A 45031-nucleotide genomic window follows, 5' to 3' on the forward strand; every position below is an offset into this window, starting at 1 on the left:
GCTACGCGCTACGCAAAACGAAGCCTTTCCTTCCTTGCCGCCGTGCAAATCAGGTGCATCTCATTGTGGGCAAAAATAATTTGACGACACTATCTAGACGGGCCGCACCTCTCCCCTCACGTCAGGGACGCGCCACCACCAACGGTTTGCGGTAACAGACAGGGAGAGAAAAAAACATTTTCGACCTCACGAAACAGTGTTTTTCAGGAGATAGCCAAAGCCGTTCTGCTTGTCCACATTTTTTTTTGCATGCCGTATGCAGCGCGCTTTTTGCCCCGCCGCGCGGCTATTTGCTCCGTACCAGGGCCGGGTCAAAGGCCTGCACATGCGCCCGGCCCGCGGGCATTGCGGCGGCAGGGGACTGCAAGGCGTTGCGTCCGTATGCCGCCTGGGCCTGGGAGCGCGGCACAACGTTCACGGGCGGGGCTGTCACGGGCTGGGCCGCTCTGGGTGCGGAGCCCACAGGCTGCATGCGCCCGGCGATATCCTCAGCAGCCTTGCGGGCCTCCGGCGTTTCCACAATCTGGGCATAGGCTCCGCGCAGGTCGGAAAGGATGGCCTCCACGCTGTCGAGGGACTCCATGTCCATTTTCAGATTGGCCCGGAGCAAACGCGCCGTGCACAACAGATAGAGATTGTTGAGGTTGACGGCCAAACTGCCGCCCCGATCCATGTTCAGGGAGGACGCCAGCTCGTTGATGATGTCGATGACCTTGGAGATCAGAATGCCCTTGCCCGCAAAATCATTGGCCAGCATCTTTGTGCGTGCCTGCTGGATATATTTGAGAGCGCCGTCGTAGAGCATGATGAGAAGATGCCCCTGATCCGTGGTGCCCACCTTGGTCTGAAAATATGCCTGCGCCGCTTTGTTCATAAAATTTTCCTCTGCTGCGTTCCTGCGCTGCCCCGGCTATGATTTGCCGGACGAAGTCCCGGTCAGCGACTTGATCTGTGACGTCAACTGGGTCTGCATGCTGTCGTACTGCTTCAGCAGGGTTTCCAGTCTGGCAAAATATTTTTTCTGCCGGGATTCCCACAGGCTCAGTCTGTCCTGTTCCCTTGATATTTTCTTGTCGATATTCCCCATGATGTCTTTATAGTTCTCGCGCAAAACCATGAGCGCGCCGTTTTTGGACTTGAGCGCAAACACGTCCGCTTTCTGCGCCTCTGTGGAGTGGGGGCTGATATCCACATTGCTGAAGGCCAACTCGCTCTTCAAGAAGTTGTTGACCGTCTGCACCATGCCTTCCTTGATGCGTATCTGCCCCGTGTGTTCGCCTGCGCTCAGGTTGTCGATCTGCAGGGACAAGCCGCGCGCGTCGCCGCTCGAAACGCTGTAGTAATATCCGGGCTGGCTCGTGTCCCGCACGGCCTCCACCCCGCCCACCAGAACTTTGGTGATATTGCCCTGGCCGTCCACCGTATAGGAGACATCGTAGCTCCCCCCCTTGGTGATGCCCGCCACATGGCTGCCGTAGCGGAAATCGGAGGACGTGCTGGCTCCCGTGCCGCTGCTGCAGAAAAAATCCACCACAGCTTCCAGGTTCTTGTTGATCATGGTGGAATAGTTTTCCTGGTCCATCTGCCGCAGAGCCTCGATGGAGGAGGACGGCGCGATTTCCAGCAGGCCGTAGTGTTCGCTCTTTTCTTCGGTATTGGTCTTGATGCCCAGGTTGGCGAGGTTGGCCAGAAGATCCCCGGAAAGAATATCCCCGGCGCTCTGGCGGCTCAGAAACCCGGGGGGAGAGCTGTTCAGCAGGCTGCTGAAGCGCGACTTGAAAAGCTGCACTCCGTAGTTGCCCTGCAACAGTCCGCCTTTTTCCGACGTGAGCTGCGAGGGGCTGTAATTGTCGCTGTCCATCTTGCTGGGATCAAAGGTGGTCACTTCCTTGGCGCTGTCGTACTTGGTGTACTCACGGATCGTCAGGATAACGGAGTTCACCGCGTCCAGAAAATTCTGGATGGATTTTTCTACAGAAGCGATGTCCGTGGTCACGCTGATGGAGGCCTTGCCCACGTCATGGATACTGAACACCACCCCTTCCACCGCATCGCTGACGCTGTTGCTCTCCGACTCCATGACCATGGGCCAGTTGTCCACCAGAAATCTGGCGTTGGCAGCGCGCTGGATGTTCCAGTTGGAAGAGGAGGCCACCTGCCCCGTGATGCCCGGCCCGGAAACCGAGCCCACATTGCCCACGGTCAACGTGTACTGCCCGGCAGCGGGAATGCCGCCGGAAATATCCACGGCAGCCCCATCGGCATCCAGCAGGCCGACATTCAGGCCTCTGTTCTTCATTTCGGTCAGAACCGCGGCCATTGTCGAACCGCCGGGCAGGGAAAACTCCACAGGAGTGCCGTCATTGCCCACAATACGGTAGTTCAGTTGCGGAGGCGTTTCCAGCGTGTCCGCAGCGGTCATGCCCGTAATGCTTACGCTGGCCTCGGTTTTGGCGCGCACCCCGTCCATGCCGCCGCCTGTGCCCGCGCTCAGGTAAAAACTCTCCACATTGTCAAGAAGCACCGTACGGTTGCCGTCTGCGTCCGTTCCTGCGGCAACGCCCATTTTCGCGGCAATGGCCTCGGCCAGTTGCTGGTAGGTCGCGGCCCCCGTGATGGGGCCGCCCCCGTCAGAGGCCGCCAGTTCGTCCACCAGCACGGTGCTGCCGTCGCTGCGCACCACGGTGTACACATAACGCCCACCCGCATCGGCGCTCAGCGTTGAAGCAAGCTTGTCTGCGGCAAAGGTCAGCGCTGTGGAAGCGGTAAAACTCTGTGCGCCGCCCTGGCCCACAACCTTTTCTCCAAGGCTGGCGGGCGTGAGCGCAAACGACATCTTGGCCGCATCGCTGGCGCTGTCGGCAAAATTCAGGGAAACGCCCTCCACGTTGGCCAGACTCATGTTCCAGCTTCCGCTGCCGTTCAGTGTCATTTCCGCCGAGGAGGAGCCCGCTGCCTGGGCAATGCGCATCAGGGCATCCCTGACGCTGACGCCCGCTTCAATGGTCAGGGTGCGGGTGCCGGAGGTGACGCCGTTGTTCATGTTCAGCGTCACGGTCAGCGGGCCGGAAAGCAGGGTGGATCCGGGGTCGGAACCCACCGTGAACGTGGCGGAAGCCGTGCTGAATGTGGGCTGCGCCACGGAGTCGCGCCGGTAGGCGGCTTTGACATCGGCCAGCGTCAGATTGCCGGATCCGTCCAGACTGGCAATGGAGCGCCCGACCTGGGCGTTGATCTGTGTGACCAGATCGGCATTGGTTTTGTCGCCCGTGACGCTCACGGAAAAACGGTTGCCGTCTTCCATGAGCAGATCATAGGCAAAATGCGTGGGATTGGTGAGGGCCTGCCCCATGTCCAGCGCCGCGTTGCTCTGCCAGACAGAGGTGGAACCGGCGGCGTTCATGCCCACCAGATTGGAGCTGTGAATGATCAGATCATTGGCCGCGCCGGTGCTTTTGCCCGCCACCTGAAAAACATATCCGGAACCTGTCCGCACCAGACTGACCTTGATGCCGGGATTGTCCACGGAATTGTTGACCATACTGGCAAAGGAATCCAGGGTCGTCTTGGCAGGAACAACCATGCTGTGTTTTTTGCCCGCATAGCTGAACTCGAAAGTCTGGGGGCTGTCGGTGGTATTGATCAGGTCGGTTTTGGCGTCAAACACATGCCCTGTATTGGCCCATATGGCATTGCTGGCCATCTGCTGCACATGGATGCTGTGCTGCACGTCCTGCGCCGCCGCGCTGGCCACGGCAGTAACGATGTTCTGGGCGCTGCTGGCCGTGTTTTTGGTGACAAAACTGTTTCTGTCGCCCAGGGTGGAGAGCATGCTGCTGGCGGCCTGCACCTGTTCGATGATTTTCCCGAAAGCCTCGTAGCGCAGCTTCCAGTCCGATTTCCAGGCTTCAAGACGCCGGATCTGGGTGGATTCGACGCTCTTGAGTTTGGCCAGAACCGTATCAAAATTCGTATCCATGCCGCTCAAGCCGGACATGGCATTGGATCCCGATATGCTGATGGACATGGGCGTCCCGCCTTGTTGTGCGTTCCGTTGCCCGCGCTGCGGGCGGGAGAAAACCTTCGGCAACCATTCCCGCCGATGCGCCGTGCGGAAAAACCTGCCGCGCGGCAAGGGGTTCCCGCAATAGCTGCAAGATATGTGCTAACGCGGCATGTGCCCGCCCCGAAAAAACAAAAGCTCCGGCAGGCCGGAGCATGATTTCCGCTGTCATGCCTCCCGCAGGAAACTTTTTCCGGCGGGGAGCCTCCTGCCGTTCTTAACGGCAAAAAGCGGAAAAACTTATGGGCGGCACGTTTTTCACCCGCAGATTTTGCCGCCGCATGCGCGCAAAATGCGGGCAGCGGCCCTCACTCTGAAGAAACAAAGGCTTCCCAGCCCTCCAGCAGGGCGCGCAGGGCCTTGCCCCGGTGGCTGCGGGCATTTTTTTCGTCACGGTGCATCTCTGCGGCGCTCATTTGGCTTTCTTCATCAAAAAAAACAGGATCATATCCAAAACCTCCCGTTCCTCGCCCCGCCTCCAGCAAGCGGCCTTCCCACACGCCGCGCACCGCCAATTCCCCGCCTTTGGGCCGGACTGCGGCCATGCAGCATACAAAACGGCAGCCGCGCTGCGGCGCGGGCACGCCCGCCAGACTGGCAAGCAGTTTGCGGATATTGCGGGCATCGCGGCTCTCGCCCGGCAGATACGCCCAGTCGTCGGCATAGCGGGCGGAAAAAATGCCCGGAGCCCCGCCGAGCGCGTCCACCTCAAGGCCGGAATCGTCGGCCACGCAAACAAGCCCTGTGGCCGCCGCTACGGCGCGGGCCTTGAGCAGGGCGTTCTCCTCGAAGCTGCTGCCTGTTTCCTCAATGTCCCCGATGGCGGGAAAGTCCGAAAGCCCCGCCACTTCCATGCCAAAAACCGCCAGAGGCCCGGCCAGTTCGCGAACCTTGCCCGCATTGCCCGTAGCCAGAACAATACGCGTTTTCTTGTCTCTGCTCATGTTTTCCTCCTGCTGCCGGAACGGGAAAAAGGCACCGTGGCGGCGCACACGCCGCCCAGAATCAGCAGGCCGCCGACGATCTGCGCCATGACCACCCGCTCGTCCAGAAAAACCACCGCAGCCGCCCCGGCGAAAACGGGCAGGGTATAATATACCATGCTCGCCTTGACAGGGCCGATACGGTCAATGGCCACAGTCCACAGCCAGAACGCCAGGGCCGAACAGCCCAGACCGGCATACAGCAGCCCCGCCAGCAGTGGGACCGAAAAAACGGGACGCGGCAGAAGGAGCGCCTCGGCCACGGTAAAGGGCAGGGCGTAGAGCAGCCCCAGGGCGAAGGTGGCCACGCTGAAGCCCACGGCAGAAATGTCTGTGCCGCGCTTGCGCATGAACAACGAATACAGGCCAAAACACACGGTTCCCCCAAGGGCCCAGGCATCGCCCGGATTGATCTGCAATGCGGCCAGTCGCTCCCAATTGCCCCGTGAAATGAGAATCACCACCCCCGCAAGCACCACAAGAATGCCCGCCAGACGGGGCGGCGTGATTTTTTCTCCGTACAAAACACGCGAAAGCAGCAGAATGAGGATGGGAGCTGTGGGCACCAGCAGAGCCATGTTCAGGCTTTCCGTGGTCTGCCCGCCCTTGTAGATGAGCGTGTTGAGCAGGGTCACGCCCAGAATGGCCATGAGCGAAAGATATGGCCAGCGCCTGCGCATGGCAGGCCAATCCTGCCGCAAGTGCGGCCAGGCAAAGGGCAGCATGACGACCAGCGCGACAAGCCAGCGCCAAAAATTGCACTGCCAGGGGGGGATGAGATCGGCAACGGCTCTGGCCAGAACAAAATTTCCGGCCCATACGGCGGTGGCGAGAGCGGCCGCTCCGTGACCAATGGCTGCACTGCGCATGACGACTCCGGAAAAACGGGCATGTGCGGGACCAGCAGCCCTGCACGTGGGGCATGGTATACAAAAAAGCGGCAGACAGCCAGAGCGCGTTTCCCCGGCCACAGCAGACGCTTTTCTTTTGCAACGCATGGGCGTATGCTGCCGCATCTTACGCCCACAACAAGGAAGCGGATATGAAACTTGCAGATGTCTTTGACCTGCCCCGCCAGGAAACCGTCATCCCCAGACCCTACATCATTGCCGAGGCGGGGGTGAATCACGAGGGCAGCATGGATACAGCCCGCCGCCTCATTGACGAGGCAGCCTGGGGCGGAGCCGACGCCATCAAGTTTCAGACCTACAGGGCGGGAACCCTGGCTTCCAAAGATTCTCCCGCATACTGGGATACCAGCAAGGAACCCACCAAAAGCCAGTACGAGCTATTCAAAAAGCACGACTCCTTCTGGAAAAACGAATTCGAGGCACTGAAAAAACACTGCGATGCCGCAGGCATCGCCTTTCTTTCCACTCCCTTTGACGTGGAGTCGGCCTGTTTTCTCAATGACCTCATGGATGCCTTCAAGATATCCTCCTCGGACATCACCAACAAACCCTTTATCCGCTTTCTCTGCGACTTCCAGAAACCCGTCATTCTGTCCACAGGCGCGGCCCATTTGCACGAAATCGCCGAAGCCGTGGAGTGGATCGAAGACAAGGGCAACAAGCTCGCCCTGCTGCACTGCGTGCTCAACTACCCCACAGCCGACGCCAACGCCGCCCTGGGCATGATACCGGCGCTCAAAAGACACTATCCGGGCCATGTCATCGGCTATTCCGACCACACCCTGCCCGGCGACGACATGCACATCCTGCAAACCGCCGTGCTGCTGGGCGCGCGCCTGCTGGAAAAACACTTTACCCACGACAAGACCCTGCCCGGCAACGATCACTACCACGCCATGGACAAGGACGACCTGAAGAACTTCCGGCAGCGGCTTGAGGCCACCCTGGCCAGCGTAGGCCCCCTGGAACTGCGCGCCCTGCCCGAAGAAGAACCGGCCCGCAGAAATGCGCGCCGCTCTCTGGTCACTGCCCGCGCCGTGCCCGCCGGACAGCCCCTGACCCCGGAAGACCTTACCTGGAAGCGCCCTGCCCACGGCATTTCCCCGCGCCATTATGACGAAATTCTCGGCTTGCGCGCGCGCCGCGACCTGCCCGAAGACACGATGCTTGCCTGGGCGGATCTCGACCGGGCCTGAACCATGAACGCAGGGCGCGTCACCCTTGTGCTCGGGCGCATGCCCCGCCATGCGGATCCGGCCACGCACTGGGCCGCCGGGCCGTGGTGCTTCGCCGGGCAGGAAGAGTTTTTCCCCGAGTGGGAAAAACTCTTTGTCTTCGCGCCCGAACCCCTGACCGATGCCGCCCTGCAGGAACGCGCCTGCGGCGAGGCAAAAGCGCTCTGCGCCGATGTGCTGCCCGCCGTGGCCGCGCACCTCTGCCCCCACAGCCAGAACCTCCCTTCCGCATACTGGGAGACCCTCCTCACGCCCTGGGTGGTGAGCGTGGCCAAGCAGATTGTGGAACGCTGGTGGCGTGTCAAGGCCATGTACGCCGCCTGGGGCGACAAGGAACTGCATGTGCCCCTGCTGCCGCCGGACTGCGCTTTTTCCTTTGCCACCGGCCCCGACTTTGTGCGGCACGGAGCACTGGGGCATACCTGCAACCACTGGCTGTTTTCCCGTCTGCTGGAAGCGAGCCTGCCCACAGCCTGGAGCAGCGCACAGCTTGCCCCGGTGCGCAAAAGCTACGGCAGCCTTGAGCGGCCCGGCGGCAGGGAAGGTCTGCGCGACCTTTTGCGCAACGCCATGCTGCGCCTGCCCTTTCCCCGCCTCAAGGGCATGAGCACAGGACAGAGCCTGCGTTTTTCCCTGGCGCTGCTGCACAAAAGCCGCGGCGCTGACCGCTCCTGCCCGCAGCAGGAGTATGCGAGCCGCCATACCGGGCTGGCACTGGATCTGCCCGCCCCGCTGGCCGCCGATCCGCTGCCCCTTTTCCTGCCGTTTCTGCCGCTCCAACTGGCCCGCCTGCGCCACCCCGAAAAAATTTCCCCGGATCCCTGGGGCCCGCGCCTGCGTGTGGCCAGCGTTCTGGCCTATGAAGACGCTGCCTACCGCCAGACCCTCGCCCTCTGGCGGGGGCGCGGCAACCGCCTCATGTATGTGCAGCACGGCAGCGACTACGGACAGACGCGCTGCGTCACGGATGTGGAGTTGGTGGAGTACAGCCAGCACGCCTTTGCCACCTGGGGCTGGGAGCGGCATACAGGCTGCAGGGGCCACTTCATCCCCCTGCCCTATCCCCAGTTGGCCCGTGCCGCGAGCCGACAGCGCAAAAAAAACGGCACGGGGCTGCTGCTGGTCGGCACGGAAATGCCCGCCTTCGGCTACCGTATGGACGCCCACCCCAATCCCCGGCAGATGGTGGAGTACCGGCAGGACAAGGCGCTTTTTCTCTCCGGCCTGAGCCAGCAGCTGCATGCCGCAACGCTCTACCGCCCCTATTTTCCCGTTCCGGGGAGCCTGCGCGATGCTGACTGGCTGCTGGAACGCTTTCCGCAGGTGCGCATGGCCACGGGGCCTCTTGCTCCCCATATGGATTCCTGCCGCCTGCTTGTTCTGGACCACAACGGCACCACACTGCTGGAAGCTCTGGCCGCCAATATTCCCACCATTCTCTTCTGGCGCAAGGATTTTTGGCCGCTCACGCCGGAAGCGGAAGAATTGAGGGAAATTCTGGCCAAAGCGGGCATCTGGCATTCCACGCCCCGACAGGCGGCCACCAAAGCGGCAGAGGTCTGGACGGATCCGCGCGCGTGGTGGGCCACCCCCGCCGTGCAGAATGCCCGCAGCGCATACTGCGCCGCACAGGCATGGACAGTGCCGGGCAGTCCTTCTCCCTTCTGGATCAAAACCCTGAAGAGTTTGTGACCATGAAACATGTCTTGCATATTTTCCGTCTGGCGGTGTTTTGTCTGACACTGGCGCTGTGCGTCCCGGCCCGCGCCGACGATGCGGCGGCTCTGGCCCAGATCCAGGCCGCGCTGGACAAGGCCGACTACGAACAGGCCGCGCGCCTTCTCAAACCCCTGACAGACAGCGGCAACGCCGAGGCCCTCTACGTCATGGGCCGTCTGATTCTGGAGGGCAAAGGGGTCAAGAAAAACGCCACGCGCGCTGCGGAATTTTTTCGCCTGGCAGCCGAAAAAGGCGATATCAGCGCCATGAATTCCTGGGGAACGGCTCTGGTTTCCGGCAGCGGCGTTCCGCGCAACTACCGCGAGGCCGCGCGCTGGTTCCGCAAGGCCGCCGAACAGGGGCTGGCCATGGCCCAGTACAATCTGGGCTATCTGTACGCCCAGGGGCGCGGTGTGACCAGGGACGAGAACGCCGCTGTGGACTGGTATACCCGTGCGGCCAACCAGGGCCTGGCTTCGGCCCAGTATTCGCTGGGCTGGATATACCTCAACAGCACCGGCGAAAACCAGAGCGACACCAAGGCAGCCCACTGGTTTGAAAAGGCGGCCGAACAGGACCACGCCAAGGCGCAGAACAACCTGGCCTTCATGTATGCGGAAGGCCGCGGCTATGCCCAGGATCCCGCCCGTGCCGTGCACTGGTACACGCGTGCCGCCGAGCAGGGCATGGCTTCGGCCCAGTACAATCTGGGCTTCATGTACGAGCAGGGGCGCGGCGTGGCGCAGGACTATACCCAGGCAGTGGACTGGTACCGCAAGGCTGCGGAACAGAACGAGCCTGCGGCCCAGTACAGCCTTGGACTCATGTACGATCAGGGTACCGGCGTGCCCCGCAATCTTACCGAGGCCAACCGCTGGTACCACCTCGCGGCCAAAAACGGGGATCCTGACGCCAGGGATGTGGTGCGCAGCCAGAGCGGCAAGGCCAAAGCGCCTTCCGCCGCGCCGCCCAAGGATGCAAAGTCGGGCAAGGCCCCCAAAAAATCCCCTCCCCGAAAGAATACCGCACGCCAGACATCGCCCCCCAAACAATAGGGCATTGGCGCGGAGCTACGCCGGTTCGATGACCTCCAGCCCCCCCATATAGGGCGCCAGAACCTTGGGCAGCCGCACACTGCCGTCTTTCTGCTGAAAGTTTTCCAGAATGGCGGCCGTGGCGCGTCCCGTGGGCAGGCCGGAACCGTTGAGGGTATGAACCCAGACGGTCTTGCCGCCCTTTGGCCGGAAGCGGATATTGGCGCGGCGGGCCTGAAAATCCGTGCAGTTGGAACAGGACGAAATTTCACGGTAGGTGTTCTGCGCGGGCATCCAGACTTCCACATCATGGGTTTTGGCCGCGCTGAAGCCCATATCGCCGGTGCACAGGGTGATGACCCTGAAGGGAAGCTCCAGAAGTTCCAGCAGACGGCAGGCATGGTCCAGCATGAGATCCAACTGGTTGAAACTGTCGTCAGGATGGGCAAAGCGCACCATTTCCACCTTGGTGAACTGGTGCATGCGGATCAGCCCCCGCGTATCCCTGCCCGCACTGCCCGCCTCGGAGCGGAAGCAGGGCGTGCTCGCGCAGTAGGCGCGGGGCAAATCGTCCTCTGCCAGCACCTCATCGGCATGCAGATTGGTCAGCGGCACTTCCGCAGTGGGGATCAGATAATATTCCCAGTCCCGCAGGCCAAAAAGATCTTCCTCGAATTTGGGCAGCTGGCCCGTGCCCGTCATGGACGCGCGGTTGACCATGTACGGCGGGCTGACTTCCACATATCCCCCGTGCCCGGTATGCTGGTCGAGAAAAAAATTGCTCAGCGCCCGTTCCAGACGCGCAGCCCAACCCAGGGAAAGGGCAAAGCGGCTGCCCGCAAGGCGGGCCGCACGCACAAAGTCCAGCCCGCCCAGCGCGGTGCCGATGTCGCCGTGCTCACGCGGCGCGAAATCAAAAACCGGTATGTGCCCCTTGCGGAAAATTTCCACATTCTCCTGCTCGTCACGCCCCACGGGCACCGACGCATGGGGCAGATTGGGCACACGCAGAAGCCATGTTTCCACCTCGGACCTGGCCTGGGCGGCCTGGGCATCCAGCTCCTTGATGCGGTCCGAAAGCTGGCCCAGTTCTTCCAGCAGGGCTGCGGCGTCCCCACCAGCACGCTTTTGGGCCGCCACCTCGGCGGAAGCCGCATTGCGGCGACTTTTGAGATTTTCCACTTCCGTGAGCAGGGCGCGACGACGCCCGTCCAGTTGCAGAAATTCCTCGACACTGAGGTCCGAACAACGCGCCTTCAGAGCTTTTTCCAGCACTTCCGGCTGCTTCTGCACCAGCTTGAGATCAATCATACCACTTCCCCCAAGGCGTTTTGCCGCCACATATTCGCCGCATGGCTGTAGCACGCCGCGCTTTCGGCCGCAAGGCGGGCGCAGCTTCGCCAAACCTTTCGCCCCAAAGCCCTTCTCGCCCAAAAAGGCATATTTTCCGAACGGCGCAAAACAGCAAAAAACTCCCTGTCTTCCGGGACAAAGCGCGGCTTGCCAGAGATTTTTTTTCTGTATACAGATATAGGGACAAATCGTGAAATTCCCTGATATCGCGCGAGGGCATCATGAAGCATTTCAAAATTTTTGTGCTGTTTGCCGTTCTGACCGTGCTCCCGGCAGCTTGCGGCCCGGGCAATACTGTCCGCCTTCTGCCCCTGCCGCGCCTTGAGAACACGGTGCTTCCCGCGCCCAACGCGCCCCATGTGACCGTGGTCGCCTTTGAAGACAAACGGCTGGATCAGAGCAACATCGGCACGCGCCGCGACCGCAGCGCCTTTGTGACCAGCGACATTCCTTCCCAGTGGGTCAGCAAGGCGCTGGCCGACGAGCTTTCCCGGAACGGGCTCCAGGTTTCCTACGCGCTGGGCGTCGCCGAAGCGCGCAAGGGCAATCCCGACTATCTGGTCCTCGGGCAACTGACCGAAGCCGAACTGCGGGAAATTTCCGCCACGGAACTGACCTCCTCCCTGCGGGTCGACTTTTCCCTGTCCAACCGGCAGGCCCGCATTGTGCGTGAATCACTGCACGCCTCCCAGTCGCGCACCGGCCTGCCTTCCGGAAGCGCTGCCGACAACCTGATGCAGGATACTCTGCAAGACCTTGTCAAACCTGTGGCCCGCAAGATCATTCAGGCCATTGAGGGCAAAAAATAATTCATGCGGATTCTGCACCGGCTCTTCACGGCTGCTCTGGCAGCCGTGCTGGCCGTGCTCACGGCAGGGCATGGGCCTTGGGCCGCTCCCCCTTCAGGAGAAGCGCCCCCTCTTCCCCCCCCGTTGCCCCTCGCCTCTCCGGCAAGCGCAACCGCGGCCTGCCCCGCTGCTGACCTGCCCCCGGAACAGGCGCGCATCTGCGCCGGTTCCGCAGCCCTGCTCGCAGCCCTGCGCACCGCAGCGCGCGCACTGCCCCCCAGCGCGGAAATTCGCATGAATCTGCCGGAAGAAGGCCAGCGCATGGCGCTGGCCGCGCAGTTGTATACCCCCCTTGTCCGCCACCAGGGAAAGGAATGCACGGTCACGCTTCTCGCGCGGCCCCATGCGCGCCAGACACTGAGCGAAAATCTGCGCGCGCCCCAGTTGCTGGCCGCGCGCCTTCATCTCCTGCGGGCAACGGAAAAACTGCTGGCAGAAGCTGCCGCGCTCCCTCCGCCGGTGCCCGGCGGCATTTGGCTCCGGCTTGCAGCGCGTCCGCCGGGAACGCCGCGACAGCCCCCCGAAGAAAGCCTGGCCGACCATCTGGAAGCTCTGGGCCTGGCGCAGGACGCGCTCTGCCGCTCTGATATCGGCTGGCTGACCACCCCCGCCTTTCTGCCCGTTCTGGAGCAGGCCGTGCGCAAACTGACGGACAATGCTCTCCTGTTTCTCCTTCTGGCCGAAGCCCAGTTGCAGCGCGACATGCCCCTGCAATGCGCAGCCTCCTGCACACAGGCCCTGCGCCTTGATCCGGCCATGAGCCGTGCCCGCTATATCCGCTCACTGGCGCACTGGCGCCTGCAACAGCCAGCTCTGGCCGAGCAGGACCTGACAGCATCGCTGGAAGATACCCTTCCGGACCTGGAAAAAGCCCGCCGCCTGCGGGCGCGCGGAGCCCTGCGCTTGCTGCGCCGCGCCGATGCCGAGATGTGCCGGGATTTTGCCGAAGCCTGCGCGCTTGGAGATTGTGAAGGCATGGTCCAGGCCCGCTCGCGGGGGCTTTGCCTGCCAAACAGTGAAAATACCCCGCGCAGAAGCATGGAGGAAAGGCCGTGAGCCGCACCCCTCTTTTCAAGGTTTACGGCCACATCCATCCGGTGGACGTTGCGCTGTATGCGGGGCTGGAGCGCATCTGCTCCTCGGCCCTGCCGGATACGGAAGATATTCCCGTGCTGGAAAAAGACGGGGATATGGCCCGCATTTCCTTTGAAGGCACATATTTCCCCGATGCGGAAGCCCTGGATTTTCTCTCGGCCCGTCTCGGGCCGCTCCATCAGGGCAAGCTGGATATTCTGGATATGGACGGCTGGCGCATGACGCGCCATGTCTTCCGCGACGGGAGCATCCAGAGCCGGACCGTGCCGCTGAACCACGTTCTGGCGCATTCCGGCTTGTGACCGGGTTTTGCCGAAGAAGGGGCAAAGCCGCGCCCGAAAAGATTCAGCCCCGGGGCCAGTTCCGGGAAGCCAGCGTCAGGCCGTCGTGCCGCACAAGAAGGCATGCGCAGCCGGGTTGCGCGTCCGCCAGGGCCAGGGCCGCAACGGGCGGCATGACAGACAGGGCCGTGGCCAGCGCGTCCGCAGTGGCGCAATCGGGTGCAAGCACTGTGGCGCGCGCCTGCGCGGCCTCGCCGCCCGTGGCCGGGTTGACCAGCCGTCCGGAAGCGCGGGGCGCTCCTGCGCGGGAAATGCCCGACGTTGCCACAGCGCCGCCTTCGGCCAGCGACAGCACATGCAGCCGCCTGCCGTGGCGGTGCGGATCTTCCACTCCGATGCGCCAGGGCTGTTTGTCCTGCCTGCGGCCCCGGACCACAATGTCCCCGCCGGCATCAATGCAATGGTCGGGGCAGCCCGCCGCCGTCAGTTCCCGTGACATGGCATCGGCAATGTGCCCCTTGGCGATGCCGTCCAGAGTGAGGGCCATGCCCGACCGCCGCAGCAGGATCCCGCCGCCGGAAAAATCCACGTGCTCCATGCCCACCAGCGGCAGAGACCGGCGCACCAGTTCGGGCTGTCCGCTTTCCGCCGCCCGCACCAGAGGCAGAACCGTGGGGTCAAAAGCTCCGGACGTCACGCGGTGCATGTGCCGGGCTTTTTCCAGCACAGCGGCCATCGCCGGAGGCACATCGCCCAGACGGCCCTGCCGGTTGAGCTCCGCCAGCCGCGCATTGCCGTCAAAACGCGTCAGCACGCCTTCCAGCCCGCGCCCCACGGCAAAGGCGCGCTCCACCGCCTCGCTCCCCGTCCGGCGGTCAGTACCGGCCACGATAATGCTGACCACTGTTCCCATGAACAGGGCAGTTCTGGTCAGGCTGCGCTCCTGCTCCATCTCCCCGGCCGGGGCCGCCGCTGCGGAAAGAACGGACAATACCGGCCCCGCGCCCAGCAGTCCTCCTCCGGCCAGCAGGCTTTTCAGAAAAAAACGACGGTTGCAGCTTTTTGCCATGGTCCCTCCATCCCGGCTTCAACGGCCAGCCACTGCTTCTTCCGGATACGCGGCATCGGCCGGAATATGGCCCGAACAGTGCTCGCACAGCATGTCCGCCCCTGTTTTGCGGCGGAAAATATCTCTGCCGCAGGAAGCCACGCAGGCAAAAGCGCACTCCTCGCCGTAAGAGAGGCACAGCTTGTGGTCAATGACAATGCGGTCATCCTCAAGGCTCACCGCCTTGGCCGGGCAGGCCTTGATGCAGCGCAGGCATTTGATGCAGCCCACCTTGCAGACATCGCTGACAGCACGCAGCTTGTCTCTGGTATTGCAGATCACCCCCACCCGCGCCCGCAGGGGGGCCAGTTGCAGCACCCCGCGCGGACAGACAGACACACAGGTTCCGCAGCCCGTACAGCGCGTTGTGTCCACCACCACAAGCCCTTCTTCCAGATGCATGGCGTCAAAAGGGCATACCTGAACACAGTCGCCGTATCCCAGACAGGAAAACGCGCAGGAGTCCGTGCCTCCACGCATGCTCGAAACCGCTGCGCAGGAAGGCATGCCCTGATAGTCGTAGCGCAGCCCCACCTGGCCGCCCAGCTTGTCGCAACGGCGCAGGGCAAACAGGGGTTCGGCATCGGCAACGGTTTTCCCCGTCAACTCCCCCACGGCAATGCTGATCGCCGCCCCGCCCGCACAGCATTTGTTGGCAGGGATGTCGGGATCGTTGACCACAGCGACAGCGTATCCCTCGCACCCGGCAAAACCGCAGCCGCCGCAGTTGGCACCGGGCAGGGCATCCAGCACGGCCTCCACGCGCGGATCCTCCCTGACGTAAAAAACGCGGGAAGCCACGGCCAGCACGACAGAAGCCGACAGACCCAGGGCGAACAACGTCAAAATGGATACAGAAACCATAGTACCGTCCTTGCCGAAAACAGTCCCGCACGCCAGGGGCTGCCCCGTCACTCCGTCCGCAGCAGGGGAGGCCCTCCCTTGCGCGGCCCGGCAGAAGGGCTATCCCATGCCCTTGAACCCCATGAACGCCAGAGACATGAGCCCCGCCATGACCAGAGCCAGCGGAGTCCCCGCCATGGCCTTGGGCAACCGGCAGGTGTCCAGCCTTTCCCGTATGCCGGCCATGAGCAGCAGGGCCAGGGTGAATCCCAGACCATAGGCCAGCCCCCAGAGCATGCCCTCTCCCAGACCATAACCTTCGCGCTGCACAAGGATGGCCACGCCCATGACGGCGCAGTTGGTGGTGATCAGGGGCAGAAAAATGCCCAGAGCCGCATACAAAGGCGGCATGACCTTTTTCAGAAACATTTCCACAAATTGCACAAGAGCCGCAATAACAACAATAAAGACAATCGTTTGCAGATAGGAAAGATCAAAAGGATCCAGAACGTGTTTCTGCATCAGCCAGGTGCACAGCGTGGCCGCCATGGTGACAAATATCACGGCACCGCCCATGCCCAGGGCCACTCCCCGCTCACGGGAGCAACCCACATACGGGCAGTTGCCCAGATACTGGGCCAGCACGATATTGTTCACAAAAATGGCGGAAACAAAAATGGCGAGAACGTCCATGCCTTTTCCTTGCCGTATCGGCGGCTTGCCCTGCCGGGCCTGCTAACCCTCTTTCCCGTCCTGCCGGATGACCATGCATGCCCCGCAGGCACCGCACTGCACGGGCGCTTCTGCCTTTTTTCCCTGCCGTGCCGCCTGCCGGACATTGATCACGTTCATGACCGCAAGAATAAGCCCCAGGCAGATGAATGCTCCCGGCGCCTGCACCATGATGCGCAGCGGCTCGAAATTGCTGCCCATGATCTGGTACCCGAAGCAGGTTCCGTTGCCCAGAATCTCGCGCAACGCGCCCAGAAAGGTCAGCGAAAGGGCAAAGCCCATGCCGATGCCCAGGCCGTCGGCAATGGAAGCGGCCACTCCGTTTTTGGCGGCAAAGGCTTCGGCCCGCCCCAGAATGATGCAGTTGACCACAATCAGCGGCACAAAGATGCCCAGCCGCTGGTACAGTTCATAGGTATAGGCCTGCATGAGCAGTTCCACGGCAACCACCAGCGAGGCCGCGATGACGATGAAGCAGGCGATGCGCACTGTCTTGGGAATCACCGTGCGCACCATGGAGATGAGCATATTGGAGAGCACCAGCACAAAAATCACGGCCACTCCCATGCCCAGGCCATTGTCCGCCGAGTTGGTGACGGCCAGCGTGGGGCACAGGCCGAGCAACAGCCGGAAAGGCGGCAGTTCCTTCCACAGTCCCTTGGTGAATTCGGCCATGATGCTCATTGTTTGCCTCCGGAAGCGGCCTTCCCCCAGGCCGCCAGAATCTCCGCCTTGAGCGCCGCATAGTGCCCGGCCGCCCTGTTCACCGCCTCCACGGCTCCCTGCGACGAAATGGTCGCCCCGGAAACAGCGTCCACCGCGCCGCCGCTGTCCTTGAGCCCCACAGGGAGCTTCTGCGCGGGAAATTGCGCGGTAAAGCCCGGCTCCGCAATGCGCATGCCGAGCCCCGGAGTTTCCTTGAGCGTGGTGACGCCGATGCCCGCCAGGCTGTCGTCAGCAATATTGAATCCCACCATGACGCCGATGGGGCCGCCGTAGCCCTTGCCTGCGGCTTCCAGCGCCACAGCGGCCAGTTCCCCCCCGCGCATCACGGGAAAAACCGTTGTTTTGCCGCCGTCAGGCAGGCCGAAAACCCGCCTGTCGGCAATGGGCTCATTGTCCGCGTCAGGGAAAACGCCCTCCAGCGCGGGCCCCTGCACATAGGTCAGCACCTGCTCGTCAATGCCGGACGCCGTGACCATTTTCAGATAGGACAGGGCAAATCCCGAAAGCCCGCACAACACCGAAAGCACCACGACCATGCGCGCCACGTCTTTCACGGCAGCCGCCCTCCAAAAGGTTTGGGCCGGATCATGTCAAAATACGGCGTGAGCAGATTGGCCAGCAGCACGGCAAAGGGCACGCCGTCAAGCCACACGCCGTATTTGCGGATGGCCATGGTCAAAAAGCCTGCCAGCAGGCCGTACAAAAACATGGGCAGGGGGCGCAGGGGCGTGGTGCCTGTGACTGTGGCCAGAAAAAAGCCGCCCAGCACGGTTGAGCCTGTGCACAGATGGAACAGGGGAGAAGCGTTTTGGGCGGGGTCTGTCATCTGCAAAAGAGCCGCCATGCCGACGATTCCCAGAAAAAAACCGAAGGGAATCTGCCAGCGCGCAGCACCGCACCCCACCAGAAAAACGCCTCCCGCGCACAGGGCCAGCACCTGCCCCGCCCCAAGACCGTTGATCTGCCTGCCCAGCAAAAGATCGGAAAGGGGCAGGGACGCTGCGGCATGCGCGCCAAAAAATTTCAGGCGCACAAGGGGATCAACAAAGGCCGTGTCAAGCTGCGCCGCATTGGGGTCCATGAGCAGGGGAAAGGACACCGCCAGCACAGCCCACCCCACCAGCGGAGCACAGACGGGGCTTGCCCCCAGACCGCCGAAAAACATCTTGCCCAAGGTGATGCAGACCACACTGCCCAGTACCGCCAGCCACCAGGGCGCGGCTGCGGGCAGCAAAAAGGCAAACAGCAGGCCGGAGCAGACCGCGGTCAGGTCATCCACCGTCTGCTCACGCCCCATGAGCCGGACGCACAGGGCTTCTGTGGCCACGCTGACGGCCACACAGAGGGCCATGACCCTGGCGGCGGGCAATCCCCAGTTCCAGATCGCCATAACCACAACGGGCAGACAGCCCGCCAGCATGTACAGACTGAGCGTGCGAACGGTGCGGCCGCAGTGCCAGTAGGGAGGCGTGCTCATGGCCAGCAGGACAGAACCGGATGCTGTGGCGGACATCAGGCGTCTCCTTGTGTTGCGGCAAAGGGTTCCCGCAATGTTTTGCGCAACTTGTTCTTGGACAGGCGGATATATTGCAGCACAGGTCTGCGCGCGATGCACACATAGCCGCAGAGCCCGCACTCCAGACAGGAGTCGATATGCTCCTCACGGTTGCGCGGGTGCAGGGCAAATTCCGCATTGCGGCTGAGCATGCCCGGGCTGAGCCGCGCGGGGCAGACAAGAACACAGGCTCCGCAGTTGATGCAGGGGCTGTGTCCCTTCATGGGGGGGATGGTGCCCGCCTCCACCACAAAAACTCCGGTGGTGCCGCGGGTCACGCTGCGGTCGAGCCTGTCCAGGCTTTCCCCCCGCAGGGGGCCGCCGCGCACCAGGGTATCGCCGGGCTTGAGATCAATATGGGCAAAGTGCAGCAAATCTCCCAGCAGGCTGCCCTCCCGCACGATATAATTGCCCGAGTGGTCGCGGCTGCCTATAGTGAGCACGGTTTCCACCAGAGGATAGCCCGTTCTGACTACACGGCCCAGGCTCCATACGTTGTGCAGCCCCACGATGCCCACATCTGCGGGATTTTCCTCCCCGGTCACGGCCTTGACCACCAGAGCGTCAATGCTGGCGGGATAGTGCGCTGCAACATGCACCACCTGAACATCGTTGAGCCGCAGGCGCAGCTCCTTGGGCGCGGCCAGCACGATCTCTCTGGCCGGAGAAAGCCTGCGCAGCATTTCCAGACCCGCGCGCAGCGTTTCCTGATGGGTCAGGAGCATGGGTTCGGCCCAGGTCACTCCGGGGTCGGGGTTCAGCCCGTTGATGATCAGCTTTTCACAGTCCTGCCCCAGAGAACGGGTGTTCACGCCCAGAGTCTTGAGCAGCATCGCCAGTTCGGCCCCCCTCTGGGGAGCGGACAGCAGATCCTGTTTTTCCACACCCGCCGCCAGAGCGCGCACGTCTTCGCCGGGTTCCGCCGCATCCAGAAAGATGCTGCGCTCGTTGATTTCGGTCACCACGCCGAAAATGGGCGCAAAGACGTTACCCCGCACGGGCGAGGGGTGCGTTGCCAAAAGCATGTACGGATAGACCATGCTTTTTTTGACAACACCTTCGACCAGCGTACAGCCCTCCCGGTTCAGCCGCACACGCCGGGGTTCGGGGCCGACGCTGAAGCGTTGCCTGACCCCGTACAGCAACTGGAAACGGGGGTCGCGGATTATCTGGAAAACTTCCTTCATCCCCGCCTCACTTTCCTGTATGGCACCGGGCGCAGGACTGCTTGCCGTATGGCCCCTTGCCTGTTTTTTCGTGACAGCCCATGCACTGCCTGTGGAAGGCGTCCATCCGTCCCGGCACCAGCTTCTGCGCTTTCTCCGCATGACAGACGGCGCAGTCGACATACAGGGGATTGAGCGTGACAATGCCCTGTTGCGGCAGTTTTTCGCGCACAGGACGGACAGTATGGCAGGAGGCGCAGCCCCTGGCTCCGGCCGCGAACATGTCCTCATGGCAGGAAACACACCGGGCGTGCACGGCATCGGCCAGGTTGGGGGCAACACCCTTTTCGGTTTTTTTGCCGGAAGGCGCTCCGGACTTGTGACATCGGGCGCAGTTCTGGGGCTTGTCTTCAATACTGGTGTCGCTGTGGTGACACTCGGTACACTCCAGGCCCAGTTCGGCATGGTGTTTGTCATGTCCCCACTTTTTGGGGCCGCCCTCAAAATGGTGACAGGTGGCGCAGGAGGCATTGTCGGCAAAGGCAGCCACGTGGCTCTTCCTGAACGCTGCGTCAAAAACAGCGCCGTGGCACTTGCCGCACTGCTGCACGTCTTTGCGCAGAGCAGGGCTTTCGTGATGACAGGTCTGGCACGGGATATTGCAGGCGGACACGTGAGCGGCATGCTCAAAAATCACAGCCCCGCCCGCATTGGGCAGAAGGACACGCCGGGGCTGGTCCTCGCTCGGGCGGGGCAGGCTGTACCCCAGTGCGGCCACCACAGCCAGCACAACCGTCAGCACGGCAACAGGAAGGTATCGTTTCTGCACCATCGCCCCCTTGGTTTCCGGGAAGTCGGGTTTATGGCCCAAAAAGCATACCGGCCCAAGCATGCCAGACTTTTCCGACCTTGTGAAGCCCTGTTCACATATTCACACCCTCCCCGCAGGAGTATTGCCTTTTTGTATTTTGTGACAACAGCAAAAAACACGTTCTGCGGCAGCGCACGAGCCGCTCAGGGACGCGGCGCTGCCGCCCATTCTTCGCGCGCAATGCGCCACTGCCCGCCGTCATGGCGCAACAGCAGCGTCTTGGTGCCCCGGTCATTATGGCCCGCGCTGTCCTCGTAAAATTGCCCCATGTCCGCGCGCAGACCGCCAGCGTCCACGGTCAGCCGCAAGCCGGAAAGCTGCACCTGGGCGGGACGAACCTTGCCCCAGAGCTTCTTTTTCTGGGCACGGACAGCCGCAATGCCCCTGCGCCCCTGCTGCACAATGTCCGGCGTGTAAAAGGCCATGTATCCGTCCAGATGTCCCGCCTCCCATGCCTTGCGCCAGGCCTCCAGCATGACGCCGACCTCGTCGCTCACCCTGTCCAGATACTCGGCGGAAAGACCCCTGTCTTCCGGCTGAAAGCGCGCGGCCACGATACGCAGGGCACCGTCCCGGCCCTTGTGCCACCACAGGCGGTTCACGCCCTGCTCCATCCTGCCCGGCAAGGCCACAAGCATATCGCTGCTGCTCACCGCCAGGCCGTTCTGAACCTCTATGGCGGGAGCGCGGCTCACCACATGCAGCCAGGGAGCCTTGAAGCGGCGCTCCATCTCCTTCCACATGGCGGCATGGCTTTCCCCGCGCGGCGCGTCCTTGTGGCGGCCGTACTCCTGCCGGTCATAAAAGTCCGCCAGTTCCGGAGAGCGACGGGCCAGAGCCGCGTCCCAGTCTCGCACCCTGCTTTCCACAGCCGCGCGCACCTCGGGGGTCAGGAGCAGGGGCGCGTCTTCGGCAACAGGCTCTTTTGCAGGCGGCGCGGCTTCCACAGGCGTCCGTGCGGCTTCCGGAGAAGGCGGGGCTGCGGGGGCCTCCGGCTCGCCGCCGGCAGGGCCTTCGGCGGGAGGTGTGCCCCAGTTCACTTCCGCAGGCGGAGCCACAGGACGCGAGCGCGGCACCAGCGGATCGCTGACCGCGGCCAGAAGTTTTTCGTCCGCAGCCTGCTGCTGTTGCCCTGCGGGCGCTGCGTCCCCGGCTTTTTCCGGCATGTCCAGCCGGGGCGGCAGGGGCGCTTCGGCGGCGGCATCGCTGGCCTGCGGCGGCCGCGCTTCGGCCACCAGAAGCCCTTTCTGGAAATCCGCCTGCATGCCCAGATTGCGTGGCGTCCACTCCATGCCCACAATGCGGAACGCGCCGTCCTTGCCCTTTTGCCAGTACAGTCTGCGGATTCCTTCCGTGGACAGATTGGAGGCGGTATAAAACTGCTCCGCCCAGGTCACCCAGTAGCCAGGGCCTTCCAGAACATGGATTTTTCTGTTGTAGATATTGATGAAGTCGAGAATCTTGAACAGACGTTCCTTGTTCAGCCGGAACGCCGCAAAGCTCTCGGGCATGGCCCTGGTATAGGCCTCGGCATCATAATACCCGAACATGGCAGTGGAACGCGCCGCCCAGGCCTGACTCCATTCGTGCATGAGGCGGCGCAAATGGGCGGCGGAGCCGCCGTCGGAGCGGGAAAGATGCTGCTCGTCCAGCGTTTCGGCCAGCACCACGGCCGTACCGGGCACAAGATCCGGGCCGACTTCACCGATATCGCGCAGGCCGATGGCCACACAGCCGCGGGTGGAGTAAGGTTCTATGCCGAAACCCTTGCTGTGGATCCAGATGCCGTAGCCGGTCTTGCCCCGCAACCTGTCCACCGGGTTGGGGTAGTTGAGCGTGTAGGCAATGCCGCCGTATTCCTTGAAATCCAGCCCCCCGGCAATCTTGTAGTCCACAAAGTAGATGCCTTCAGGCGTGCGCAGGTCATTGCGCGCCTGCTTGTCGCCCGTCACCTGCCCTGTGGCGCAGTTGTAACGGTATTTGAGCTTGAGGGGGCTTTTTTTCTCGTACAGCAAAAAGGTCTGACGGGCCTTGTCCACAGCCACCAGACGGGGCGGAAGATCTTCGGAATGCCGCAGAGGCTGCCAACTGTCCGCCCAAAGATGCGTTGACCAGATATGCGCAAAGACAAGCTGGCAACAAAGAAACAGCACCAAAGCCATGCCCGGCGCACGTCGGGCGCGCTCCGAAAGCGCACCCCGAAACGCGTAGACGAGCCTAGCGCGCAAGAGCCACCAGTTGGGCACGGGTAAAAAGTGCATGCAGTTCATAACCCGCTTCACGCAGTTTCTCCCGCCCGCCTTCTTCCCTGTCCAGAATGGTGCAGACACCGGCAATTTCCAGGCCAGCCCCGCGCACCCTGTCGCAGGCCTTGAGCAGGGAGCCGCCGGTGGTCACCACATCCTCCAGCATGACCACACGGTCACCGGCGGAAAAATTGCCCAGCCCTTCCACAAACTGCCCGGTTCCGTGCCCCTTGGCCTCCTTGCGCACCAGCAGGCCGTCCAGCGGCCTGCCCTGCTGGTGGGAAATAACTGTGGTGGCGGAGACCAGAGGATCCGCGCCCATGGTCATGCCGCCAACACCCCTGATATCCATGTCCTTGAGCAGATGCGCAAAAAGCGTGCCGATGAGCCATGCCCCCTCGGCGTGCAGGGCTGTTACCCGGCAGTCGAAATAATAGTCGCTCCTGCGGCCCGAAGCCAGCACGAAGTCGCCTTCGCGATAGGATTTTTCCACCAGCAGGCGCGCCAGACGCCGCCTGAGGGTCTGGATGTCTTCATCGGTCGGGGTCATTGGCCGTCTCCGTGGGGTTGGCTCTCCGGCGCATGCCGGAAAACACGCTCATAAATCGCTTCTTCGTATTGCAGATAGGAAGCGGGGTCAAAAAGTTCCCCCAGGTTTTCCCCGCCCAGACGCGCGCACATGTCCCTGTCGCCACGCACCAGATCGGGAAAGGGCTTCCGGCTCTCCCAACTCTGCATGGCCAGAAGCTGCACGGCTTCGTAAGCTTCCTGCCGGGGCATCCCGGCGGCAATGAGCGCCGTGAGCACCCGCTGGGAAAAATACAGCCCGTAGGAGCGTTCCATGTTTTCACGCATCCGCTCCGGCTTGACCACCAGATTTTCCAGAAGGCGCGTCAGGCGCACAAGCATGTAGTCGGCCAAAATGGTGGAATCGGGCATGATGACCCTTTCCACCGAGGAGTGGCTGATGTCGCGCTCGTGCCAGAGAGCCTGGTTTTCCAGCGCGGCCAGGGCATTGGAGCGCAAAAGGCGGGCAAGGCCGCTCATGTTTTCGGCGGATATGGGGTTTTTTTTGTGCGGCATGGCCGAAGAACCTTTCTGCCCCTTGCCGAAGCCTTCTTCCACTTCCAGCACTTCCGTGCGTTGCAGATGCCGCAGTTCCACGCACAGCCGCTCCATGCCGCCGCCCAGCACGGCCAGAGCGCTGAAAAACTGGGCGTAGCGGTCGCGCTGCACGATCTGCGTGGAGTGGGGATCAACGCCCAGCCCCAGAAGTTCCAGCGCGCGCTGCTCCAGTTCGGGCGAAAGAAATGCGTAGGTTCCCACAGCGCCGGAAATCTTGCCCACGCGCACGCTTTCGAGCCCTGAGCGCACACGCTCCCGGTGGCGGACAAATTCGGCATAGAATCCGGCCATTTTCAACCCGAAACTGGTGGGTTCGGCATGGATGCCGTGGGTACGCCCCATGCAGAGCACGCCGCGATAGCGCGCCGCCAGATCGCGGAGCGCGCGCAAAAGCCCGTCAATGTCCGCAAGAATCAGCTTTCCGGCCTGAACCAGCAGCAGGGCATTGGCCGTATCCACAATGTCCGAGGAGGTACAGCCCAGATGGATGTGCCGCGCGTCGGGGCCGACTTTTTCTTCCAGAGAGGTCAGAAAGGCGATGACATCATGGCGCGTCACTTCTTCAATGGCCAGAATGCGCTCCACATCCACCACGGCCCTGTCCCTGATGTTCTGCACAGCCTGCGCCGGGATGCGCCCAAGTCCGCTCCATGCCTCACAGACGGCCAGTTCCACGTCAAGCCAGGCCTGATAGCGGTTTTCCAGCGTCCAGATACAGCCCATTTCCGGGCGGGTATAACGCTCAATCATGGCTGCCTCCTCCGGCGGATGCCGATGTTCCTCCCGACGACACTCCGGCAGAAGCCCCGGCAGGCGGGGAGGGCGGCGGAACAGGGGCATTCCCGGCGGGCTTGCCCGCAGCCGCGGGGGCGCTGTCCGCCGTGCCCGCACTGTCCGCAGGCTTGTCTGCGGGTTTGTCCTGTGCGGCAGGGGCGGATCCGTCTTCGCTGATGCCCTTGCGGTAGCCGTAATCGCTCACATACCAGCCCCCGCCCTTGAGCACAAACGATGTCTGCGACATGACACGGGACGCGGGAGCGCCGCACTGCGGACAGGCCTGCTCCTCTGCGGCATCGTGCCCGCGCGTCCATTCCTCAAAGAGATGCCCGCACTGCGGGCACACATACTCGTAGATAGGCATACAAAAGCACAAAGAGCGGACGCAGGACGCTCAAAGAGACACCTGACCGGCTCTGGTTTTGCCTCTCTCCCGAAAAAGAGAGGCGCGGTGGCACATGAAAGTGGGGTCCGCCCGATCAGGCCTTCGCAGCCTTGGCCGCGGCCTTGGCATCACGGATGCTCTGCTTCAGACGCTGGGCGCGGCGCTGACGGCGGCGGTCAAGTTCTTTTTTCCGTTCGATTTTCTTGTGAGCCATGTTTTCCTCCAGATATGTTTGGACGCCAGAGTCGTCCTTGGGTAGTTCTTTTTTTTGCAAAAGTCCAGATGCGGGGCTGCGTCAGGCGTCAAAAAATCCGGTGGGACTGCCGCCAACGCGCACCTCGCAGGGCCAGAATCCCGCCTCCCGCAGCACGGTTTCCACCTGCTCTCTCCATGCGTCCGGCAGAAATTCCGCTTGCAACAGAGGTTCGGGCCGCAGGCGCAGGCGCAGATCCCCCAGTCCTCCTGCTGCCCCGCCAAGGCTTTCCAGCTTTTCTTCCGCACGGGCCAGCCGCAGGAGAAGATCTTCCCGTGGCGCAAGTCCGTACGCCAGCCGGGTCAAAAGGCAGGGGCGGGCGCGCTGATCGGGCCTGTCCAGACCTGTGCCCCGCGCGACCACGCGCACAACTTCCTTGGACATGCCCGCTTCCGCCAGCGGCGAACGCACGCCCCCTTCAGCCAGCGCCCGCAGGCCCGGCCGCAAAGCCAGCACATCATCGGCATTGGTTCCGTCGCAGAGCACTGCCTCCGGCCAGCGCGCCAAGGCCCGCCGCAAGGCTGCCACGAGCCCGCGCTTGCAGCCGTAGCAGCGCTGGCGGCTGTTGCCCGCCACTTCCGGCGCGGGCAGCGGATTGTAGTCCACAAGCAGCAGGTGCAGGCCGTGTTGCCGCGCCCAGGACTGGGCAAGCAGGCTCTCCTGCCGGGGAACGTGCGGCCCGTGGGCATGCAGGGCCACCACACGGCAACCACACAGCAAAGCCGCATGGCAAAGAAAACGGCTGTCCAGCCCGCCGGAAAAGGCCACCGCCACTTCCGGCAGATTTCCGAGCAAGGATTGCAGGGCAGCCGCCCGCTCCCGCGCCGCCACAGGCATGACGTTTTTTCCGGCCAGCAGCATCGCTTTCCGGATCTACCAGACCAGACGCACTTTTGCGCCGTGCGCGGCCATATGTTCCTTGCACTGGCGTATGGTGTACTGCCCGTAATGGACAATGGATGCGATGAGCGCCGCGGAAGCTCCCCCCTGGCTGACGGCTTCCAGCATGTGCTGCGGGCTTCCCGCGCCCCCGGAGGCAATGACAGGCAGCGAAACCGCGTCCGCAACGGCTCTGGTCAGGGCAAGCTCGTAGCCGTCTCTGGTTCCGTCGGCATCAATGGAATTGACGCACAATTCTCCCGCGCCCAGATCCTGGCAGCGGCGCGCCCATTCCAGTGCGTCCAGGCCGGTGCGCCTGCGCCCCCCGTGGGTGACAATTTCGTAGCCCGACGGTATTTGCGGGCTCACGGGCACGGCCAGAACATCCATGCCCACCACGATAGCCTGGGAGCCAAAGGCCTCCGCGCCCTGGCTGATCAGGCCCGGATTGCCCACTGCGGCGGAATTGACGGAAACCTTTTCGGCTCCGGCCCGCAAAACCGCGCGCATGTCCGCCACGCTGGCAATGCCCCCCCCCACGGAAAAGGGGATGAAGATTTCCTGTGCCACGCGCTCCACCACGTCCAGAAAAATGCCGCGCGCCTCGGCCGAGGCCGTGATATCGTAAAAAACGATTTCGTCCGCGCCTTCCTCATAATACCGGCGCGCACTTTCCACAGGGTCGCCGATATCCTCATTGCCTGCAAACCTGATCCCCTTGGTCAGGCGTCCGTTGCGCACGTCAAGGCAGGGGATGACCCGCTTACTGAGCATGGCGCGCCTCACAGTAGGCAAAAAAATTGCGCAGCACGGTCAGTCCGGGACGGCCGCTCTTTTCGGGGTGAAACTGGACGGCCCACAACCCGTCACGCCCGTGGACAGAACAGAATTCCCGCCCGTAGACGGTGACAGCCAGCACACAGGCGGGATCGGGCTGCGCGTAATAACTGTGCACAAAATAAAATTCCGCCTCCGGATCCAGACCGGCCAGCAGGGGGGACGGGGCTGTCGTCCGGATGCGGTTCCAGCCCATGTGCGGCACCGGAGCGGGAGATCCGTCCTCCTCGCGCATGTGGTCGTCAAAGCGACGGCATGTGCCCGGCAGCAGACCGAGCGTGATGGCGGCATTTTCTTCGCTGCTTTCCAGCAGAATCTGGCAGCCCAGGCAAATGCCCAGCAGGGGCTGGCCTGCATCCGCAATACGGCGCAGTTCCCTGTCCAGCCCTGTGGCGCGCAGCCGCTGCATGGCCTGCCCCGCAGCGCCCACACCGGGAAAAATCACTCCCCAGGCGCGGCGCAGCACGGCAGAATCGTCCGTAACGGCGCAGGGTATGCCCATATGTTCCAATGCGCGGCGCACACTTGTCTGGTTGCCCGCGCCGTATTCCACAATGGCCAGCATGACGTGTCCTTGTTGTATGGCGCCGCCGGTTCTGCCCGGAGCAGAGGCAGCATACGGCTTTCCCGCCGGGGAGGCAACGCAGGCCCGGCGTATCCCTGGAATTTTTTGTCAGCCGCGCACCTGGCGGCGCACCAGAAGATACGTCGCCAGTGTTGCAAGGCCGGAAGACGCGATGAGCAGTGCGGTGGAATGAAAAATGTCCCCGATGCCCGCCAAAGGCGAAACCACCGCTCCGACAAGGAAAGGAAAAAATCCCAGCAGTGCGGATGCGCTGCCCGCATGCCGCCGCCCCGCTTCCATCGCCAGCGCGGAAACAGCGGGCAGGATCACGCCGGAGCAGAACAGGAGCCCGAAAAATCCCGCCTCCACAAGGGCCACATGCGCCCGCAGGCTCAGGCACACAAAAACACAGGCCGACAGGACGAAAATGCCCCCGCAGCCTGCGGACAGCGATATTCTGTCGGCAAGCCTGCCGCCGATATGGGAGCCGAGGGCAAGGGCCGCGCCGTTGGCGGCAAAGCACAGGCTGAAGACAAGAGGGCTGACGCCGTAAAAGGTCTGGAAAAGAAAGGGAGATGCGGCAATATAGGCAAACATCCCCGCAAAGGCGAAAGATTCCATGAGCACAAAGCACATGAACAGAAAATTTCTGCACATTTTTCCGAAAACGCGAAAACTTGCAAAAATGCCCTCCTGCACGCGGTCTTCGTTGCGCAGCGATTCGCCCAGGCGCAGGCAGAGCGCAAACAGCCCCACGCCAAGCAGGGTCAGAAAGAAAAAAATTCCCCGCCAGTCCATATATTCAAGCAGAATGCTGCCCAGCACAGGCGAAACAATGGGAGCCATGCCGTTCACGGTCATCAGCAGGCCGAAAAAACGGGTCATTTCGCGCCCGCGATACAAATCCGCGGCAATGGCCCGCGAAATGACCACGCCGCCCGCAGCGGACAAACCCTGAATGCCCCGCAGCAAAACGAAGATCTCGATGGTGGGAGAAAAGATCAAAAGCACGGTGGCTGCGGCATAGGCCAGCAAAGAAAGCAGCAAAGGCCGTTTGCGGCCCCATTTGTCGCTGACAGGACCAAGCAGCAACTGCCCGGCGGCAAGACCGATCATGGCCGTTGTCAGGCTGAGTGCGTCATGGGCGCGCTGGTATGAAAAAATTCCGCCAGTTGCGGCAGTGCGGGCAAATACAGGTCAATGACAAAGGGGCCGAATGCAGAAAGTGTGCCCAAAAGAAGCGCCAGAGAAAATCTTCCGTGTATTGCGGACGCCATTTTTTATCTCGCAAAGGTGGAAAGGCTGCGGCAAGGCAGCGCTCCGGAACAGGGATGCCGCGCCGGACAGAAGCAGCGGAACAGACAAATCTCGGTAGCGCATGACGCGCACGCTGTAAACTCCCCGAGCCTGTGCCGAAAGGCACCTGCCTTTGGCACGGCGAAAAAAGTGATGACAACACTCATAATCACGATTATAAAAAAATCGTGATTATGAAAACTTCTCGTTCCGGCCCCGCCGAAAATGCTGCCCAACCCCGCTTTGCGCCGTCCGCACACTGCCCCGGCAAGGCCGGGATTCCGGAGGGAGGTTCGCATGCTTTTTCCCGCCGCGGGTATTGAATGCCATCCGCTGTTGCCGTTTTCCGTAGCCTTGGGCGTTTCCTTTTTCACTTCCATGGGGGGCATTTCCGGCGCTTTTCTGCTCCTGCCGTTTCAGATGAGTGTGCTCGGTTATGTCAATCCCGGCGTGAGCGCCACAAACCAGTTCTTCAACATTCTGGCCTGCCCGGCGGGGGTCTGGCGCTACTGGCGCGAGGGGCGGCTTGTCTGGCCCCTTGCGCTGACCGTGGCGGCGGGCACGCTGCCCGGCGTTCTGCTGGGCGCGCTGATCCGCATCCACTGGTTGCCCGACCCCCGGAATTTCAAAATTTTCGCGGGGCTGCTTCTGCTGTACATCGGCGGGCGCATGCTGGGCGGGCTTGGGCGAGACCGCGCACAGCGTGAGCGCGCAGCGGGATGCCGGAATGCGGACGGCACTCTGGCCGTCTGCCGTGTGCCCGTATGGAACACGTGCGCAATCGAAATTTGCTTTCAGGACCATACCCGCACGGCATCCACGCCGGGTCTGGCCTTCCTGAGTCTCGTGGTCGGCCTGGCGGGAGGCATTTACGGCATCGGCGGCGGAGCCATCATGGCGCCTTTTCTGGTTTCCTTTTTTCAGCTTCCGGTCTATATCACGGCTGGCGCGACGCTGCTGTCCACATTTCTGACCTCGGTGGCCGGGGTCACGTTCTACAGCCTGCTCGCGCCCCTCTGTCCGCACGTTTCCGTAGCCGCAGACTGGCGCCTTGGCATGTTGCTGGGCCTCGGCGGCATGTGCGGAATGTATCTGGGCGCGCGCTGCCAGAAGCATGTTCCCGCTTTTGCCCTCAAGGCTCTGCTGGCGGTCATGCTGCTCGGCCTTGCTCTGGCCTACCTCGGCCGCGCCCTCTAGGCCCGGCGCGTCGCGCCGCCGGACAAGGACTGCCATGAATACTGCTGCGCTGCCCATAGGCATTTTCGATTCGGGCATGGGCGGACTCACGGTTCTCAAGGAACTGGCGCAACGTCTGCCCCATGAAGATCTGCTCTATCTGGGCGATACGGCCCGCCTGCCCTACGGCACCAAGGGACAGGAAACCATTATCCGCTATACCCTCAAGGCCGCGCGCAAACTTGTGGACATGGGCGTCAAAATGCTTGTTGTGGCCTGCAACACAGCCACCGCCGCCGCCCTGCCCAGTCTGCGCGCGCATTTTGCGGCCATACCTGTTCTGGGAGTGGTGGAGCCGGGAGCGCAGGCCGCTGTTGCCGCCAGTTCCAACAAACACATTGCCGTTATCGCCACAGAGGCGACCATTGCCGGCGGCGCCTACCAGAAGGCCATTGCCCGCCTGTGCCCGGAAGCTGTCATTACCGGGCGCGCCTGCACCCTTTTTGTGCCGCTGGCAGAAGAAGGCTGGATGGACGGCCCCCTGGTGGAAGGCATTGCCCGCCGCTACCTGGAAGACATTCTGCCCCTGACCGGATGCGGAGAAAAAACACACAACGAGCCGGACACCCTCCTTCTGGGCTGCACGCATTTTCCCCTGTTGCAAGACGCCATGCGCAACATCCTTGCGCCACAGGTGCGCATTGTGGATTCCGCCGCCACCACCGCAGACTGTGTTGCCGCAGAACTCCGCCTCCGGAAAATGGCGCGCCCCACTCCCGGAGGCGAACACCGCTTTCTCACCACAGACAATCCTGCCCGTTTTGCCCGTACCGGAAGCCTTTTTCTGGGGCAAAGTCTGGCGGAAGGGCGCATATCTCTGGTGGATCTGTAGCATGCTTCCCCCGAGCATGCTCAATATACTCAATAAGTTCCATATAATACACACCAAACCCCGCATGCCGGGACAGACGCGGCGAAATCCTGTGCGGGATGCGGCCCTGTTTGAGAATGACGTGCTTTTTCATTGACATGCAACAACCACTGGCGTATGAACAGTCCTGTTCTGCCCGCATGATGCGCGGTTTTGTTCACGGTTCCCCTGCCAACGGGAATACGGGATGGTCCGGCTATTTCCTGCAGGACAGGAATACCCAAAAACTCTTTTTCACGGAGCAAAGATCATGACGAAAGCTGAGCTTGTTGAAAAAATTTATGCCAAAGCCAGCCTACCCACCAAGGCCAAGGCAGAAGAAGCTCTGGAAGCCGTGGTGGCCTCCTTGCGTGAAGCTCTGGCTGCGGGCGAATCCGTGACCTTTACCGGCTTCGGCAGCTTCAAGGTGGTTGAGCGCGCAGCGCGCAAAGGACGCAACCCCCGCACCGGCAAAGAAATCAACATTCCCGCCAGCAAGGTTGCCAAATTCACTCCCGGCAAGGGTCTGAAAGACGCCATCAAGTAGCGTATGCTCCAGAACGCGTACATCTATTTGGCGGAGAAAAATTTGACAGGGTCAGCGTTAGGAAAAAATCAGGCGCTGGCCCTGTTTTTGTCATGTCGGAATCAGGCCCCGCCCGCACGGATGAGCGTTCGGAAACAAAAGACGCCCCGCCGGAACCAGCCATGAATACCGCGCGCGCCACCACAAAACCGGACTGCGAAAAACGGCGTATCCTGAAAATCTTGGGAGCGCTCCTGTGTATTGCGTGCATGGAAACCGCACTCTACCATGCGCTGGCCTTGCCGGCGAGGCAGGGCCCGACCAAGGCCGCCGCCCTGTCGCCGCAGGAGACCCACGCCTACATGCGCGCCACAGCCGGGCTGCTCATTGTTGACGTGCGCAGTCGGAAAGAATTCGCCGACGGGCACTTGCCCGCTGCCGTCAATATCCCCCTGTATGCCTTTCCATCCCGGATAAAAAGCCTTCCCCATGACACGCCGGTACTGCTGCACTGTCAGTACGGCTACAGATCGCTTCAGGCCTACAAGCTGCTCAAACGCCTTCGTCCTGACATCACAGAAGTCAGATATGTGACAGGACGGGTGCTCCCGCTTGTTTCCTCCGCCAGTTCCGGCACGCAAAACCGCTGACCTGTCGGCGCCCTCTGCCCCGCGCGCATGGTCGGCCGCATGCCGGGTATGCCCGTTATTCCCTCATATCTTCCTTTTCCCTGCTTTCTTCCGCAAAAAAAAGAACCAGCAGAGCACTCCTGTTGCACGTTTCCGTCTTGCGCAGCAGTTGCCGGATATGCGTCTTGAGTGTGTTTTCGGAAATGTGCAGCCGGGCGCAGACAGCAGCGGTATCGCACCCTTCCAGAAGCAGCCACAGAACATCTCTTTCCCGTGGGGAAATGCCGTACTTCAGGGCAAAGTCCGCAACCCGGTCCGTCCGGCGCCAAACATTTCCCCTCACGGCCTGCGCCACGGCAAGGGGCTCTTCCCGCTCATCCGCATGGCCCGGTGCGGGCATGTTCACCATTCCCGACAGCGTAAGCGCATACTGGATGCGGGCGCTCACATAGCTGAACGCGGCGGTCAAAAACAGGCAGCCAGAGGCTACAGGCACTGTGCCCGGAAAGCTTTCCACTGTGCGGGATACTCCCAGAAAAGCCGCAAGCATGGTCACATAGGGCACAGCCGCAATCAGGCCCTTGCGGGGAGAATTTTTTCCGATCTGCGCAAAAACAAGAAGAAAATAGACTGTGGCAATGCCCCTGCAGGAAAGGTCTATGGCGTAAATGCTCCAGTATACGACCGTTCCTTCAGACACCACAATCAAAACCGGCGACAGGATGACCCCACCGATGCAGGCAAGCAGAATCCGCATGTCGGCCCCGTACCTGTCGATCAGAAGGCCTGCGATGGGATAGACAATCCATATGTAGAGGTGCACCTGGGCGGGGATGGGAAAAACCTGAGAGTGGATTCTGTAAAATGTGATGTCAACAAAGGAATCCAGCAGAAAAAAGAGCAGGGCGATGGTTGTCAGGTAACGCAACGAGGTGAGCGCCTGCCTGCTCAATCCTTCCTGCCCGTTGCTTCTTTCTCTTTCCTGCGGGGCCTGTTTCTCCCGGAACAGGCAGGCTGTCGCCGCGCCGCCTCCCGCACACTGGAGAACCAGCAATGTCCAGTGCATGGCCTCCACAGACAAGGGGAAAACGTACAGGAGCAGCCAGAAAAAATCTCCGCAGGCAAAGACAATGCCGACATGAAAGCCGGGGGAGGAACTGCGCGCGAAAAAGGCCTCCAGAAGCGGGGGCAGGAGCATTCCTCCCCAGAAGCAGGCTCCGCAAGTAAAAAAGGCATTGCCCTCCACCGCGCTCCCGGCCCACAACGCCGCGCTGATGAAGGTGAACAGCGCAATGCACAACGGAAAAAGGCGCTTGAGGGACTTTGTGGAGAAAAGCAGCCCGCCCAGCAGTATGCCGCCGCAAAATCCGGCAAGCGCTCCCTGAAGCTCAAAGGAGAGGCTTTCCCCTCCCCTCCCTTCCAGAAAAACCACAAACTGCGCCGCCAAAAGGCAGGCCATGCCCGCGCCGGACAGAAGCGGCAGCTTTTTTGCGCCTGACGCCATCAACTCTCCCGGATTTTTTTACCGGCACACAATAAAACCCATGCCTCCGCAAGGGTACCCTACGCCTTCCCCCGGCCGATGCCAAGAAAAAGGCAACAGCAATACCCCCGGTTGCCCGAACCAAGGTTCGGGCAACCGGGAAAGCCGCCTCTTCATGGCGTCTGCCCGGTGCGGGCAAGCCGCGCTCCCGGTCACTGCCGCATGGGCATGACGCCTTCGCACAATGCGCTGTTTACTCCAGATTGGCCGTGCCGTCGCCGCGCAGCGTGATTTTGCGCACACCGGTCAGGTCAAGGTTCTGCCAGTTCACCTGACCACCCTCACCGTCAACAGCGATGAGTTCCCAGCCCTTGGGGCTGCCGCTGATATTGATCTTCAGGCCTTCACCGTTGGCCAAGGTGTCGTCGCCCAGAAGATCCTTGGCGTCACCGCTGGAATTGGAATCCACGAGGCCCAGTTGGTGGATGGTGAAGCCCGTGCCGTTGGCGACAATGATTTCCTGGGCAAAGGCTCCGCCCACGCTGAAGGCACAAAGCAACAGACCCGCCGCAAAAGAAAAGAAAAAACGTTTCATGCGGTGCTCTCCATAAAACTGCTTGGGGGATAAAAATGTTTGCCGCCATGCCGACACTGTTATTCCGGCATGGCCTCCATGGCGTCCATGATGGTTTTGGAAGAATTTTGGGCGCAGAAGCTGCCAAGGTGGACTCCCAGCTTCTCCATCCACGCGTCGCTGATGAGGGTATTTCCGCTTTTTCCGCTCATGTAGCCATCAATCCACATTATCATCATGCTCATATGCTCTTTGGCGTCCAGAAACTCCTTGCAGGTAATCTTGGCCATATCCTGATCCGCGGCATGGCTTGCCACGGGAGCCCCACCGAGCATGGTGACGGCCAGAGCCATCAAAAGAAACTTTTTCATCGATTCCCTCCTGAATAATATGCAAACAGCCCGAGCATACGGCCCGGAGGACACAGCGATCCCGGCACGGCTCCCAGAGAGCTTTCGGCCAACGCTGCTGCTCATAGCCACAAAAAATCTACACTGCCAAGAACTTTTTTGTACATCACCCCCGACGCGCATTTTGGCTCTGCGCTCTCACCCTTCAGGATGATACTCCCCGAAAATCTTTTGCTGACAAGAAATTTTCAGCATATGCATCTGAGGGCAGAGACATATGCGCCGTTCTTTCAGGCGCAGCAAACTGATCGTACGAGCCTCCCACAGGGGAACCGGATTCTGGAAGGACGCCAGTTTGCGACGTTCGACAATAGCAGAGGTCCGCCCTTGCAGGTTGGCGAAACGGCGGCAGGCGAGCTATGGATCGCAGGAAACAGGTTTGTGGCTGTGCGCGACTGGCCGCTCACGGGTACACGCCCGCTGGCGGATAATTGCTTTTGGCAAAAAATGGGACGGTGCCACCCCGACGGCAGGGCTATTTTTCCACAGGAAAGACCAGGGCTTCATACCAGAGGAGACGGGCTTCAGAGTCTTGCCAAGCGCCTTGCGGCAGCCCGGCCTTGCGGCAGAGGTTTTCCAGATAGGCATGCCTGTCCCAGCCCTGTTCCACAGGAACCTGCGGCAGAAAAACGCCGCTTCTCCCACGGCAGGAGAGCACAAGGCCGTGGCGTCCCACCTGGATGGCATGGAGATCAGGGCAGGGCGTCAGTTGCCCCAGAACAGAAATTTCCAGATGAACCCCGGGCCACTCCTCCCGCGTCAGGGGGGGAAAGCGCGGATCTTCCAGGGCTGCTGCCCGTGCCATGCGCCAAACATTTGCATACAGGGGCTCCTGCCCCACAATGCTGCCGATACAGCCCCGCAGATTCCCGCCGCACGTCAGGGTGACAAAAGCTCCCAGATACAGGCGCAGTGCCGGTGTCATTCGCGATGCCTCCGGGGCGGGAGAAGACGCTCCCCCCAAGGCAGATTCGATGGATGCGCGGGCCAGACCGCCCAGCAGAGATTTTTCTTCGGCGGAAAGCTGAACGTCCGTCATGCTCCCTCCCAAACAAGAAATGCCACAACAGACGCTGCGGCATAACTTGTGGCGTGAACTGCAAAAGACCGTATTCTTGACGTCAGGCCGCTGTGTGCCCCGAAGGGAGCTTGGCGGCGCGGCTTTCGGAGCTCTGCGACAGGGGGAAAGCCTAGTCCTCGCCTTCGGCGTGCGACTGCTTGCCAGCACCCTTCAGGCCGTACATGGTGGTGGATCCGGAAGACCAGAACTCCAGAATTTCTTCGTTGACCAGAGCGGTCAGGATTTTCTTCACCTCGCGGGGGCCCTTGTCAGGGAAAAGATCGGTGAAGTCCTTGAAATAGAATTTGGACTTGGAGCCGGATTTGCTCTTCAGAAAATCAACGATAACGTCTTTTTCGGCAGCCATGGCGGTTTCTCCTGGCCCGGCGGCGCATTTCGCGCCGCCGGGGTTGAACATATGAAGCCTAGAACTTGAACTGCGTGCTCTGCCGCCACGTGTAGTAGGCGGGATCACGGAAGTCGTCAATGAGGTGGTGGGTGAACTCAAGACCGGTCAGCTTGAAGAAGGTTTCCCAGCCGATGCGTTCCGCCCAGTCGCCCAGGCGCTCGTACTTGTTGGCATTGGCTGCGTACACTTCAACAATGTGCTTCACGGTCTTGGTCAGGCTGGGCCAGCGGGGCGGTTCGTTGGGAATGTAGCCCACAACGACCTTGGAGAACTTGGGCATGGAAATGCGGTTGGAAACCTTGCCGCCCACCATGATGGCAATGCCGTCGCCCTCGCCGTCGGAAATGGGCAGTGCGGGGCACATGGTGTAGCAGTTGCCGCAGTACATGCAGCGGTCTTCCTTGATGGCAATGGAGTTCACCTTCTGCCCGTTGTGCTCCACCTTGGTGGGACGCACGGCGGCAGTGGGACAGGCGGCCACGGCCAGAGGAATTTCGCAGAGCTGGTCAGCCCATTCGTGGTCAACCATGGGCGGTTTGCGGTGGATGCCCACCAAGCCGATATCGGAGCAGTGCACCGCGCCGCACATGTTGATGCAGCAGGCCAGGGCAATACGCACCGGAGCAGGCATGCGCATGCTCTGGAAGTCCTCGAAAATGGCGTCCATCACGCACTTCACCGGGCCGGAGGCATCGGTGGCGGGGGTGTGGCAGTGCACCCAGCCCTGAGTGTGCACCATGTTGCTGATGCCAGCGCCGGTTCCGCCCACAGGGAACTTGAAGGACCCGCCGGGGAACTTCTGGCTGTTGAGGTCGTCCCGCAGCTTTTTCATGGCTTCTTCGCTTTCCACCATGAATTCCACGTTGTTGCGGGTTGTCCAGCGCAGATAGCCGCCGCAGTGTTTGTCGGCCATATCGCACAGTTCACGAATGTGGGTAATGGACATGGTGCGGGTGCCGCCCACGCGCACGGTGTACACCTTGTCGCCGTTTTCGGCCACATGCATCAGCACGCCGGGTTCCAGAATTTCATGGTAGAGCCACTTTCCGAAGTTCTTCTTGATGACCGGCGGAAAGTATTCGTCGTATTTGTGGGGGCCGATGTCGGTGATGCGGCCTTCCATCGGTTTCGCGGGATTGTATCCGGAAGAAATAAAAGCCATGTTCTTTTCCCCCTATGACTAGCGTTGATGGCGGTTGCGGTAAGCGGCAAGATCGCGCTCCCAGCCGCCGGGCACTTCTTCTTCCTTGAAGAAGATGTACGGGTTGGAACGCGGTTCCTTCACATGGTAGGCGGCGGCCGGAGTGTCGGTAACTTCCAGCAGTTTCTGGAAGGACAGGCGCTTCATGGTTTCACCCACGCGCTCACGGTTCTTGCCTTCTTCCATCCACCAGTCCCAAATCTTTTCGATAACTTCCTTGACGTCGTCATACGGGGCTTCGCAGGACACAAAGGGAACCAGCAGGGAGCCCATCTGCGCGCCGTCCACCACCGGAGCCTTGGCGCCCACCAGGATGCTCGCGCCACGCTCGTCACCAATGCGCAGAGCGCGCGGCATGGTGTTGATGCAGTGCATGCAGCGCACGCACTCGGCGGTCTTGACGGACAGCTTGGAGCCGTCCCACTTGATGGCCTTGGAGGGGCAGCGCTCGATGACTTCCTTCTGGATGTCGAACTTGCCCCAGTCGCGCCCGGCGTGCGCGCCGGCATTGGGGGCGAACTGCCCGGCAACATAGGCCTTCACGGCTTCCTGGTCGATCTTGATGTCGTCCTTCCAGGTACCCACAACGGCAAAGTCGGAGCGGGCCATGGCACAGACGCAGCCATTGGGGCAGCCGTCAAACTTGAACTTGAACTTGTAGGGGAAGGCCGGACGGTGCAGTTCGTCCTGATAGTCCATGGTAAGCTGGTAGCACATGTCCTGGGTGTTGTAGCAGGCAAACTCGCAGCGGGACTGACCAAGACAGGCTTCGGGGGTACGCAGGTTGGAGCCGGAACCGCCGAGGTCCACATTCATCTTGTGGGTGAGCTCGTGGAAAATTTCTTCCAGCTGCACGGTCTGGGTGCCCAGCAGAACGATGTCGCCGGTGGATCCGTGCATGTTGGTGATGCCGGAGCCGCGCAGATCCCAGATGTCGCACAGATCGCGCAAAAACTTGGTGTTGTAGTATTTGCCGGAGGGCTGGGCCACACGCATGGTGTGGAAATGCGCCACGCCGGGGAACATTTCGGGCTGGTCGCAGTACCGGCCGATGACGCCGCCGCCGTATCCGAAAACGCCCACGATGCCGCCGTGCTTCCAGTGAGTTTCCTTGTCTGTGTAGGAAAGCTCAAGTACGCCCAGCAGGTCTTCCGGGCTGTCCACGGGAATCTGGTAGTCAAGCCCTTTGGGATTTTTGGCCCGCATGGCCGCTTCTTGTTTGATGTCGGACACAAAGCTCGGCCAGGGGCCGCTTTCCAGCTGGTCCAACAGGGGGGTTGCATGTTTCGCCATTGCCATACCTCCACATGGTTTGTTGTAGCATGCGCCCACGCGTGACGTGCCGGTCAAACGGGCGGTCCGCGATCTTTCCGACGGTTCTTGCCGGACAAGGCAAGTGCCGCACTGCATCCCGTAACAGAGGGAAACACCGGGATCGCTGACAGACAAGCCTGATCCCGACCCTTCTGCCGTTCAGGCCGCAACGCGGTCATTTCGATCTATACACCGGATTCGTGATAAAGACAACCGGCACAGGCAGAATTGGCAAAATCCGTTTCCGTGTCCGCCAGACAAGGCTTTTGCATTCCCCACCGCTCTCCCGGAAAAATTTTTTTCACAACGAGATTCCGCTTCTTTTGTTCATTTTGGCGCAATCTGGCAACACCACCTTGGCAAAAAGGCCGATTTGGGCATACACTGGCGCCGTGCACAAGCAAAAATCCCTTTGCCGCGCCGCGTGTGCGCAGGGAATGCCCGTGCGAAAAAGACAATCCCGCGCAAAGGCGGGGCTTTGGCTGACCCCTCGCGCGCTTGTGCGCACAGAGGTCGGCTTTCCGGAAGGGAGAGAATGCAGGGATGAAAGACGAATTGGGCTTGTATTACCATCCGCAGGCAGGCAACAGGCTGGCGCGCGTTTATGTGCGCCGGGGGGCTGATGGTGAGGTGGAGTTCCGGCTTTGGCGGGCGGACCAGCCCGAAGTATGGGAGCGCCACCCCTGGATCAGCCTTTCCGTGGTGCGCAGCGCGGCCAGCCTGTACCGGCGGGAGCGCGATGCCGCGGCCAATCCTCTGGCGCTCTATGACATTGCCGTGGCCAAGGCCCTCCTCCAGGAGGACGAGGCGTGAAAGGGCGCTGGCTTTTCGGCGACAGGGATTGTCTGGTGCGCGATCTGGTGCGCGACTATTGCAAGGTATGCGGCATCCTGACCGATCAGCGCCGCCGCTTTGAGGCCGACGGAACCGTTTCCTTCACGGCACTGCGCTCCCTGCTGGGCGAAGCCATCCGCAAGGGGGTGTTCTGGCGTCTCAAGGATACGGCGCACCATCTTTTTCGCGGCAGTTCACGGGCCGCGGACACGGCCACAAACACGGTCACAGACGCCCCGCCGCACAACAGCGCCGAAAAAAACGCTCTGGGCGCGGTTATCGACTGGTGCGTGGGCTACGCCTTCCACGAATGCGTCAAACTCAGGGAAGACGCATTCCAGCGCCAGCACTACGCCAACCGCCTTGCGCAGATCGGACGGCTGGAACAGGTGGCTCCCGACATTTTCAACCCCCTGCGGGGTCTGGCCGGGCAAACCGGTGAAAGTTCCTCGCGCGAGCTTGCGCGCATCAGCCATGTGCTCGGTCACGGCCTGCGTGTTCTCACCCTCTACCTTGCCGGAGAAAACCTGAACCGCCCCCTGGCCCGCTGGCTGGTCTGTGAGGACAATCTGGCCCGCCAGGCCTTTGGCCAGGAATACGAAAACCTGCTCTTTTCCCTGTATGGCGAAAACCGGGAGCAGATGTATGTCATGGCAGCCAGGGATTTTCTCGATGCCGGGCGGCATGAACCCGCGCGGACAATGTTGCTGGAGGCAAAAGCAAAAGGTTTTCTGCAGGCGGAAGGCCAAGGTTTTCTGGCCCGTCTGGAAAGGGGAGATGAGGAGCCGGGTATGGGCATGTGCTCGGTATGCGACAGAAAGCACTGCCTCCCCGCCCTGTTCCGCGCCGGAGAAAACCGCCCGTGAAAAATATGCGCCGCTTCCTGATGCCGTGGTTGGCTCTCCTTGTGGGAGCGAGCCTGCTGGCCGGGTGCGGCGGGGGCTCCTGGCGGCAGGGGGGCATCGCGGGCACCAAACCCTATACCGTGCAGGGCAAAACCTACTACCCTCTCGCTTCGGCCCGCGGATTCGTGGAGGAAGGCATTGCCTCCTGGTACGGAGAAAAATTTCACGGCAAAACCACGGCCAGCGGCGAACGCTACAACCAGAACGCCATGACGGCCGCCCACAAACTGCTCCCCTTGGGCAGCAGGGTGCGCGTTACCCATCTGGGCAGCGGCCGTTCGGTTGTTGTGCGGATCAACGACCGCGGCCCCTTTGCCGGAGGCAGGGTGATTGATCTCTCGCGGGGCGCGGCCATGCGCCTGAACATGCTCCGGGAAGGGACAGCCCGTGTGCGCGTCCGGAGCCTGGACGCCGCAGACAAAAAGAGGGCTGCCGGCAGGCGGTAGATGCGCTGCGGCTACAGGTTTGCGGCGTACCAGTCCCCCGCCAGGCGCAGGCCCTGCCGCACGTCAAACTGCGGATCATAGCCCAGCAGGCTCCGGGCGCGGTCAATCGAGGCCAGAGAGTGGCGTACGTCCCCCGCGCGAAAATCCCGGTGCACGGGGGAGGCAGAAGCCGCTTCGGGCTTGTGACGCACGACTTCCTCCCTGATGAGGGCAAAAAGCTCGTTGAGGGTGGTACGCTGCCCAAAGGCCACATTGTACACCTTGTTGCGGGCCTGGTCCGGGGCCAGGCTGGCCAGCAGGTTGGCCTGAACCACATTGTCAATGTAGCAGAAGTCGCGGCTGGTTTCGCCATCGCCGTTCACATGGACGGTTTCGCCCTTGAGCAGGCTGGCAAACCATTGGGGAATGACCGCGGCATAGGCTCCGTACGGATCCTGCCGCTGGCCAAAGACATTGAAGTAGCGCAGGCCGATGGAGGAAAATCCGTAGCAGCGGTGAAAAACATCGGCATAAAGCTCGTTGACATACTTGGTGACCGCATAGGGCGAAAGCGGGCTGCCGATATTGTCTTCTTTCTTGGGCAGTTCGGGCGCGTCTCCGTAGGTGGAGGAGGAAGCGGCGTACACGAAGCTCTGCGCACCGGCATCGCGCGCGGCCACCAGCATGTTCAAAAAGCCCGTGATATTGCAGCTGTCGGAGAGCAGCGGGTCGTCAATGGAACGCGGCACAGAACCCAGAGCCGCCTCATGCAAAACGTGGCGCACATCGGCGCAGGCCGTGCGGCAGGTGTCGAGGCAGCGGATGTCGCCCTCAATGAAGGTAAAACGCTGCCAGGCGTCCCCCCCCACCAGATCGCGCACCATGTCCAGATTTTTCTGATGCCCGGTAAGAAAATTGTCCAGCCCCACGACCGTCTGCCCGAGACGCAGCAGGCATTCAAGCAGGTTGGAGCCGATAAAGCCCGCTACTCCGGTCACCAGCCAGCGCGCGGGTTGCGCGGCAAGGCGTTCGCTCAACTGTGCATAGGCGTTCATGTGTGCATCCTGTGGCAGAAATTTTGTGCGCGCCAGAGCGCGGCAGGCAGATAGTAGCCCCCGGCCCCTCGGCTTGTAAAGATTGAATCACCCACGCCCTCTCTTTTCAGGCGCATTGTATGGTGGTATTGTCCGCCCTGCGGGGATGGAGCAAAGGACAAGGCATGAAAATCGTTGTTTTGGGCAATCAGGTCAAGGCCATGCGCAACTTCTGGAGCGTCCTGATCCGGCAGATGCGCGGGGCGGGGCACGAGGTGGTCTGCTGCGCTCCTGTCGGTGACGCTGTATCCCGAACGGCGCTGGAGGCGCTGGGCGCACGCCTGGAGCAGTATCCTCTGGACCGCAAGGGGCTCAACCCGGTGCGCGATCTGCAAACACTGGCCGCGCTGTTGCGCTTTTTCCGGCGGGAAAAGCCCGACCTGCTTTTTGCCTCCACCATCAAGCCCGTCATTTACGGCTGCCTGGCTGCCCGCGCTGCGGGAGTGCCCCACATCTACGCCACCATCACGGGGCTGGGCTATGCTTTTGAGGCCGACACCCCGCTCAAGAAATGCGTCAACCGGCTGGGGCGCCTGCTGTACCGCGCCGCCCTGTCCGGGGCCGAAGGCGTGTTTTTTCAGAACGACGATGACCGGGAAATTTTTTTTCGCTCCGGCATTCTGCCAAGGACAGCCCGTGTGCTCAAGGCACGCGGCACCGGTGTGGACACAGCCCGCTTTGCCCACGCGCCCCTGCCCGGTTACAGCCCGGATGGCCGCGGACGGATGGACTGCCCGCCAGTTTTTCTGCTGGTGGCCCGCCTGCTGGAGGCCAAGGGCCTGCACGAATATGCCGCCGCCGCACAGGAGCTCAAGAGCCGCTATCCCCAGGCCCGCTTCCAGTTGCTGGGGCCGCCGGAGCAGGGGCTGGGCAGCGTCAGCCTGGATCAGGTTCGCGCCTGGCAGAAACAGGGCATTGTGGAATATCTGGGAGAAACCGCCGATGTCCGCCCCTATGTGGCGGCCGCCCATGTGCTGGTGCTGCCTTCCTGGCGGGAAGGCACCCCCACATCTGTCATGGAGGGCATGAGCATGGGACGGCCCGCGGTGGTCACGGATGTGCCGGGCTGCCGCGAAGTTGTGCGCAACGGCGTCAACGGGCTTCTGGTACCTCCGGGAGATACGCGGGCCCTTGCGCAGGCCATGGAAAGTTTTCTTGTGGATCCGGGTGCCATCGCCCGCATGGGCCATGCCGGACGCCAGATGGCCGTATGCGAATTTGACGCGGAGAAAGTGGCCGTCGGCATTCTTGAAGACATGCGCGTGCCCACGCGCGAGGACTCTCTATGATCAGCAAATACCGCATGGCACTGTTGCAGGTGCTGGATGTTTTTTGCCTTCTGCTGGCCCTGTCCCTCACCAGCCTGGCGACCATTGAGCCGGGCCTGAGCATTTTTCAGGACTATACGGGCGCGACCCTGTTCACCTTTTTTTTCTACATGCTTTTTTTCTATATCCTCAACGCCTATGCCGTGGGAACAGAGGATTTTCGGGAAACCACGGGACGGGTACTGGTGGCCTGCATTCTGGGCATCATTTTTTCGGCCACAGCTTCCTACGCTTTCCAGCATTGGCGGTTCGACCGTGAAACCAGCCTTGTGCTTTTTGCCCTTTCCTTTGTTTTTTCTCTCGGCTGGCGCTGGCTGTACCGCCTCAACGCCCACAGGCTGACCCATCCCCTGCGCGTTCTGCTTGTGGGCGTTGACCGTGCGGGCAAGGTACGCCAGCTTCTGGCCGAAGGCCTGCCCCAGGCGGAAATTCTGGGCTACGTTGGCGAAAAGGATCAAGGGCCGGACGCTGGCCCGTGCCTTGGCCCGCCCTTTCTGGCTCTGGACATCGCCAGAGAAAAACACGCGACCATGATCCTGCTGCTGCCCGATGCCCCCATTGACGATGACATCGCCCACGAACTGCTGGAGGCCAAACTGCGCGGAACCATGGTGGTGGACATCCGCAGCTTTTATGAGCATGTGGTGCGCCGTCTGCCGCTTTCACAGATCAACGACGAATGGCTCCTCCAGACAGAAGGTTTTTCGCTCAACACGCGCGGCTCGCTGCGGCGTCTCAAGCGTGCACTGGACGTGCTCATCTCTCTGGTGCTTCTTGTTCCGGCAACGCCCGTCATGTTGCTGACAGCGCTCATCGTGCGTCTGGAATCGCCGGGTCCGGTCATTTACCGGCAGGATCGCGTGGGCCTGTTCGAAAAGGAATTTACGGTCTACAAGTTCCGCTCCATGCGCTCCGATGCCGAAAAGGACGGAGCCGTGTGGGCCAGCGCCAATGATGCCCGCGTGACCCGCTTTGGACGCTTCATCCGCAAGGTGCGCATTGACGAGCTGCCCCAGATATGGAACATCCTCAAGGGAGACATGAGCTTTATCGGGCCGCGCCCCGAACGCATGGCCTTTGTGCGCAAGCTCAAGGAGAACATCCCCTGCTACAGCCTGCGCCACACGGTAAAGCCCGGCCTGACCGGCTGGGCACAGGTCTGCTACCCCTACGGCGCGTCCGAGGAGGATGCCCGGCGCAAGCTGGAATATGACCTCTACTACATCAAGAACATGTCCCTGCTGCTGGACATCAGCATCATCTTCAAGACCGTGGGCGTGGTGCTGTTTCCCAAGGGGGCGCGGTAGCTGCAATTATCGGGAGAGCCCGCGCTCCTTACGGTACAAATCCAAGGCCACGGTCTATATTCCGCTGATGCTCTTTCTGAACGGCTTTGATGCACTCCGTTCGTATGGCGTAATACGCGTTTTCAGCGGGAACACAGCGGGCACTTTTGAAACTGTTGATAAAGCCGCAGACAGAATTTGCCGTTGCGTCAAAAGCCCTGTCCTTCATTCTCGTACCCTGCATTTTCAGCCTGACAATGCTTGGCATGAATCGCTCTTTTACCCGTTCAGGATCAGAGCATTCCAGAAACTGTTTTTGCAGCATGTCCATCGCCCCAAACACCTGGAGTGTTTTTTCCTTGTCTGCAACATGAAATGCAGAATCATGCTCTTGCGCAATTTTTTCGAGTTCAAATAGCTGAATATAATCTTTTTCTTGTAAGTTTTTTTCAAACTCTTTTCTTATCGACAAAAGAATTTCAGAATGAATGCTCCACCGGCTAAAGCCGGTGGTATCGGGCAACAGCTAAAGCTGGCGATTGCGGATGAAATCCGCCGACAGCTTGGCGGGCTGGCAAAAG

At 61.5% G+C, this 45031-nt stretch carries 46 protein-coding genes and 1 pseudogene; 16 read left to right on the forward strand and 31 right to left on the reverse strand.

Translation table 11 applies throughout. The annotated features are described in order from the left end of the window. Positions 1-84 (forward strand): annotated as a pseudogene (locus tag EII23_RS06655) (IS5/IS1182 family transposase); the annotation flags it as partial. 202 nt (positions 85-286) lie between these two features. Here EII23_RS06655 and fliS read toward each other — a convergent pair. From fliS to EII23_RS06675, 4 genes are all read right to left on the reverse strand, one after another. After that, positions 287-874 (reverse strand): flagellar export chaperone FliS, encoded by a 588-nt coding sequence (fliS, locus tag EII23_RS06660; protein WP_124792613.1) that lies wholly within the window; start codon positions 872-874, stop codon positions 287-289. Between the two features lie 36 nt (positions 875-910). After that, positions 911-4027, reverse strand: a complete 3117-nt coding sequence (gene fliD, locus EII23_RS06665; RefSeq protein WP_124792614.1) for a flagellar filament capping protein FliD — start codon at positions 4025-4027, stop codon at positions 911-913. A 344-nt stretch (positions 4028-4371) separates the two neighbouring features. Then, positions 4372-5007 carry an RdgB/HAM1 family non-canonical purine NTP pyrophosphatase gene (gene rdgB / locus EII23_RS06670; RefSeq protein ID WP_124792615.1) on the reverse strand — a complete coding sequence of 212 codons (636 nt, stop codon included), beginning with the start codon at positions 5005-5007 and terminating at the stop codon, positions 4372-4374. Further along, entirely contained in the window at positions 5004-5915 is a 912-nt protein-coding gene (locus tag EII23_RS06675) for a DMT family transporter (protein ID WP_124792616.1), read from the reverse strand. The genes rdgB and EII23_RS06675 overlap by 4 nt, the downstream gene beginning before the upstream one ends. A gap of 173 nt (positions 5916-6088) precedes the next feature. Between EII23_RS06675 and EII23_RS06680 the strand changes: the two genes are divergently transcribed. Genes EII23_RS06680 through EII23_RS06690 form a run of 3 tightly spaced genes read left to right on the forward strand, consistent with a single transcriptional unit; the run spans position 6089 to position 9966 of the window. Then, positions 6089-7153 (forward strand): N-acetylneuraminate synthase family protein, encoded by a 1065-nt coding sequence (locus EII23_RS06680; RefSeq protein WP_124792617.1) that lies wholly within the window; start codon positions 6089-6091, stop codon positions 7151-7153. 3 nt (positions 7154-7156) lie between these two features. Next, positions 7157-8884: an LIC12162 family transferase gene (locus tag EII23_RS06685; protein ID WP_124792618.1), complete on the forward strand. Its 1728-nt coding sequence runs from the start codon at positions 7157-7159 to the stop codon at positions 8882-8884. A gap of 2 nt (positions 8885-8886) precedes the next feature. Beyond that, positions 8887-9966: a tetratricopeptide repeat protein gene (locus EII23_RS06690; RefSeq protein WP_124792619.1), complete on the forward strand. Its 1080-nt coding sequence runs from the start codon at positions 8887-8889 to the stop codon at positions 9964-9966. Positions 9967-9981: 15 nt separating this feature from the next. On the opposite strand, the gene serS is transcribed toward EII23_RS06690, so the two are convergent. Then, positions 9982-11256: a serine--tRNA ligase gene (gene serS, locus EII23_RS06695; RefSeq protein WP_124792620.1), complete on the reverse strand. Its 1275-nt coding sequence runs from the start codon at positions 11254-11256 to the stop codon at positions 9982-9984. 263 nt (positions 11257-11519) lie between these two features. On the opposite strand from serS, the gene EII23_RS06700 reads away from it, so the two are divergent. The 3 genes from EII23_RS06700 to EII23_RS06710 are packed head-to-tail and all read left to right on the forward strand — an operon-like array spanning position 11520 to position 13543. Next, positions 11520-12107, forward strand: a complete 588-nt coding sequence (locus tag EII23_RS06700; protein WP_124792621.1) for a hypothetical protein — start codon at positions 11520-11522, stop codon at positions 12105-12107. A gap of 3 nt (positions 12108-12110) precedes the next feature. Further along, positions 12111-13202, forward strand: coding sequence for a translation initiation factor IF-2 (locus tag EII23_RS06705; RefSeq protein WP_124792622.1), 1092 nt, complete (start codon positions 12111-12113; stop codon positions 13200-13202). After that, positions 13199-13543 carry a hypothetical protein gene (locus EII23_RS06710; RefSeq protein WP_124792623.1) on the forward strand — a complete coding sequence of 115 codons (345 nt, stop codon included), beginning with the start codon at positions 13199-13201 and terminating at the stop codon, positions 13541-13543. Before EII23_RS06705 ends, EII23_RS06710 begins: the two co-directional genes overlap by 4 nt. A gap of 43 nt (positions 13544-13586) precedes the next feature. Here the strand turns inward: EII23_RS06710 and EII23_RS06715 are convergent, their stop codons facing one another. The 17 genes from EII23_RS06715 to EII23_RS13140 all read right to left on the reverse strand — a co-directional run bounded on the left by EII23_RS06715 (position 13587) and on the right by EII23_RS13140 (position 28867). Then, positions 13587-14591, reverse strand: coding sequence for an FAD:protein FMN transferase (locus EII23_RS06715; RefSeq protein WP_124792624.1), 1005 nt, complete (start codon positions 14589-14591; stop codon positions 13587-13589). An 18-nt stretch (positions 14592-14609) separates the two neighbouring features. After that, entirely contained in the window at positions 14610-15494 is an 885-nt protein-coding gene (rnfB, locus tag EII23_RS06720) for an RnfABCDGE type electron transport complex subunit B (protein WP_124792625.1), read from the reverse strand. A 99-nt stretch (positions 15495-15593) separates the two neighbouring features. Next, positions 15594-16166, reverse strand: a complete 573-nt coding sequence (locus EII23_RS06725) for an electron transport complex protein RnfA (protein WP_124792626.1) — start codon at positions 16164-16166, stop codon at positions 15594-15596. A 42-nt stretch (positions 16167-16208) separates the two neighbouring features. After that, positions 16209-16889, reverse strand: a complete 681-nt coding sequence (rsxE, locus tag EII23_RS06730) for an electron transport complex subunit RsxE (RefSeq protein WP_124792627.1) — start codon at positions 16887-16889, stop codon at positions 16209-16211. Next, positions 16886-17485: an RnfABCDGE type electron transport complex subunit G gene (gene rnfG, locus EII23_RS06735; RefSeq protein ID WP_124792628.1), complete on the reverse strand. Its 600-nt coding sequence runs from the start codon at positions 17483-17485 to the stop codon at positions 16886-16888. The genes rsxE and rnfG overlap by 4 nt, the downstream gene beginning before the upstream one ends. After that, positions 17482-18444 carry an RnfABCDGE type electron transport complex subunit D gene (locus tag EII23_RS06740; protein WP_124792629.1) on the reverse strand — a complete coding sequence of 321 codons (963 nt, stop codon included), beginning with the start codon at positions 18442-18444 and terminating at the stop codon, positions 17482-17484. The genes rnfG and EII23_RS06740 overlap by 4 nt, the downstream gene beginning before the upstream one ends. After that, positions 18444-19673: a 4Fe-4S dicluster domain-containing protein gene (locus EII23_RS06745; RefSeq protein WP_124792630.1), complete on the reverse strand. Its 1230-nt coding sequence runs from the start codon at positions 19671-19673 to the stop codon at positions 18444-18446. Before EII23_RS06745 ends, EII23_RS06740 begins: the two co-directional genes overlap by 1 nt. A gap of 7 nt (positions 19674-19680) precedes the next feature. Beyond that, positions 19681-20484 (reverse strand): cytochrome c3 family protein, encoded by an 804-nt coding sequence (locus EII23_RS06750; RefSeq protein ID WP_124792631.1) that lies wholly within the window; start codon positions 20482-20484, stop codon positions 19681-19683. Between the two features lie 182 nt (positions 20485-20666). Beyond that, entirely contained in the window at positions 20667-22685 is a 2019-nt protein-coding gene (locus EII23_RS06755; protein WP_124792632.1) for a L,D-transpeptidase family protein, read from the reverse strand. A gap of 55 nt (positions 22686-22740) precedes the next feature. Beyond that, a complete protein-coding gene (gene pyrE, locus EII23_RS06760) occupies positions 22741-23319 on the reverse strand; it encodes an orotate phosphoribosyltransferase (protein ID WP_409360229.1) in 579 nt (192 codons plus the stop codon). Then, positions 23316-24644, reverse strand: a complete 1329-nt coding sequence (purB, locus tag EII23_RS06765) for an adenylosuccinate lyase (RefSeq protein WP_124792633.1) — start codon at positions 24642-24644, stop codon at positions 23316-23318. Before purB ends, pyrE begins: the two co-directional genes overlap by 4 nt. Next, on the reverse strand, positions 24637-25035 hold the full coding sequence (locus EII23_RS06770) for an FmdB family zinc ribbon protein (RefSeq protein WP_124792634.1): 399 nt from the start codon (positions 25033-25035) through the stop codon (positions 24637-24639). Before EII23_RS06770 ends, purB begins: the two co-directional genes overlap by 8 nt. A 316-nt stretch (positions 25036-25351) precedes the next feature. Then, the gene (locus EII23_RS06775) at positions 25352-26170 is read right to left on the reverse strand and encodes a PP-loop family protein (RefSeq protein ID WP_260424628.1); all 819 of its coding nucleotides are present in this window, start codon (positions 26168-26170) and stop codon (positions 25352-25354) included. Between the two features lie 12 nt (positions 26171-26182). Further along, positions 26183-26962 (reverse strand): imidazole glycerol phosphate synthase subunit HisF, encoded by a 780-nt coding sequence (gene hisF, locus EII23_RS06780; protein ID WP_124792635.1) that lies wholly within the window; start codon positions 26960-26962, stop codon positions 26183-26185. Next, positions 26952-27590 carry an imidazole glycerol phosphate synthase subunit HisH gene (gene hisH, locus EII23_RS06785; RefSeq protein ID WP_124792636.1) on the reverse strand — a complete coding sequence of 213 codons (639 nt, stop codon included), beginning with the start codon at positions 27588-27590 and terminating at the stop codon, positions 26952-26954. Before hisH ends, hisF begins: the two co-directional genes overlap by 11 nt. Before the next feature lie 108 nt (positions 27591-27698). Beyond that, the gene (locus EII23_RS06790) at positions 27699-28706 is read right to left on the reverse strand and encodes a Bcr/CflA family efflux MFS transporter (RefSeq protein WP_221620368.1); all 1008 of its coding nucleotides are present in this window, start codon (positions 28704-28706) and stop codon (positions 27699-27701) included. Positions 28707-28714: 8 nt separating this feature from the next. Then, positions 28715-28867, reverse strand: coding sequence for a hypothetical protein (locus EII23_RS13140; protein WP_221620369.1), 153 nt, complete (start codon positions 28865-28867; stop codon positions 28715-28717). 316 nt (positions 28868-29183) lie between these two features. On the opposite strand from EII23_RS13140, the gene EII23_RS06795 reads away from it, so the two are divergent. The 4 genes from EII23_RS06795 to EII23_RS06810 all read left to right on the forward strand — a co-directional run bounded on the left by EII23_RS06795 (position 29184) and on the right by EII23_RS06810 (position 32148). Further along, positions 29184-30083 carry a sulfite exporter TauE/SafE family protein gene (locus EII23_RS06795; protein ID WP_124792637.1) on the forward strand — a complete coding sequence of 300 codons (900 nt, stop codon included), beginning with the start codon at positions 29184-29186 and terminating at the stop codon, positions 30081-30083. Between the two features lie 34 nt (positions 30084-30117). Beyond that, on the forward strand, positions 30118-30954 hold the full coding sequence (gene murI / locus EII23_RS06800) for a glutamate racemase (RefSeq protein WP_124792638.1): 837 nt from the start codon (positions 30118-30120) through the stop codon (positions 30952-30954). A gap of 289 nt (positions 30955-31243) precedes the next feature. Then, entirely contained in the window at positions 31244-31519 is a 276-nt protein-coding gene (locus EII23_RS06805) for an HU family DNA-binding protein (protein ID WP_124792639.1), read from the forward strand. 161 nt (positions 31520-31680) lie between these two features. Further along, positions 31681-32148, forward strand: a complete 468-nt coding sequence (locus tag EII23_RS06810) for a rhodanese-like domain-containing protein (RefSeq protein ID WP_185702325.1) — start codon at positions 31681-31683, stop codon at positions 32146-32148. A gap of 55 nt (positions 32149-32203) precedes the next feature. Here EII23_RS06810 and EII23_RS06815 read toward each other — a convergent pair whose 3' ends face one another. From EII23_RS06815 to dsrA, 7 genes are all read right to left on the reverse strand, one after another. Continuing rightward, positions 32204-33631 (reverse strand): response regulator transcription factor, encoded by a 1428-nt coding sequence (locus EII23_RS06815; RefSeq protein WP_124792641.1) that lies wholly within the window; start codon positions 33629-33631, stop codon positions 32204-32206. 232 nt (positions 33632-33863) lie between these two features. Further along, a complete protein-coding gene (locus EII23_RS06820; RefSeq protein ID WP_124792642.1) occupies positions 33864-34205 on the reverse strand; it encodes a hypothetical protein in 342 nt (113 codons plus the stop codon). A gap of 59 nt (positions 34206-34264) precedes the next feature. Beyond that, the gene (locus EII23_RS12910; RefSeq protein WP_185702326.1) at positions 34265-34555 is read right to left on the reverse strand and encodes an HdeA/HdeB family chaperone; all 291 of its coding nucleotides are present in this window, start codon (positions 34553-34555) and stop codon (positions 34265-34267) included. A gap of 514 nt (positions 34556-35069) precedes the next feature. Beyond that, positions 35070-35633 carry an AmmeMemoRadiSam system protein A gene (amrA, locus tag EII23_RS06830; protein ID WP_124792644.1) on the reverse strand — a complete coding sequence of 188 codons (564 nt, stop codon included), beginning with the start codon at positions 35631-35633 and terminating at the stop codon, positions 35070-35072. A 151-nt stretch (positions 35634-35784) separates the two neighbouring features. Beyond that, entirely contained in the window at positions 35785-36021 is a 237-nt protein-coding gene (locus EII23_RS06835; protein ID WP_124792645.1) for a dissimilatory sulfite reductase D family protein, read from the reverse strand. 58 nt (positions 36022-36079) lie between these two features. After that, complete coding sequence (gene dsrB / locus EII23_RS06840) at positions 36080-37225, reverse strand: dissimilatory-type sulfite reductase subunit beta (protein WP_124792646.1); 1146 nt, start codon at positions 37223-37225, stop codon at positions 36080-36082. A gap of 18 nt (positions 37226-37243) precedes the next feature. Further along, on the reverse strand, positions 37244-38557 hold the full coding sequence (gene dsrA, locus EII23_RS06845) for a dissimilatory-type sulfite reductase subunit alpha (protein WP_124792647.1): 1314 nt from the start codon (positions 38555-38557) through the stop codon (positions 37244-37246). Between the two features lie 564 nt (positions 38558-39121). On the opposite strand from dsrA, the gene EII23_RS06850 reads away from it, so the two are divergent. The 3 genes from EII23_RS06850 to EII23_RS13405 are packed head-to-tail and all read left to right on the forward strand — an operon-like array spanning position 39122 to position 40763. Next, positions 39122-39391 (forward strand): hypothetical protein, encoded by a 270-nt coding sequence (locus tag EII23_RS06850; RefSeq protein WP_124792648.1) that lies wholly within the window; start codon positions 39122-39124, stop codon positions 39389-39391. Beyond that, positions 39388-40278, forward strand: a complete 891-nt coding sequence (locus EII23_RS06855) for a hypothetical protein (protein WP_124792649.1) — start codon at positions 39388-39390, stop codon at positions 40276-40278. The genes EII23_RS06850 and EII23_RS06855 overlap by 4 nt, the downstream gene beginning before the upstream one ends. 5 nt (positions 40279-40283) lie before the next feature. Next, positions 40284-40763: a septal ring lytic transglycosylase RlpA family protein gene (locus EII23_RS13405; protein ID WP_124792656.1), complete on the forward strand. Its 480-nt coding sequence runs from the start codon at positions 40284-40286 to the stop codon at positions 40761-40763. A gap of 11 nt (positions 40764-40774) precedes the next feature. Here the strand turns inward: EII23_RS13405 and EII23_RS06865 are convergent, their stop codons facing one another. Then, positions 40775-41797 carry an NAD-dependent epimerase/dehydratase family protein gene (locus EII23_RS06865; RefSeq protein WP_124792650.1) on the reverse strand — a complete coding sequence of 341 codons (1023 nt, stop codon included), beginning with the start codon at positions 41795-41797 and terminating at the stop codon, positions 40775-40777. 164 nt (positions 41798-41961) lie between these two features. Here EII23_RS06865 and EII23_RS06870 point away from each other — a divergent pair, with 164 nt between their 5' ends. Both EII23_RS06870 and EII23_RS06875 read left to right on the forward strand, forming a co-directional pair. Further along, entirely contained in the window at positions 41962-43125 is a 1164-nt protein-coding gene (locus tag EII23_RS06870; protein ID WP_124792651.1) for a glycosyltransferase family 4 protein, read from the forward strand. After that, the gene (locus tag EII23_RS06875) at positions 43122-44471 is read left to right on the forward strand and encodes a sugar transferase (protein WP_124792652.1); all 1350 of its coding nucleotides are present in this window, start codon (positions 43122-43124) and stop codon (positions 44469-44471) included. The genes EII23_RS06870 and EII23_RS06875 overlap by 4 nt, the downstream gene beginning before the upstream one ends. Before the next feature lie 28 nt (positions 44472-44499). Here EII23_RS06875 and EII23_RS06880 read toward each other — a convergent pair whose 3' ends face one another. Then, on the reverse strand, positions 44500-44922 hold the full coding sequence (locus EII23_RS06880; RefSeq protein ID WP_221620371.1) for a hypothetical protein: 423 nt from the start codon (positions 44920-44922) through the stop codon (positions 44500-44502). Between the last annotated feature and the right edge of the window lie 109 nt (positions 44923-45031).

Origin of the sequence: Desulfovibrio sp. OH1186_COT-070, assembly GCF_003860215.1 — a bacterium.
Taxonomy (GTDB): domain Bacteria; phylum Desulfobacterota; class Desulfovibrionia; order Desulfovibrionales; family Desulfovibrionaceae; genus Desulfovibrio.

Excerpts from the sequence above, each read along its gene's own strand:
- EII23_RS06795 (WP_124792637.1), top strand. The coding sequence starts at position 29,184 with ATGCTTTTTCCCGCCGCGGGTATTGAATGCCATCCGCTGTTGCCGTTT.
- fliD (WP_124792614.1), bottom strand. The coding sequence starts at position 4,027 with ATGTCCATCAGCATATCGGGATCCAATGCCATGTCCGGCTTGAGCGGC.
- EII23_RS06875 (WP_124792652.1), top strand. The coding sequence starts at position 43,122 with ATGATCAGCAAATACCGCATGGCACTGTTGCAGGTGCTGGATGTTTTT.
- rdgB (WP_124792615.1), bottom strand. The coding sequence starts at position 5,007 with ATGAGCAGAGACAAGAAAACGCGTATTGTTCTGGCTACGGGCAATGCG.
- EII23_RS06705 (WP_124792622.1), top strand. The coding sequence starts at position 12,111 with ATGCGGATTCTGCACCGGCTCTTCACGGCTGCTCTGGCAGCCGTGCTG.
- EII23_RS06770 (WP_124792634.1), bottom strand. The coding sequence starts at position 25,035 with ATGCCTATCTACGAGTATGTGTGCCCGCAGTGCGGGCATCTCTTTGAG.
- EII23_RS06750 (WP_124792631.1), bottom strand. The coding sequence starts at position 20,484 with ATGGTGCAGAAACGATACCTTCCTGTTGCCGTGCTGACGGTTGTGCTG.
- EII23_RS06755 (WP_124792632.1), bottom strand. The coding sequence starts at position 22,685 with ATGGCTTTGGTGCTGTTTCTTTGTTGCCAGCTTGTCTTTGCGCATATC.
- rnfB (WP_124792625.1), bottom strand. The coding sequence starts at position 15,494 with ATGGTTTCTGTATCCATTTTGACGTTGTTCGCCCTGGGTCTGTCGGCT.
- EII23_RS06810 (WP_185702325.1), top strand. The coding sequence starts at position 31,681 with ATGAATACCGCGCGCGCCACCACAAAACCGGACTGCGAAAAACGGCGT.
- hisH (WP_124792636.1), bottom strand. The coding sequence starts at position 27,590 with ATGCTGGCCATTGTGGAATACGGCGCGGGCAACCAGACAAGTGTGCGC.
- EII23_RS06745 (WP_124792630.1), bottom strand. The coding sequence starts at position 19,673 with ATGAAGGAAGTTTTCCAGATAATCCGCGACCCCCGTTTCCAGTTGCTG.
- EII23_RS06690 (WP_124792619.1), top strand. The coding sequence starts at position 8,887 with ATGAAACATGTCTTGCATATTTTCCGTCTGGCGGTGTTTTGTCTGACA.
- EII23_RS06700 (WP_124792621.1), top strand. The coding sequence starts at position 11,520 with ATGAAGCATTTCAAAATTTTTGTGCTGTTTGCCGTTCTGACCGTGCTC.
- EII23_RS12910 (WP_185702326.1), bottom strand. The coding sequence starts at position 34,555 with ATGAAAAAGTTTCTTTTGATGGCTCTGGCCGTCACCATGCTCGGTGGG.
- EII23_RS06680 (WP_124792617.1), top strand. The coding sequence starts at position 6,089 with ATGAAACTTGCAGATGTCTTTGACCTGCCCCGCCAGGAAACCGTCATC.
- EII23_RS06715 (WP_124792624.1), bottom strand. The coding sequence starts at position 14,591 with ATGGCAAAAAGCTGCAACCGTCGTTTTTTTCTGAAAAGCCTGCTGGCC.
- murI (WP_124792638.1), top strand. The coding sequence starts at position 30,118 with ATGAATACTGCTGCGCTGCCCATAGGCATTTTCGATTCGGGCATGGGC.
- EII23_RS06850 (WP_124792648.1), top strand. The coding sequence starts at position 39,122 with ATGAAAGACGAATTGGGCTTGTATTACCATCCGCAGGCAGGCAACAGG.
- EII23_RS06820 (WP_124792642.1), bottom strand. The coding sequence starts at position 34,205 with ATGAAACGTTTTTTCTTTTCTTTTGCGGCGGGTCTGTTGCTTTGTGCC.
- dsrB (WP_124792646.1), bottom strand. The coding sequence starts at position 37,225 with ATGGCTTTTATTTCTTCCGGATACAATCCCGCGAAACCGATGGAAGGC.
- fliS (WP_124792613.1), bottom strand. The coding sequence starts at position 874 with ATGAACAAAGCGGCGCAGGCATATTTTCAGACCAAGGTGGGCACCACG.
- hisF (WP_124792635.1), bottom strand. The coding sequence starts at position 26,962 with ATGCTCAGTAAGCGGGTCATCCCCTGCCTTGACGTGCGCAACGGACGC.
- EII23_RS13405 (WP_124792656.1), top strand. The coding sequence starts at position 40,284 with ATGCGCCGCTTCCTGATGCCGTGGTTGGCTCTCCTTGTGGGAGCGAGC.
- EII23_RS06865 (WP_124792650.1), bottom strand. The coding sequence starts at position 41,797 with ATGAACGCCTATGCACAGTTGAGCGAACGCCTTGCCGCGCAACCCGCG.
- serS (WP_124792620.1), bottom strand. The coding sequence starts at position 11,256 with ATGATTGATCTCAAGCTGGTGCAGAAGCAGCCGGAAGTGCTGGAAAAA.
- EII23_RS06870 (WP_124792651.1), top strand. The coding sequence starts at position 41,962 with ATGAAAATCGTTGTTTTGGGCAATCAGGTCAAGGCCATGCGCAACTTC.
- pyrE (WP_409360229.1), bottom strand. The coding sequence starts at position 23,319 with ATGACCCCGACCGATGAAGACATCCAGACCCTCAGGCGGCGTCTGGCG.
- EII23_RS06775 (WP_260424628.1), bottom strand. The coding sequence starts at position 26,170 with ATGCTGCTGGCCGGAAAAAACGTCATGCCTGTGGCGGCGCGGGAGCGG.
- EII23_RS06805 (WP_124792639.1), top strand. The coding sequence starts at position 31,244 with ATGACGAAAGCTGAGCTTGTTGAAAAAATTTATGCCAAAGCCAGCCTA.
- EII23_RS13140 (WP_221620369.1), bottom strand. The coding sequence starts at position 28,867 with ATGGCGTCCGCAATACACGGAAGATTTTCTCTGGCGCTTCTTTTGGGC.
- EII23_RS06675 (WP_124792616.1), bottom strand. The coding sequence starts at position 5,915 with ATGCGCAGTGCAGCCATTGGTCACGGAGCGGCCGCTCTCGCCACCGCC.
- EII23_RS06835 (WP_124792645.1), bottom strand. The coding sequence starts at position 36,021 with ATGGCTGCCGAAAAAGACGTTATCGTTGATTTTCTGAAGAGCAAATCC.
- EII23_RS06685 (WP_124792618.1), top strand. The coding sequence starts at position 7,157 with ATGAACGCAGGGCGCGTCACCCTTGTGCTCGGGCGCATGCCCCGCCAT.
- EII23_RS06725 (WP_124792626.1), bottom strand. The coding sequence starts at position 16,166 with ATGGACGTTCTCGCCATTTTTGTTTCCGCCATTTTTGTGAACAATATC.
- amrA (WP_124792644.1), bottom strand. The coding sequence starts at position 35,633 with ATGACGGACGTTCAGCTTTCCGCCGAAGAAAAATCTCTGCTGGGCGGT.
- dsrA (WP_124792647.1), bottom strand. The coding sequence starts at position 38,557 with ATGGCGAAACATGCAACCCCCCTGTTGGACCAGCTGGAAAGCGGCCCC.
- EII23_RS06740 (WP_124792629.1), bottom strand. The coding sequence starts at position 18,444 with ATGTCCGCCACAGCATCCGGTTCTGTCCTGCTGGCCATGAGCACGCCT.
- rsxE (WP_124792627.1), bottom strand. The coding sequence starts at position 16,889 with ATGAGCATCATGGCCGAATTCACCAAGGGACTGTGGAAGGAACTGCCG.
- purB (WP_124792633.1), bottom strand. The coding sequence starts at position 24,644 with ATGATTGAGCGTTATACCCGCCCGGAAATGGGCTGTATCTGGACGCTG.
- EII23_RS06815 (WP_124792641.1), bottom strand. The coding sequence starts at position 33,631 with ATGGCGTCAGGCGCAAAAAAGCTGCCGCTTCTGTCCGGCGCGGGCATG.
- EII23_RS06790 (WP_221620368.1), bottom strand. The coding sequence starts at position 28,706 with ATGATCGGTCTTGCCGCCGGGCAGTTGCTGCTTGGTCCTGTCAGCGAC.